Genomic DNA, 57,671 nt, shown 5'->3' with positions numbered 1-57,671 from the left:
TATACCCGCTTAACTAACTACATTGGTAGTGAAACTCAAACAGCAAAAATTTCTGCTCAATCAAGCAAAAATATAACTCAGCAACTTTATGAGCAAAATCAATCGATTTCAGGGGTTAATATTGAAGAAGAGTATATCTCTATGCAGGTTTATATGCAGTATTACCAAGCAAATGCCAAAGTGATTGATGCGGCAACAACACTATTTGATACCATTTTAGGTTTAACCAAATGATTAAAGGATAAAAAATGCGCCTTAGCACAAACTCAATTTATCAAAAAAACTTAAACAGTATTTTAAACACCAACAGTAAATGGCAAAAATCGGGGTTGCATTTGGCAACAGGTAAAAAGATTTTAACTCCTTCTGATGATCCAATGGGAGCATCACAATCATTAATAATAAAGCAAGCGCAAGCACAAAATGAACAGTTTCAAGCAACACGCGAAAATGCCGATAAATCACTTAGTCGCCAAGATACGATCTTATCGGAAGCCAATACTGTTATCCAAACAATTCAGGAAACATTGGTCTATGCATCAAATGAAACCTTAAATGAAGAAAATAGACTCGATCTTGCTAATAAATTACAAAGTTTAAAAGATCAACTTTTATCATTAGCTAATGCAAAAGACACTAATGGTAACTATCTTTTTGCTGGTAAGAAAAACGATACACCTCCTTTTGTAATGAATGAATCAGGTGAAGTGAGTTACGTAGGCGGTACAACTTCTATCAATGTATTAATCGATGACTCGCGAGAAGTATCGCTAAGTTTTACAGGTATTCAAGTATTTATGACTGGTTCAAATGTTAAAGAATCTGATGGTTCACCAGCAGAAAGTAACATATTTGCAAGTATTGATTATGCAATTGAGGCATTAAAAATAGATCTAGATTATGATAATGATGATACCCTTGAACAATTTAGATCTGGATTGTCAAAAGCTCGTCATGGAGTAGACAATTCTTTTAATAATATTTCGACACTTAGAGCAGAAGGTGGCTCGGTATTATCCGAAATTGACAGATTAACCACATTGGGGAAAACATTAGATATTGAATTTCAAACTCAAATCAGCCAACTTGAAGACGTCGATTGGTACGAAGCCATTTCAGAATATGTAATGCTACAAGCTAATTTACAAGCTGCACAATATACCTTTATGACTATGCAAAGTATGTCACTGTTTCAAATGAAATAAAGTTTTGTAACCTAATTTTATTTAAGCAATGTTTTTACCCTAAGTTGTGAATCGACTCAAACTATTCATCCCACTCAAAGGAGGTTTACCACCTCCTTTTTTATTTTAACTAAAAAGTTTCAAAAACAATGTCATTATGCAATATAAACCATCAGTTTAAGCGAGTGACGCTTAATTATAAAAAATTCAATAAAATCAATACCCTACCTGAACGTTTTTTTATTGATTGATTTCTTATTTAATTCATAATTATTTGTTTTTAAAATTAATTTTATAATATTTTTACTAACAAAGTATTGAGCATTGTATTCAAACCGAGTAATTCTATTATTAATTAAATGCAATTTTCCTAAATCCTGATACAGTTGTTAACTGATTATTTTTTGCAATTTTTTCAATACGACCAATGATTTGAATAAGCTTATCACTATAATTTGGATCAGTTGCGTAATGTGCAGCTTGTAATTCTTTAGCAGCTGTTCTGGCATCAGGGGCTTTAATAACTGCATGATAACGGGGACTTTTAGTTAATAAATTGAGGTAGTCGGTTAATGCATGATGTTTACTATTATAGACTCTAAAATTATCTTCAATTTTCATCATTTTATTATTAACAAATTCATGTGTGGTTAAACGAGTTGAATTGCCATTCCATGACGATGTTGCTTTGACACCAAAGTAATTGTGGCTTGATTGATTATTAGCGGTTTTAATTTGCTTTTGCCCCCACCCAGTCTCTAGTGCTGCTTGCGCAATAATAACCTCATACGGAATACCAGATTTTTTAGCAGCTTGCCTAGCTGGCTCTAGCCATTCCATAACAAATTTTGTGACATAATCTTCGTTTACATTATCCAGTTGTGTTTTTGATATTGCTTCGTTATGTTTAATTTCAACTGCTTTGTTAGCATTATGGTTACGATATAGTATTTGCCCTAGTGCTTCAGGCGATAAATTAGGTGATGCATTACTAAATAAGGATTGAGCTAATTGGAGATTTTGCTGAGTATTATTGTTTGTATTAGATTGTAGGTTAACATTAATTGATGGTGAAACTTTATTAGTTAACTGTTTAATAAGCATATCTGCTAATCCAAACCCTTTACCCGCTGCTTGCTGTGTAATTTGTTGGTCAAACATCGAAGTAAATAGTTGTGAAGCAGACTGACTAAATAAACCACTTTCAGGTACAGCCTTTCGCATACTTTTCATCATCATATTAATAAATAATGACTCAAACTGCTGAGCAACTTGCTTGATACCTTCAGCAGAACCATTAACTACATTTCGCTTTAATTGATTAATATCCGAAAAATCATAAGCGAAGTGATTCAAAGATTGTCCAATTTTATTATTCATAAAGTCTTTTTTAGATGGTTTCTAAGGAAGCATGTAAACAACCAGCTGTTTTTAGCGCTTCAAGTATTGACATTAATTCTGTAGGATTAGCACCTAATACATTTAGCGAATTAATAACATGATTTAAATCAGCACTAGAGGATATATTGTGTAAAGCACCTCCTTCTTGCGCAACGCTAACTTGATTATCTGGTGTAACGGTTGTTGTGCCGCCTGCTAATGGGGTATTTGGTTGACTTACCTTTAATTTGTTATTTACCACAACAGATAAATTACCATGTGCAACCGCACAATTATCTAATTTAACCTTTTGGTTCATAACTACAACACCGGTTCTAGTATTTATAACGACTTTTGCTGAAACTGGCGTAGCGCTAATTTCAAGATTTTGAATTCGTGAAAGTAGTTGTACTCGTGCTGTACTTTCTTTTGGCATATATAAAGCAATCGTTGTACCATCTAACGCTACTGCTGTATTTTTTTGTAACCTATTAATTGCATCAGATATTTTCAAGGCTCGAGTAAAATCAAATTGATTAAGATGTAAATGGATAACATTTTGTTCGTCTAAACGGGTTGCAAGCTCTCGTTCTATGGTTGCACCATTAGGTATGGTTGCCCCTGCAGTTTGGTTCACACTTACACTGCTACCTTTACTACTTGCACCCATCCCACCCACAAAAAGGTTACCTTGCGCAATAGCATATACTTGATTATCGACACCTTTTAGTGGTGTCATAATCAATGTACCTCCACGCAAGCTTTTTGCATTACCGAGCGAGGATACCACCACATCAATTTGTTGTCCTACTCGAGAATAAGAAGGTAATTTAGCCGTAACCATAACAGCTGCAACATTTTTTAATTGCATATTGCTTCCAGACGGTACGGTAATACCTAATTGAGATAACATGTTGGTAATACTTTGAATGGTAAAAGGTGTTTGTGATGTTTGATCGCCTGTACCATCAAGACCGACAACAATACCATATCCAACCAAGGCATTTTCTCTTACACCTTGAATGGTGACTAAATCGCGGATACGTTCAGCATGGCTCGCTGGTATCACTAATACCATCATAAAGACAAAATAAACAAAAATACGCAATTTTTTTAACATAATGATACTCGTTAAAAAGGGGAAAGATTTAAAAATAGGCGCTGTAGCCAACCCATCGTTTGGACTTCATCAATGTATCCATTACCAACATACTCAATTCGAGCATCAGCAACTTGCGTTGAGATAACTGTGTTATTTCCACTAATTGTTCTTGGATTAACTACCCCAAAAAAACGGATAAACTCGGTACCTTGATTAATCGCAATCTGTTTTTCACCAATCACTTTTAGATTACCATTGATCATGACATCTTGAACCGTGACGGTGATTGTGCCACTAAAGGTATTTTTAGCGTTAGCACCGCCTGATCCCTTAAAATCATTATTTCCAGACATTTCAGTATTAGCTTTACCTCGACCGACTAACCCATCAAGAAATTTAGGTATCGTTTTTACCCCTAGATCCACCGAACCATTTCGTCCTGCATTAATCGATGAACTTTTACTAGCACTCACATTTTCTTGTAAAACAATGGTTAATACATCGCCAACATTACGCGGGCGACGATCTTCAAACATTGGTTGGTAACCATAGCTATTAGGCTGAGCAGCTTGATAAATTGAACCTGTTGTATTTACATTGTCTGGCAATTTGGGGACAACACTTGTTTCACCTTCAACTAAAGGCTTTTTAGGCAATTGTGCACAGCCACTGATAAAAAATGCTATTAAAATATAAAAATATCTCATTACCTTTAGCATATTGTTAACTTTACAGTTGATTTAAACGTTGTAGCATTTGATCAGAGGTTGATATCGCTTTGCTATTAATTTCGTAAGCACGTTGAACTTGAATCATATTCACTAGTTCTTCAGCAACATTAACATTAGACGTTTCGGTATAGCCTTGATATAAAAGCCCTGCGCCGTTTAGCCCTGGCGTATTTTCCGTTGGCGCACCTGAACTTTCAGTTTCTAAGTAAAGATTTTCCCCCATACTTTCAAGTCCAGCATCATTAATGAAAGTATGTAAAGTTAGTTGCCCAACTTGGACCTGTGTTGATTGATTAGCTAATGTCACATTTACTACACCATCGCGCGCTACCGTCATTTTGATTGCATTGGATGGAATACTAATTGTTGGTTGAATTTCGTATCCTGCTGCAGTCACCAATTGACCATTTTGATTGACTTGAAAAGCACCGCTACGAGTATAAGCTTGTGTACCATCGGGTAATAAAACTTGGAAAAAACCTTGCCCATTAATAGCAATATCACTGCTGTTATCGGTTGCCTCTAAATTACCTTGGCTATGAATTCGTTCTGTCGCAACTGGACGAACTCCTGTACCAATCTGTAGCCCAGAAGGTAATGTTGTTTGCTCAGATGATTGTGCTCCTGGTTGGCGAACAGTTTGGTATAATAAGTCTTCAAACACCGCTCTTTGCTTTTTAAAACCATTGGTACTAACATTGGCTAAATTATTGGAAATAATATCCATATTCATTTGTTGTGCCGTTAAGCCTGTTTTGGCAATCCATAATGATTTAATCATTGTTATTCCTGTCTAATGTATTGATAAATTTAAGTTAGAGATAAAATTTGGTTTGCTTTTTGTGCATTTTCATCAGCAGTAATAATTTCTTTCATCTGCATTTCAAACTGGCGAGCATGACTAATTAAATCAACCATAGCCGTAACAGGGTTCACATTACTCCCTTCTAATACACCTGACATAAGCTTAGCTTTTGGATTGTCTGGCATATTCTCACCACGTTCATTACGTGTTTCTTCCGTTAGTCGAAAAAAACCATCATCACCACGTATAATTTCATTATGCTCAAGATGGACTTTCTTTATTTTACCTACTTGAGCAATGGTCGTGGGTTTATCACCTGCACCCAATGCGGAAAGTGTTCCATCACTACTAATACTGATTTGAGATCGTTGAGGCACAGTCAAAACACCGTTATCACCAATTAATGGATTACCTTGTATGTTAAGAGTACCATTTTCGTCAATTTGAATTGCACCATTTCGCGTATAAACTTCGCTACCATCGGCTAATTGTACTGCTAACCAGTGATCCTCAGTTAAAGCAACATCCAAGTTTCGACCAGTGTAATTAAATGCCCCCATCGTTGAATCAAAAGTGGGAGTTGTTGCTGTTACCATGGTTCGTGTAGGTGTATCATTCCCCACAACAGGAACTGCTTTCATCGTCGTTAACTGTGCACGAAACCCCACTGTGGATACATTAGCTAAGTTATTAGTAGTAATTGATTGCCGATTTAATGTCTGGCTAGCTGCTGACATTGCTGTATAAATAACACGATCCATAAATAACCTTTAAATTAACGCAAATTGACTAATGTATTTAGAATTTGATCCTGCGTTTTAATTGTTTGTGAATTAGACTGGTAATTGCGCTGAGCAACAATCATATTCACTAATTCCTGACTCATATCAACATTTGACGACTCTAGTGCACCGCTCGCTAACGAACCAAATGTACCAGAATTTGCTCTGCCCAATACCTCGCCTCCAGAATTAATGGTTGATCGCCAGTTATTGTTTCCAGCAGGCTCTAGCCCATTAACATTGGAAAAATCAGCCATAGCTATCTGACCTAATAACATTGTTTGTTGGTTAGAATAGACACCATAAATAGAACCATCATCATTAATGCTATACCCAACCAAATCTCCAGGAGCATATCCATTCACTACTGGGTTTTTAATACTACCCAATTCTTTACCCATATTTTGTTGAGAACTTTTGGCTAATGATAAAGTAAAGCTATTATCAGCAGATCCATTTATCCCATTAATATCAATAGTCATTTCGGGATCACTAATCAATTTACCAGAAGAATCAAATTCCATTTTCCCCGCTTTTTGTAAATTTGCATTAGGATCACTGCTATCAAGATAATGAACATCCCATTGGTTATCATCAGTTTTAACATAAAAGAGCTGAATATTGCGTTGATTACCAAGCGAGTCATAAGTAGTAATAGTCGTAGAATAATTAAATGTATCCGCATCAAGTGCATTGACTGGTTGCTTGGCTGGAACTTTACTATTAGAGTTTAAGTTGGTTTGCAAAGTAGCCTTTGTTGTCGCTGTGGCATTTAACATTTCTTGTGAAATTTTTAATGGGCCAGGTGCTGCACCTTGTTGCACTTTGGGCGGTGTTCCTGTTGCAAGATATCCCGTTAACTGAAGACCATCAGCAGAAACAATATTTCGCTCAGCATCTAACTGAAATTGCCCATTACGAGTATAGAAAACTTGACCACTGCTATCCACTAAACGAAAAAAACCATTACCCGAGATAGCAACATCTAAACTGTTGTTGGTTGTTGTAGCTGTTCCATCATTAAAATTTTGCATAATCGCAGCCACTTTAACCCCCATACCAACTTTTGAGCCGGCATAAATATCAGCAAATGAGATACTAGCACTCTTAAATCCTACTGTTGCTGAATTGGCAATATTATTCCCAATGACATCTAATTGCTTTGATGCAGCATTCATACCACTCACTGCTTGAGAAAATCCCATATGAACTTTATCTCCCTTAAAGAATTTGACGTACTTCGTCAATACTAATTGAACCAAGTATTCCTAAATCAAGTAATACTTTATTATTAACTTTACTATTGATAACACCATATACCACTGAATAAGATAATGATGTTGATGATACTTTTTGCCCGTCATAACTTGCGTTAACTGAAAAAGTATAACTACCATCTAATGCAGTCGTCCCATCATTTAGCACACCATCCCAAGTGAAAGAACTAACGCCTGCTGGAATTGCGCCTAAATCAACTTCACGAACTACATTGCCATTTTCATCTTGAATAGTAATAATTACTGAGTCAGCTTCATGTACCAGCTCAAAACCAAATGGCGTGGTAACGGTTTCTTCTTTTGAGTCTGAACTTTCAGATTCTGAGGTTGCTACTAAAATTTTATTGCCAGGAACCATCACTCCCTTGCCAATCATATTACTGGCATTGACTGATAAACTATCATCAATCTGACCAGAAACCATTCCTAACGTTGTATTAAGACGTTCTATACCTGCTAAAGTATTGATTTGAGCCAGCTGCGATGTTAGCTGGCTATTATCCATTGGGTTAGTTGGATCTTGGTTCTTCATTTGTGCAATTAATAACGTTAAGAAATTATCTTGTAATTCTTTACTTGAGTTACCATCAGATGCAGTTTTCTGTGTCGTTTGAGGTTTTGTTATCCCCGATGATTCTGAAACAAGAACATTAGCTATACCCATCAACCACTCCTTTTATTGCCCTAATGCCAGTGTTTTTAACATTAAATTTTTGGCGGTATTAATTACTTCTATATTTGCTTGATAACTTCGTGATGCTGAAATGGTATTAACCATTTCGGCAACCACATCGACATTAGGTTTCTGAATATATCCTTTAGCATCAGCCAATGGATGATTAGGTTCATAAACCAAATTCATTGGTGAAGGATCTTCAATAACTTGCGACACTTTAACCCCTGCAATTGGGTTAAGTTCACCATTATCATCCACTTGAAAAATAACCTGCTTAGCTCGATAAGCTTTGCCTGAAGTACTGGTAATACTGTCTGCGTTAGCTAAATTACTAGCACTTACATTCATTCGTTGTGTTTGTGCCAATAATGCCGAGCCTGAAATTGCAAAAATAGAAAAACTCATCATGATTATCCTTGCTGTAATACCGCCATAATATTTTTAAATTTTTCACCTAAAAACGTTAAATTACTTTGGTAGTGAATACTATTATCAATAAAAGCTGTACGTTCTTGATCCATCTCGACCGTATTACCATCTGCCGCAGCCTGATAAGGTATACGATAAAGTACATCATGATTTGCCATGATTGGTGCTTTTATCTGAATATGATGATTTGAAGTGATATTAAGCCCAACATTATTAATCTTATTCTGATTGTTAAGTGCTTTGCTTAACTCAGCATTAAAATCAATATCTCGAGCCTGATAGTTAGGCGTATCGCTATTTGCAATATTTGCAGCTAATATATTTTGTCGTATTTCACGTATATTTAATGCTTGCTGATGAAAATTAACCCATGTATCTAATTTATCAAACATAAAATCATCTCATTTTTTTGATAATTAGAATTTTAAGCGAATAAAAAAAAAGTTATTGCGCAAATAACGATAAAAATTGCCCTTATTTCAAGATTCATTTCTTGCAATCATAAAGTAAAATCAGCTTATGAATAATTTAGAATAAATAAGCATGACTAAAATCGCAAAATTGATACTCGCTATTTTTATACTATTTAGTTGGAATAATGTTTTAGCAAATTCGCTTGATAAACAGATTAACAATTTAATATCAGAGCAATTCGGTCATAAAGCGGACGACATTTTAATTACTTATCTTACTGCTAAACCGCAATTAAATTGTAATACTCCAACACTCTCTTTATTAAATAAAAAAAAACAGTGGGGCAACATGACCATCAGTGCCCAATGCAATAATAAAAAAAAATTTATCCAGATTAATGTTGCTGTCAAAGGGAACTATATTGTAGCTAAACAAGCAATAAGTGCAGGGACAGAAATCAACGAAGATTATATACAGATACAATCAGGTTGGTTGGATAAACTACCTTCGACTGTTATTTTGAATGAAATTGACGCAATTAATCATATAGCTTTACGAAATATCAATTTGGGTGAACCTATAAAAACAACAATGCTTCAAAAAAATTGGCAGGTGAAAGCAGGACAAATAATTAAAGTAATAATAAATGGAGAAGGTTATGAGATAACAACTAATGGCAAAACACTTAACAATGCTATATTAAACGATAAAATAAAAGTTAAACTAAATTCTGATAAAATTGTTGAAGGCACGTTAACTCACCAAGGTGTAATAATTTTCAATAAATAATATTAATGATTTTTTTATTATTGCCGATAATAAAATTATACAAATCACTTAAATCTTAAATTTGATTAAAGGTATTTTATGACTATAGATGCAACTAAATCCGTTACAGCCATAACAGGGCTAGTAAGCCGCGATGTAATTAACGAACAACAAAATACTCACAATGCATCTGTACAAACTAAAAACAGTACTAATGTAAGTACTAACGTGAGTATAAATCAAAATTCAATACACCTTTTACATTCAACCAACAAAGATATCGATGTAGAAAAAATTGAAAAAATAAAACAGTCCATATCCAACGGAACATTGGTTATTGATACACATAAAATTGCAGATAAATTAATTAAACAATTACTAGAAGATTTTTAAAAATAAAACAGAATTATAAGGATAAAAAATGTTAGCACTTAATGACATCCTAAATAAAATAGCTGAGATGTTACAAACAATTTCAGAAATTCTACAATCAGAGCAAAAAATATTAATTGAAAATAGTTCAACAAACCAGTTAAGTGAAACTATTAACAAAAAAAGCCAATTACTGATTCAACTAAAGCTACTGGATGAAGAACGCATAAAATTAAGTGAACAATTTAATATTCAACCACCCTATAAAGAAAATCCTACAATCGAAGCTCTTTGGCTATCAATTACTGATACAACAAAATTATTAGCAGATATAAATCGTGATAATGGGCTAATCATTCAAAAGCGCATGAATCTAACCCAGCAATCAATCAACTATCTTAAAAGTATAAAAAGCCCCGCTGTTTATACTAATAGTGGCTATCAACAAACTGAAATTATTTCGTCGAAACGAGCCAAAGTTTAAAAAATTAATATTTATTGACGGTAAACGCCATAAATACCCCCTAAAATGCCCTCTTATTAAGCCAACAACCCAGTAGTAATTAGTTCATACTGTTAGTATTGTAAATTTTTATTAAACTATAGCGTTTTATATAACTTCATCATGGCTGACGATAGTGATCTAGATAAAAGCGAACACCCCACCGATAGCAAAATAAAAAAAGCTAGAGAAAAAGGGCAGATCCCTCGTTCTCGTGAATTAACTTCGTTATTAATTTTGTTAATAGGTATTATTTTATTTGGATTGATGGGATCACACTTAGTTAACCAGTTAACTACGATCATTAAAACAGCAATGAAGTTTTCGTATAAAATAGAGGATGATAAATTAATCGTCTTCAATTTAGTTAACTTATTAACCGATGGTTTTTTGGCAATTGTACCCATTTTTTTTGGCCTAGTTATCGTTGCTATATTTGCACCACTTTGTGTTGGCGGTTTACTTTTTAGCCTGCAATCAATTAAGCCTAATTTTCAAAAACTAAATCCGATATCTGGATTTGGTAGAATATTTAGTATTAGAGTTTTTTCTGAATTACTAAAAAGCATACTTAAAGTTATTTTTATTTCTATAGCTTCAACATTGTTTGTAATGCACCATTTTCCCCACATGCTTTCGTTACCCAATATGCATTTAAATAGCGCATTAACTAAAGCAATACAGCTAGTGATTCTTTGTGGAATTTTTAGTGTTATATCTTTAATACCCATGGTTGGTTTTGATATTTTCTATCAAATATGGAGTAATTTAAAGAAACTGAAAATGTCAAAACAAGAAATTAAAGATGAATTTAAAGAACAAGAGGGAAACCCACAAATCAAAGGGCGTATTCGTCAAATGCAACAAACTATTGCTAGACGCCGTATGATGAAAGATGTACCTAAAGCCAATGTGATTATTACTAACCCAACGCATTATGCCGTCGCTCTGCAATATGATGAAAAAACAATGATTGCTCCAAAATTATTAGCGAAAGGAACAAATAAAATTGCGTTACGCATCAAAGAAATTGCTAATAAACATAATATCCCCCAGTTAGAAGCGCCACCGCTTGCCCGTGCTTTATACCGTCATGGTGAAATAGGCGAAACAATACCAACCGAATTATATACCGCGGTGGCCCAAATTTTAGCGTGGGTTTATCAATTGAAACATTGGTATAAATATGGTGGCGATAAACCAATAGCGCCAAATAATTTACCCATACCTGAGTCATTATCCGTAAATAAATAAAGGTAATAACTAGCCTTATGATTAAATCTAAACTACTTAATTTATTATCAACCAATACATTAAAAAATGGGCATTATCAAATCTTAGCTGGACCATTGCTAATTTTATTGATCCTTTCGATGATGGTATTACCACTACCTGCATTTATTTTGGATCTGTTTTTTACTTTTAATATTACATTATCAATTATCATCTTGATAGTAGCATTGTTTACTAAAAGAGTACTTGATTTTGCAGCATTCCCGACCGTTTTATTATTTGCAACTTTATTAAGATTATCGTTAAACGTTGCTTCTACGCGGGTCGTTTTATTAAAAGGACATACCGGTAGTGCTGCTGCGGGGCGGGTTATTGAGGCTTTTGGACACTTTTTGGTTGGTGGTAATTTTGCTATTGGTATTGTGGTATTTATTATTCTGGTCATTATCAACTTTATGGTCATCACCAAAGGAGCAGGTAGAATAGCTGAAGTGGGCGCACGCTTTGCGTTAGATGGCATGCCCGGAAAACAAATGGCTATTGACGCCGATCTGAATGCGGGTTTAATTGGTGAAGATGAAGCTAAAGCCCGTCGAGCTGAAGTTTCTCAAGAAGCCGATTTTTATGGTTCAATGGATGGTGCCAGTAAATTTGTACGCGGTGATGCGATTGCGGGATTATTAATAATGGGCATAACCATTATTGGGGGGTTATTAGTTGGAGTTGTTCAACACGGTATGGCTTTTTCTGATGCTAGCGAAACCTATGTTTTACTAACTATTGGTGATGGTTTGGTAGCACAAATACCATCACTCATTATTTCAACCGCAGCCGGCGTTATTGTTACTCGAGTCACATCACAAGATAACATCAGTGATCAAATGATTACACAGCTTTTTAATAATCCACAAGTATTGATCTTAACAGCTGTCGTTATTGGTTTACTTGGACTAATTCCGGGTATGCCAAATTTAGTTTTTCTACTCTTTACTGTTATTTTATCAATCATATCTTGGTGGCTAACTAAACAGAAAAAGACAGAACAAAAAGTGGCACCCAAACAAGCTAATGTACAGGCAACCACACCAGCTAATATAGAAGCAACATGGTCAGATGTTAATATTGAAGATATATTGGCAATGGAAGTTGGTTATGGATTAATTCCCATGGTAGATCAAACTCAAAATGGTGAGTTGTTAGGGCGAATTCGTAGTTTACGCAAAAAATTTGCTCAAACACTGGGTTTTTTACCACCTCAAGTTCATATAAGAGACAATCTTTCATTAGCGCCTTATCAATATAAGATATTTATAAAAGGTGGTGAAATTGGCAAAGGTGAAATTGTTAATAATAAATGGTTAGCGATCAATCCCGGTAATGTAACTGAAACCATTGAGGGCATTCCAACAACCGAACCTGCCTTTGGATTACCAGCGATATGGATAGATGAAAGCAATAAAGAAAATGCACAAATATTGGGGTATACCGTTGTTGATACAAGCACCATGATTGCTACTCATTTTAATCATTTATTACAGCAATTTGCTAGCGACTTATTAGGACGCTTAGAAACTCAAGAACTGCTCGACAGAATAAAACAAGATATGCCGAAATTAGTGGAGGACTTTATTCCTGGTGTTGTTACACTAACCACATTTCATAAAATATTGCAAAACTTGATCGCCGAAAAAGTGTCAATCCGTGATATGCGTACCATTATTGAAACCATCTGTGAGTACGCCCCAACCCAAAATGATGCTTATCAGCTACTAAGTATGGTAAGAATTGCTTTAGGAAGAGTCATCACACAACAATGGTTTCCTGGATCTGAGCCAATCAATGTAATAGGGTTAAATATCAATTTAGAACGTTTGTTATTACAAGCGCTCCAAAATACTAGCAATGTTGAACCAGGGCTAGCCGAACACATTATCGAGCAAATTAAACAAGCCATTCATCAACAAGAAGCTATCGGTGCACCACCAGTGTTATTAGTGAACCATGCATTAAGACCTATGCTTTCACAATTTTTAAGGCCTAACTTTCCTCAATTAGTGGTATTGTCAAATTTAGAAATCACCGATAATCGAGAGATAAAAATGAGCACGCAAATTGGCGCAGAATAGTTACTTTATAATACTAATAATGAAGTGTTTCAGTTAATAAAAACTAGAAACACTCATTTCTAAACCGCCTATACGGCGGTAAACAATTTTATGATAGTTAAAGTATCAAAATAGGTGTTTCTAAATATTGGCCTCGGCGACCTAATGACTAAGAAATAAGAACTAAGGTTTAAGGTTTGAGACGCAAATAAAACGTTCCAAGGAGTTCACGTCGGGCCAACCGATACTGCCATAAGTCGCGCTGACAATATCCCTTTTGTCAATGTTCGAAGTACGCATCGACCAGTACGGCAGGGCACGAAACGCGGTATTGTCGTATCTCATGCAGCCCCACTCGGAAAAAAAGCCTGCATCAATATAACGCGTGTAACTATTATATTTACTATATTTACCTCTATTATTTCCGTTTGATTCGATGCTCGCATTAGTTAAATCCTTGTTCCTTGGCATCTCGTAGCCTGCTCGATTACACAAGCCTGCAGTATATCCAGAATATTTGAACGTTCTCTGCAGGTCGACGAACCACTGCTTCAACACAAATCCATATTTTACTACCTCATCACCAGTACCAATATGTCTACCCACTAACTCAAACGTCTGTGGTAACCTTGGCTTAGGTATTTTGTCAATTTTCCAAAAACTATGCCTACGGCCTGCATATGGACCTATTAACGTAACACGGGCGACAACTTTTCCCCTATCTTCAGAAGGAATCGAGTGATCATTAGCTACAACATTTGTCACTGTTGCAGTAATTCCCTCATGCGTGACTGGTTCCCATGTCAAGTCTCTCACATCTATTCCTGTTATAAGTAAATCAAAATATAAACCATTCCCACCTGTAGTTGGAAAATTTAGGCCGTAAAATGATGGATTTGTTGACTGAACAAAGAAGCCCTTCTTAGGATGCCACATGCCAGCTGGGCCTGCATATCTGCTCAGGCCATAAAGTAGATTTGGCCTTACATAATTGATAACTGCCGACGGTAATTCTGGAAATATTGAAGGTAAAATTATTGCATCACTACGATTACCCGCTCGAACCTTTTTGCCATTTGCCTGTACATTCCATGAAGAAGATAATAACAGTGCTAATACTAGCAAAACTGTTTTAGGTGATTTGAACAATAATTTCGATAATACGTTGAGAGATAATTTCGAAGATATAAATAAGTTTCGGGCAAAAACTCGTCGAATAAGTTTATTTGATAAATTTAAGACATAGGTTTGCCAGTGCCTTGTGCCTTGTGCCTTGTGCCTTGTGCCTTGTGCCTTGTGCCTTGTGCCTTGTGCCTTGTGCCTTGTGCCTAAAATGATAATGCATTATTTTGCTAGTCCTTGTGCTTTAAATGATAATGAATTACAGCTTACATGTCAAGTAAATTAATGATTTATTTTAATTTTTATATTTATTTGATTGTTTAATAATCTATTCCTTTAAGGTGCTAAAGTATAGCCATTTTAAAAAAACTTGGCTAGTTTTTTATGCAATTTTTTAATTAGCATATGGTGTTAGGTTTTGTAAGTCTTAACTTTTGTGAATACCATGAATATTGGTGATAATTTCTAAACCAAGGAATTAGTGGATTACCTAACAACCGACGCTTTAGCTGCAAAATGTGCTCGATTTATATCCTCATCCCCCATGGCTCTCACCTCGACAAAGCTATCTTAACTTTGCTTTGATGTTCAAATTTGTGTTCCCAACAAAGCACAAACTTGCAAATATTCCTATTTAACATACTAACCTCACTTAGTTATTGGCACATTCTAAACGTCATGAAAAATGAACATATAAACCTTACCATGTTATAAGATGTATTTCTCCCACAAAATCGCTTAGGTAGAGTATTGATTTTATTAAATTTTTTATTTTAATTAAAATCAACCAGTTATACAGAAATTTCTATTTTTTATACAAAAGACCGCCCACACGGCGGTGAACAAACAGATTTTTTGAGCCGTCCAGTGCGAATTTTTCTAAACTGCCTATACGGCATTGAAGTAGAATTTTATCTCAATAGGACCTTATTGTAAAAGAGCATACTGCACTTTTCCCAATTTTTACCCTTTTTTTGAGTCTATTTTAATATCAATAATAATCAATATGTTAAAATTATCCCCAAAAAAAGGGTTAATGATTTAAAAATCAGGAACAGTGGCTGTTTGGCTTAATCCATAGCTATTAAATGTGCCTTGCACTGGCTCTGGGCATTTTTCTTGTTTTAACCACAAAATAAATCTTTGACCTGTACTTTTACTATTCAAATGAAGATGTGGGTATTGCAAATGAACGCTTCCCCACTTTTCAACCATTTTATTTTTCACTTCAGGTGTCCATTTACCTTGTGCTGTTAATCTTTTTTCGGCACGTCTTAACGCACTCTGACCTTTAGGATTAACACGACTCAAATGCAAATAGCCTTTTATCGTTGCCGGTACTGTTGTGATAGGCATCAATAAAGCATAATCACTTATCGATGATTTTTGCTGTATATCTGCTTTAAGTTTTTGCAATTCCTGCTCGGTACCAAATAGGCGAATCACTCCGCCTAATGTTCGGTGCACATTGTAACAAGGAAAACTAATTGCGATATTTCCTTGTTGATTAACCAAGATTTGGTGCAGTGACAGCATGACTTGATTAATCACGTCCACCTCGGTTATTTCAATTTGCGAAATAGCTCGCAGCTCTAAATAGTGTGAGTGCATATTATTTACTCCTTGCCACTAGCACCAAAGACACCACCACGAATTAATACCGCAATCACATAATGTTGTTGCTCAAGCAATGGTTTTTCACCTTTTAATACCCAATTATCAAATAAGGTATAAAAGTCTAATTTCTGTTTTGGTTGTCGGAAAGCATGCCCCATTGATGTCACCGAGCCATACGGTTCTATTGCTATTGGGAATTGAGCATTATCGTCATACCAAGTATCGATAGTTCGAATTGCATTGCTGATTTTTTGTGAATGCATGGCGGCTTGTTTGTTCTTCTCATACAATACTTTACTTTTAGTTTTGCCAGTATCTAGAATTAATTCTTGTGACGGGTAGACTTCTTGACCTAAGCCCATTTTCAGTTTGGCTTCAACGTTAAAAATCACAAACTCTTTACCACATAATCCTGCTTCAATCAGTGTAGCAAGATCATTCACCGATTTATCATCATAATCAAATGAGTTTAGTTGATATTGTTTAACATCACTGACTTCAATCATTGGTTTTTTTTCATCTTTTCGAGTAATCGAAAGGCTAATTTGCTCTGCTGCCATACGGTTACGCCATAACCAACGGCCACTTAAGATATTAATAGCATAACGCTTAGCTAGTGCTGTCAATCCTTGCGTTTGAATATAACCCTGCGTTGTTTTTTCTAGTTCTTTTTGATATTCGATATCATTACATACTGATGGTTTACCTAAAAATGGCAACACTTTACAGCTCCATGTAACTACCAAAGTATCTTTATCGGCATCTAACGAAGCGACATCTACTGTTTGTAAATTTGGTTTTTGTATTTCAGCATCTAATTTGGTTGGATCGTTTGCCACTGCATTTTTAAGACGATTTGAAATAGTGCCTCGAACTGATTTTTCAGTAACTACAACAGGGGATAATTTATTGGTATCCGTACTACTTTGCTGTGCAAAAATTGCATCTGAAATATCAAAACTACGTTCAAAAGCAAGTACGCTTGCCGTTGTCATTTTATCTTTACTCATAATGTATTCCTTAGTCTATAATTTTCTAAATTTACTTAATTAGTTTCTTGATTGATAATATAAATTTCTGCATCATTAGATTGCAATTCACTGCATTTATAACGCCAAAAAGCCTGTGATAAACTCTCTTTCAAACGTAAAGGAAAGACCCATTTACCAAGCCCATAAATACACTCCACAAATTGCGAGGCATGCTCATTACTGCGTGCATGTTCAACCTTACCTGCTGAAAATAACGGTGAAATAGCTTGATAGCCCAAATGTAAAGGGACAAGCCAACCACGACCTTGCTTAACCGATGTGGTTTGCCAGTGATCTTTTTCTTGTGGATGATGATGCAACATCGCTGTTTCAATCAGGGCATCAAGCGCTGTAGCATTAGGATCTTGTTGCTGTAATTCAGCAGTAATATCTTGCAAATCTTGTGGTGCTTCAACTAAAACAAATGCGGGTAACAAAGCTTTAATTAAATCATCATGAGATTTAAAGGCAGGGAATAATTCTACCGATTCAATAGATTCTACATATCCACCAGCTATACGTTGCTGGTATAACTTATTCTTCATCTGTGTAATAAATTCTTCTTTATCTTCAGATTTATTCAAACAAGACCGAGACCGCACTTTTACTTCTACAACTAATGAAACATCCAGATGAACTCGCCCTTCTTCAATAATTGAACGGGTACTACCATTTTTAGCCAGTGGGTTGCGTGTTAATCGGAAAGTATAATCCGCATAATTGTTAGGTCTATAGATTTGCACATCACATTCATGACATGCAATTAACACGCCATCTAAGTAAATAGGGTTTTCTGATTCAATTTTACGACTTAAAGCATGAATAGCACCTAAAAACCCCGAAATAGCTGGGAATCCATACGTTAATGGGCTAGAAATCGCATTGGCATTATGGATTTTGACATGATCAAATAATAAATAATAACGTAATGATGCCATTAAAATATCCCCTCCCTTTTACGTTGACTTGCTTTTACCGCTGCATTAAATTCACGGCGCCATTCGCTAAATTCAGGATCAGCAAATTGCTGTTTAAAATTTTTAAATTTTTCTTTTAAGGCATTTTGAATCCAAGTTGCAAAACGCTTTTCTAAACTTTGTTGCCAATCGCCTTGTTCATACAGCTTTTTAAATTCCTCTTCATTCTCTAATTGGGCTCGCTGTGGATCAAGCCAAAGTTTTTCATTAAAATTGAGTGAATAATCACGACTCCAACCGGCTGGTTGAGTAGTTTGAATATAGCGAGCAAACTTAAGTAGTAATGATAAAATCACCGCAAGAGCATCTTTACGATCATCTCGTTCTTCTACAATATTTTTTGGCGATTCAACCATATCAAATAGTAGTTTAAAACCAAATCGACAAAAACCTTGTAAAGAATGATTAAAAATGGTTTCTTGCTGTTTGCCTACCATAGGAAACGGCGAGTTTTTGAATTTAGGAGGTATGGAAGGTAATAAGAAATAACGCCCACCCTGATTACTGGTTAATTGGCTTACACCTTGAGGATTACTTCCTCCCAGTTTAACTACGGCTAAGTCATGGAAAGAAAAATAAGGTTGATGCTCAACATCCTTTTTTTTACGTAATTCTCGTGCATATTTATTTTCTTCTGAAAATCGTGTTTGCACCTTCTCGTATAAGTAATTACACAATGAGCTAGGATGTAATGGAATTAACAATCGATAATTATTATCTTGCTTTGACAAATACGGTTCTTCATCATTCGGCCAATATAATTGCTTATTCAATTCCGAGGCTTTAGGTTTGTCAAAATCATTAAAGATCGCTTTTTTAAAATTAGCTAAATAAAGCGAGGCTTTTTGCTGATCGTCTGAAAGGGCGGGTAAAACACCTGGATGCCCATCAATAATCAATTGTAAAAATGTTATATCATCTTTAATAGATTGATTTAATAAAGAAAAAACATCAAGAGCAGCCGCATTTCCCGAACAATTTAATGAAAGCGTTAATGGGGTAGCCGACGATACGTAGTGCTTATTAATTGGTTTAGTTTGTGTTGAATAATTGATATTATCTCCAGAACTTGAAGAATGTACCTCTTTCGAAGTAAAATGACATAAAGAAATCCAAAATATTCTTCTTGTTGCCGCATCTTCCATCCACGTTTCAAATTCAAATCGCTTGGCTAATTCATCTAATTTTTGCTGAACTTCATTCACTGCGACCTGATCGCCTAACTCTTTTGCTTTTTCTAGCTTAGACGTTTCAGTTTTATAATTACTATTATTGGCAAGCCGTTTTTGCAGAAAATCTAAAATTACTTTTCTTATATCTTGCCAAGATATGTCATTCATTGCCCCTCCTTATTTATTTTAAATTTTAATATAATTAGAATAAAATAATCTTTGCTGAAAATCAAGCAAATAACACAAAAAATAATCTAAAAATAAAGTATAAAAAAGAAAGAAACAAAGAAAAATTTAATACTTAACAGGCGTGTCAAATCAAAAACAAAAAATAATTTAAAAAAATCAATATGATAAATAAAACCAGCTAATTTACACACTCCGAGATTAACACTTTTATAGACCGCTTATTCAGCGGTAAAATTCACTTCAAAGAAAAGTAAATACTTAACATTTCTCAGCAACCTATTCGGCTGTCAAAGCTCAGTATAAAAGAATTCCCTACCTTTTACTAGCAACCATTATGCACCTGACGATATTTTGTCAAAAAGTTTCAGGTAACTATGTGTTTCAGTATAAAAACCATATTCTTTTATTCTTTCTTTTCATAAAATCCTAAATAAGGATGAAAACACCAACTGCAATTGCGATATAAGCTTACGCTACAAAATTCATTTGCTAAGCGATATGGCGTTTTATTTGGGAAATATTCGGTTATTTTTGCTATGGCTTGCTCGACATTATTAATTAACCAAGGTTGGATATTAGGATTATCAAATGACCAGTTTTTATATTCAATTATACTATTTTGTGTATCTTTACAGCACTCATCTGGTGTTTGCCATGCGATATCTGCATAGCTAAATTGATAATCGCCATCGTCGTCAAGTTGGCAAATATATTCATCTTGTGTCTTATCATTCTCTCTAAATGGCGAAATCGCCTGTAAATGCACACAATGGTGATGAGCTAAGCCTTGTTGCCAATAGCTGGTCACATAATTACTTTTACGGGCATTAATTGCAAAAAGATCTGCCATGACCTTATGTTCTAATTCAGCTAGCGTTAGCCCATCTTCAGGGCAGGATTTAATACGTGGAATAGCATCAATATTTACTAACTGATGCTCAGGAATTAGTTCATTTGTTTTATGGGTTTTCAGCAAGAATAATGACTCTTCTTCAAATCCTGGTTTAGTAAAACAGGCCTTATCCGTACGATAATTAGATTCAATTGCTTTTAAATTTGAGCCTAATATGGCCACATTGGCCTTTTGTGCAATTTTTTGTGGTCGGTGACGCCATACTCGCCCCACTAACTGAATAATAGAGCGCATGGATGATGGTTCGACAATCGCCCAATCATAATCGTGATCACGCCCGACTTCGGTGACTGGTGTGCCAATCACAATAAAAATATGGTTTTCTTTATCGCTACTTTTTATCGCTTGGAGAATTTCGGGTTGGCTAAATAGTGCCTGTTCATCACTGCGATTTAAAATTCTATCAAGTTTTTCTTCTAATTGGCTACGCAATAACAGCAGTTGTCGAGCATGATAAACCACGATATGAAAAGCAGTATCACTAGGTAACTTCTTTTGTTCGTAAATTTGTTCGGTAAGTGAAATAACATCTTCTGTATGGGCAAAACGCATTAAACCGATACTTACCTTTTTTTGTGATTTTTTATCAATTTGATGATGATCTTGGTGAAATTGATAAGCTTGATCTAATAGTTGTTTAGCTAGCACACCATAATTAATTTTTTGGTTTTCTGTTTTATTTTCTTGGTAATTTAGTAGATCTAAAATATGCCCTTTACGGCGGATTGCACTTTGTGCTAATTGATGAATGCGCATTGCTACAAATTGTTGATGGTGATCGCTAAACGTTTTAGTATCAGCAATTTGTGATATCGACTGTTCATATTCATCAAACCAACCACATACAATGGCATTATTGGCATATTGGTTATTTTGATTCCAAATTTTTCGCCCTGCTTGGTAAGCATCAAATAATCCAGCAATTAAATCAGGCGTTAAGGTTGCTGATGAGAGTAGCACTTTGCTACCAAATAACCCAGCTAAATGCACCAAGCGAGCCAGTGCAGGTAAGTCATGTTGATCAAAATCATCCGGCTCATCTAAAATCAAATCTGAGGTTAACAATCTTAACGTGGGTGCAATATATTTACCGCCTCGGGTACATTCGCTAGCTTGAATAATATGGTCAATAGTGCATGTCACAATGGGCGCATAAAGTAATTGCCGTGCTTTACTGTCTTCGATAATTGTCCCTAATTCACAATCCGCAATACCACTTTCTGCTACATCAAGATATTCATCAAGTAACGATTCGATAGATTCACTACCTTGGTTTTCTGAATCGTTTTGTTCAATGTTTTCATTACTCAGTTCAAACAAGGTTTTTGTGGCTCGCCCACCCACTAAAATCGCCAGATGTTCATCACTTAAGTGTAATCTTTCTCTTAATGCTTTACCTGTTTGCAACGTTAAAACACGTAATCCCAATGCAATGGTAAAACGCACGCCCCGTTTTGGATTTGAAAGCGCATACATAATCCGCCCATTGGCTAAGGTTTTACCACAGCCAGTCGATGCCATGTTAACACCAAAAAAGCCACATTCATCAGATTGTTGTTGATAACTTTTTGCTAAATCAAAAGCATGATTTTGCCACTGGAAGCGTTCGACAGTTGTATGTTCAGTAAAATATTTGTGTTGATTAATTGTAGGGAGTTGGGTAGTAATTTTAGTTAATAAGTTAGCAAAACTCTCTGAATATTCAGCAACACCTAACAAATGTTCATCCAAATACTGCTTAGTTTGCTTGCCTTCTTCACCTAGATAGGTGTTGGCAATTAGTGTTTGTTGGTAATTATTCTTTTTAGCTATAGGTGGCAAACTGGAATAATTGTAATCAGCCGTCATCAAACATAAGCGCGAAATATGTAATAAAAAAGGATCTACTTGGCTTAACTGTATTAATGATTCTTGATTTAAACCTGCTGTAGCATATTCATTTAGTTTGTGTAGCCACAATTTACTATTTGTTACACTATCTTGAAGTTCCCAGAAATTTTCAGGTGCAGGATACTGACTAAAATTGTTTTTAACCCATCCTTCAACTGCAGTTAGATTTTCATAAAAGCTATCTATCGTTAACTTAGAAATATCAAAATCATCATTTTGCATACCTTTAAAATCTTTTGGTTCTACGAGTACAAAAAATGGCATTCTATGATGCGAAACTATAAGCCAAGCAATCCATTGTGCTAATATTGGTAATATTGTGAGATCATTATATTCAATTTTGGTTAATTCTTTATGCCAATCTAGGTTTTGATTTTGAAATTCAGTAAAATTTGCTAAGCGCTCCAATACAGCTTGATTGGTAGTACAGCCTTGAATCATCAATAAAAATAGTTGTAATGAAATCCATTCATGACGATAAGGATCAGCAGCAACAAGACCTTTATTTAATTTATCTTGAAAGCCAACTGTTGCTTTGCCAAGGTCATGTAGTAATGCAGAAATAGCCGTAATTAATTGAATGTCTTTTAGATCAGAAGAATGAATCATATCCATGATAATAACTAATTAAATTGATTGAAATATAGCAAATAAATTAACATTATTCTGTATCAAAAACGAGCATTTTATTGTTTATTAAGAACAATTTCATGATTTCTAAGTTATTATATTGTGGATGGAATTTTTAAAGACGAGTGATACTCGTCTTTATCTTTGTGATTAGCAATAAAGTTGCTGTAATGGCGTTACAGTTTGTGCCGGATCGTAATCTAGCGCTGCAGTTGTAGCATAAGCAGCATTCATCGTGGTATCGTAATGTACCTTATATTGAATGGCACTTCGACGTAATACTTTTGAAGCTTCAATAGCTGCTCGTCCAGAAGTGGTATTAAGAATATAGCTATATTCGCCATTTTTTATATGGTCATGGATATTTGGTCGCCCTTCGTTTTCTTTTTTTACGACTTGGCATGGTATATTTGCTTGTTGTAATACCTTTGCCGTGCCAATAGTTGCATCAATACTAAACCCATGAGTAATTAACCGTTTAGCTACCTCTAACAGCCTTGTTTTATCCTGATCGCGAACCGATAATAATGCTTTCCCTGATTTTTTCATATTGGATAAACTACCTAGCTGAGCTTTAGCAAAGGCTTCAGCAAAGGTTTTACCAATTCCCATTACTTCACCAGTTGAGCGCATTTCAGGACCTAATATTGGGTCGACACCACTGAATTTATTAAACGGTAATACCACTTCTTTTACCGAATAATAAGGAGGAATCACCTCTTTAGTCACATTTTGCTTGGCAAGTGATTGCCCCGTCATCACACGAGCCGCTATTTTCGCCAGTGGTAAACCCGTTGCTTTTGAGACAAAAGGTACAGTACGAGCTGCACGAGGATTGATTTCGATCAAATAAATTTGATTATCTTTGACCGCAAATTGCCCATTCATTAAACCTTTTACATTGAGTTCAAGTGCTAATTGTTTGGCTTGTTGTCGTAGTTTGTCTAAAATATCTGCAGTTAATGTGTGTGTTGGTAGTGAGCAAGCGGAATCACCAGAGTGAATACCTGCTTGTTCAATATGTTCCATAATGCCACCAATCAGGATTTGCTCACCATCAGCAATTACATCAATATCAACTTCAATTGCATCATCTAAAAAGTGATCAAGTAAGACTGGTGCATTATTTGATTCGCTTACCGCTGTTTTAAAATAACGCCTTAAATCTTGTTCATTATAGACAATTTCCATTGCTCGACCTCCTAATACATAAGAAGGTCTAACCACTAATGGATAACCTATTTTTTCTGCTTCAATGACAGCCTCGTTAATATCGGTCACTGTGGCGTTGACAGGTTGTTTTAATTTCAGTTTATCGACGACTTCTTGAAAGCGTTTACGATCTTCGGCTTTATCTATAGCATCAGGTGAGGTACCAATAATTGGTAGCCCTGCAGCTTCAAGCGCACGAGCAAGTTTTAGCGGTGTTTGCCCACCGTATTGCACAATAACACCATCTGGTTTTTCAACATGTGCAATTTCAAGCACATCTTCAAGCGTAACTGGCTCAAAATAGAGGCGGTCAGAAGTATCGTAATCGGTTGAAACCGTTTCGGGATTACAGTTAACCATAATGGTCTCATAACCATCCTCACGCAGTGCCAATGCCGCATGTACACAGCAATAATCAAACTCAATACCTTGTCCAATCCGATTAGGACCACCACCTAGGATCATAATTTTTTTACGGTTAAATTGAGGATTAGCTTCACACTCTTGCTCATAGGTTGAATAAAGATAAGCGGTATCTGTTGCAAATTCAGCCGCACAGGTATCAACACGTTTATAAACAGGGTGAATTTGATATTGATGACGTAAATCGCGAACAGCTTGTTCTGTGGTATTAAGCAGTTTGGCGATGCGTAAATCTGAAAAACCTTTACGTTTTAATTGCCACAAAGTTTCTTGATCAAGTTGCGCAAGTGATTGTTCCTTTAGCTTATTTTCAAGGTTAACCAACTCTTCAATTTGTACTAAAAACCAACGATCAATATTGGTTAGTAAAAAGATATCTTCTAAGTTGAATCCTGCCCTAAAAGCATCAGCAATATACCAAATCCGATCAGCACCCGCTTCTTGGAGCTCATAACGAATTTTGGTGATATTTTTTTCATCAGTATAATTATCAATTTTAGGATCAAATCCTGAAGCGCCAACTTCAAGCCCTCGCAACGCTTTTTGTATTGATTCTTGGAAGGTACGCCCAATGGCCATCACTTCACCAACTGATTTCATTTGTGTGGTTAAACGATCGTTACAACCAGCAAATTTTTCAAAATTAAAGCGTGGAATTTTGGTAACAACATAATCAATTGACGGTTCAAATGAAGCGGGGGTTTTTCCGCCTGTTATATCATTAGATAATTCATCAAGCGTATAACCGACAGCCAGTTTGGCGGCGATTTTCGCGATAGGAAAGCCCGTTGCTTTCGAAGCTAAGGCAGATGATCGTGACACTCGTGGATTCATCTCAATAACAATTAATCGCCCTGTCTTTGGATCAACCGAAAATTGTACATTGGAGCCACCCGTTTCAACACCAATTTCACGCAGTACCGCGATCGAAGCGTTACGCATGATTTGGTATTCTTTATCAGTCAAGGTTTGTGCCGGAGCCACCGTAATTGAATCACCTGTATGAATACCCATTGGATCGAAGTTTTCAATTGAACAAACAATAATGCAGTTATCATTTTTGTCTCGAACTACTTCCATTTCATATTCTTTCCAACCAATTAATGATTCATCAATAAGTAGTTCATTGGTTGGCGAAAGATCAAGTCCTCGAGTACAAATTTCGTCAAACTCTTCGGTATTATAAGCAATGCCGCCACCGGTGCCCCCCATGGTAAATGATGGACGAATAATGCAAGGAAAACCAACTTGATCAAGAACGGCGTAAGCTTCTTTAAGTGAATGAGCAATCCCTGAGCGAGCGGTATCAAGACCAATTTTTTTCATCGCCTCATCAAAGCGTTTCCGATCTTCGGCTTTATCGATAGCATCTGCTGTTGCACCTATCATTTCAACATTAAATTCTTTCAATACACCTTGTTTTTCAAGCTCTAATGCACAGTTTAACGCTGTTTGACCGCCCATGGTTGGTAAAATGGCGTCTGGCCTTTCTTGTTCAATAATCTTACGAACGCTTGTCCAATGAATGGGTTCAATATAAGTGGCATCAGCCATTTCAGGATCTGTCATGATAGTGGCTGGATTAGAGTTAACTAAAATAACACGATAACCTTCTTCACGCAGCGCTTTACAGGCTTGAGCACCAGAATAATCAAATTCACATGCTTGACCAATAACAATTGGGCCAGCACCAATAATTAGTATACTTTTTATATCTGTTCGCTTAGCCATGATTATTGCTCCTGCTTATAAATTTTAATTAACTCAATAAAGTGGTCAAAAAGTGATGCTGCATCATGAGGCCCAGGACTGGCTTCGGGATGACCTTGAAAACTAAAAGCTGGTTTTTGATTGTGATGAATGCCTTGTAATGAACCATCGAACAGTGATTTATGCGTCGCTCGTAAATGAGCTGGTAAGCTTGCTTCATCTACAGCGAAGCCGTGATTTTGTGCAGTGATCATTACCTTATTATTTTCTAGATCTTTAACAGGATGATTACCACCATGATGACCAAACTTCATTTTGATAGTTTTAGCACCACAAGCAAGCGCAAGAAGTTGATGACCTAAACAAATGCCAAAAATAGGAATATCTGTGTTTAAAAACTGTTTAATGGCATCAATCGCATAACTGCAAGGTGCAGGATCTCCTGGACCATTAGATAAAAATATCCCATCGGGCTTTAAAGCAAGGACTTGTTTTGCTGTCGTTTTGGCTGGTACAACAGTTAATTTACAACCACGCTCAACTAACATTCGCAAAATATTATGTTTTACACCAAAGTCGTAAGCAACAACATGATATGGTAATTGGCTTTCTGGTTTTGGAGCAGGCTGTTGCTGTTGCCTTGTCCATATGCCTTGTGACCAAATATAACTTGTCAAACAAGTCACTTCTTTGGCTAAATCAAGCCCACTTAATCCTTTAAAATCGATCGCCTGCTGTTTAGCTATTTCGGCTTTTTCAAGTAAGGTCGTTTTGTCCGTTGCTGTTATGATGACGCCATGCTGTGCACCTTTTTCACGCAAAATACGGGTTAAGCGCCGCGTATCAATATCCGCAATGGCAATAACATTATGTTTTTTTAAATAGCTAGAAAGGCAGAGTTCGCCTCGATAGTTGCTAGCTAATAATGGCAAATCACGAATAATCAAACCTTTTGCATAAACTTGGTTCGATTCGGCATCGGTATCATTCGTTCCTACATTACCAATGTGCGGGTAGGTTAATGTAACCAATTGCTCACAGTAAGACGGATCGGTAAGAATTTCTTGGTAACCTGTCATTGAGGTGTTAAATACCACTTCCCCAACTGTTTGACCATCAGCACCAATTGATTTCCCGATAAATTGCGAACCATCTTGTAACATAAGGAGGGCATAAGTTTGCATGACTAAAAGATCCTTTGAATGAATTATCATGAATTTTGAATAAAAATTCAATTTTACCTAGCTACAAAGATACAATATTTGGTCATTTTATTACACTTTTTTGTACAAAAAAAGCAATATTATAAAAATTATTTTAATAATTATGTCTAATTTTTGAGACTTATCTCAACATAAAGGTAAAATATTAGGGTTATTATGATGTTTAACTTGAATTTGCATAATTATTCAAATAAAATCATTTAAATCATTACGGTTATTAGGAGCTATATCATGCACGGTTTTTATCAGCGTCATTTTTTACGATTACTTGATTTTACCTCTACCGAAATCAATCAATTAATTAATCTTGCTATCGAATTAAAACAAGCCAAACAACAAGGGCAAGAACAACAACATTTGATTGGTAAAAATATTGCATTAATTTTTGAGAAAGACTCCACCCGTACGCGTTGTGCTTTTGAGGTTGGTGCATTTGATCAAGGTGCAAATGTCACTTATTTAGGACCAAGTGGTAGTCAAATCGGTCATAAAGAATCAATTGCGGATACCGCACGCGTGCTGGGTCGAATGTATGACGGTATTGAGTATCGTGGTTATGGCCAAGAGATCGTTGAAACATTAGCCCAATATGCTGGTGTACCAGTATGGAATGGTTTAACGACCGAAGCACATCCAACCCAAATTTTAGCCGATTTTATGACAATGAAAGAGCATATAGGCAATCGCCCATTAAGTAGCATTAAATTTGCCTATTTAGGCGATGCCCGTAATAACATGGGAAATTCGTTAATGGAAGGTGCGGCTTTAATGGGGATGGAAATTCGTTTAGTTGCACCAAAGGCCTGTCATCCCGAAGCCGAACTCGTACAAAAGTGCCAAGATATAGCAAAAAATACGGGGGCAAAAATTATCTTAACCGAAGATGTTGCCAAAGGAGTTAAAGACGTCGACTTTTTATATACTGATGTATGGGTATCAATGGGTGAGCCTAAGGAAGTTTGGGATGAGCGTGTTAAATTATTAACACCTTATCAAGTGAATGAAAATGTTATTAAACTTACCAATAATCCAAATGTCAAATTCATGCACTGTTTACCCGCTTTTCATGATATGAACACTACCGTCGGTAAACAGATGGCAGCTCAATATGGTTTAACCAATGGACTTGAAGTGACTAATGATGTGTTTGAATCTGAACATAGTATTGTTTTTGATGAAGCCGAAAACAGGCTACATACCATTAAAGCGGTAATGGTTGCAACATTAGCCAAAGATGAATAATATTGTCATAATCAATACTTAAATACTTAGCTAAAAAATTAGGCACTCTCTTTTTGCCGGCTTAATGTCGGCAAATTTTATTTAAAAGAATATTAGATTATGACAAAACAAGAACGAAATAAAGATTTTAAAAAATTCCTCAAGTTAACCAATCCCATTCATTTTTTAGCTGTAGGACTAGGTAGTGGTTTATCTCCAATTATGCCGGGAACAATGGGATCGTTAATGGCGATTCCACTTTGGCTATTATTTTATGGTTTACAACCAGCTTTATACTGGGTCTTTATTTTAGTGACTTTTATTTTTGGTTGTTTTATTTGCCAAAAAACATCGGATGATACCCATACACACGATTCAGGGCATATAGTATGGGATGAATTTGTTGGCATGTGGATCACCCTATTTTTTATTCCACAACTTTCTGTTATGTGGATTGCGATAGCCTTTGTAGCATTTAGGATTTTTGACATGGCAAAACCGTGGCCAATTCGTTGGTTTGATAAACGTATACCTGGCGGTTTTGGTATTATGGTGGATGATGTGATTGCAGCTATCTTTTCATCATTCACCGTTTATATCATGACATTGGTTATTTAAGATGTAATCTTATACTAAAACGCATACTTTCCTGAAAGTTTTTTACAAAAATAGATTAAAACATCTTTTGCGACCATCCTAACTTAGTCGAAAGATTATTAAAATAATCATAATCTTTGGTATGAATTAAATTAAATTCATATAAAGATCGGCGAATAATCACATCTTGCGTTGGTTTGACCGGTAAAATAATTTGGCTATCACAGGCAATATTTAAATCAAGCGCAGTAGTTGGAAATTTAAGATGAATTGGGTTATTGCCTTTGATAACCAAAGGTCTAACTGCTAACGAATGCGGAAACATTGGCGTAATAATTAATGCATCTAAATGAGGCGCTAAAATAGGACCTCCAGCCGATAACGAGTAAGCGGTAGAGCCTGTTGGCGTTGCAATAATTAACCCATCAGCTCGCTGTGAAAACGCATTACGTTCATTAATGTAAACATCATAGTCAATCATATGCGCTACCGTGTTAGGAGTGACGACAATTTCGTTTACGGCGAAACTCGAATTAATCAAATTACCATTATCATAAATGGAAACTTCTAATAAGAAACGAGGATCCTCCTCATATTCACCGGCAATAACAGAACTTAATTGTTCAATTACTTGTTCATGCGAGATATCTGTTAAGAAACCGAGATTACCTCGATTAACACCAATCACTTTGATTTTATAGTGTGACAAGTACCTAGCTGAACGTAGCATATTTCCATCACCACCCACAACAATGGCTAGGTCAGCTTGTTCACCAATTGCTTCTAACGAAGCGTAATGGCTAACTGGAAATTGAATATGATCCGCTAAGCGATCTTCAACTAGCACATGAATACCAAGACTAACAAGCCAATCATAAAGCACTTGATGAGTTTCGATTGCCTCTAATTTGCGAGGAAGTCCAATGAGACCAATGCATTTAAAAGGTGTATTCATAAAATATCCTTGTTATTCTTTTATATAAACGATATGTATTTTTTCGTCACAGGTCAAAAAATTACATATCAATTTACTGATAAGCTTGTAATCATAAAAATTGTCCCCATAATAACCGTAATTCACTAAGTTTTCGACTACATTATTTGGAGTACCTTATGACAGAGCAAGATAAAAATATGTCAGAAAATGAAACTAACATTGACACACCAGCTGAAGAAACAACAGAGCAAGAAGCTCCAGTGCAACCAAGTCTAGAAGAGCAATTAAACGCAAAAGATGCACGTATTGTAGAGCTAGAACAAGCATTACAGTTGGCTAAAAAAAATGAAAGCGAAGCCATGATTCGTGCGCGAGCTGAAATTGATAATGTTCGTAAACGTGTTGAACAAGATGTTGATAAAGCTCGTAAATTTGCACTAGAAAAATTCTCTAATGAATTATTACCCGTTATTGATAATTTAGAACGAGCTTTAGAATCTACAGATAAAACCAACCCTGAGCATAAAGCTACTGTTGAAGGGTTAGAACTGACATTAAAATCATTCCTAGATACTGTCAAAAAATTTGGTATTGAAGTGATTAATACTGAAGATTCACAACTAAATCCTGATGTGCACCAAGCAATTAGCATGGTTGAATCACCAGAACATCAATCAGGTCAAATAGTAAATACCATCCAAAAAGGCTATACCTTAAATGGTCGATTAATTCGTCCTGCGATGGTAATTGTTGCTAAATAGTTATCTTTAGATAGGTTAACCGCCAATCACTGTGGCGGTTAATTTTATTGATTCCGTTGCTCCTCACGAGCAAGTTTCTTCATCTTTTGTTCAATTCGTTGACGTTTTAATGGTGAAAGGTAATCAACAAAGAGTTTACCTTTTAAATGATCCATTTCGTGTTGGATACAGATAGCAAGTAACTCATCGGCATCAATTTCGTAAGGATTACCATGGCGATCTAGTGCTTTAATTTTGATTTTTTCTGCTCTTGGCACAAATCCACGACAATCAGGTACCGATAAGCACCCTTCCTCAATACCCGTTTCACCTTCTTGGCTTATCACTTCAGGATTGATGATCACATAAACTTGGCTTTTATCTTCTGATACATCAATAACAATAATTTGTTTATGTACATCAACTTGGGTTGCAGCAAGCCCAATACCGTTTTCGTCGTACATGGTTTCGATCATGTTATCGATGATCGTTTGTAGCTCAGGGGTGAACTTGGTAACAGGCTTAGCAACTTTGCGAAGTCGCTCATCAGGAAAACGTAATACCGGTAAAATAGCCATAAATTCTTCGATCTACTCCTCAAATTTCGGGTTTATTCAAATTTTTGCTCATTGTAAACATTTATCATACTGATGAATAGCCTTGGTTGGCTATTGTTAGTATTTATCTTATCAATTCAAGATAGTTAAATCATTTAAAACGAGTGCGGAAAGATTATGATGAGTAAATATGAATTCTTATTAAGAATTTCAATGGTTGGATATGGAAAACAAAATTTTTTTGAAAAAATTGGACAGTTTTTTGCTAACGGTTTACCAAGTAGCATACAAAATGTGCCTTGTTTGTTAAATAAACTAGGATTGTCGGATGTTCAAATAGTGCGTTTTTATGAAACATCATATCTTCATTTAGAACCAATACTTCAATGGTTAGAATCACCCCACCCACAAAAACACCTTATTGCTTATTGTGATAACGATTATCCTTTATTACTTAAACAAATTTGTTCTCCGCCTTTATTGTTGTTTGTTTTAGGTAATCGACAGTTATTACATTCACCTCAATTAGCTATGGTTGGAAGTCGTGAATTTAGTGAATATGGAGCACAGTGGGGACGATATTTTGCTAGTGAATTAGCTATTAATGGTTTAACAATTACCAGCGGTTTAGCGCTTGGATTAGATGCTATTTGCCATCGTGGCGCACTTGAAGTATCGGGTCATACCATCGCAGTGTTAGGCAGCGGTTTAGCAAAAATTGCACCAAGATCAAATTTAAACTTAGCCAATGATATTTTGGAGCAAGGTGGGGCTATTGTGTCCGAATTTTTTCCATTTGAAAAAGCCAGATCCGTCTATTTTCCTCGTCGGAACCGAATTATTAGCGGGTTAAGTTTAGGAACTTTCGTGGTTGAAGCTTCAGAAAAAAGCGGCTCGTTAATTACTGCGCGCTATGCACTTGAACAAAATCGAGATGTATTTGCCTTACCAGGTGATATTAACAATGAAAACTGTAGTGGAACTCACTATTTAATTAAACAAGGCGCTTATTTAGTTTCTAAACCAGTTGATATTTTAGAGCATTATTATAGTTATTTATCAGCAGTAAATAGCTCGTGTAATCAGCTTAAAGAAGAACAAAATAATTCTATTTTGTATCCTGAAATTTTTGCTGTGATTCATCATCAACCTATCCCTATTGATATTATTGCTCAACAAGTAAATATGTCGATTTCAGAAGTGAGCGTCAAATTATTAGATATGGAACTAGAAGGTTTAATAAAGACGGTAACTGGCGGTTATATTCGTAATCGAGTGATTTAAAATTCAAGATTTTTTTGTTAAAAAGTTTCAGGTAAGTATACGTTTAAGTATAAAAACCACCGATAGGTACCGGCGGTTCACACTATTTTTTATTTATCTTCAATTTCAAGAGCAATTTCAGATAGGATGATACCTGTGTTATCAGCATAGACAAAATCACCCGAGAAGAAAGTCACTCCACCAAAATTAACACGAATATCAATTTCACCAATACCTTGATCTTCAGCACCAACAGGAATAGCTGCTAGAGCTTGAATACCAATGTCGGCTTCAGCCAGATAATCAACTTGGCGAACAGCACCATAAACAATAATTCCTTCCCATTGATTTTGAACGGCAATATCTACCAGCTCTGCATCAATTAACGCTCGACGAACAGAGCCACCCCCATCAATAACAAGGATTTTTCCTGAGCCGTCTGATTGCAAAATTTCGTATAGTAAGCCATTATCTTCAAAACATTTAACTGTTACAGCTTGACCTGAAAACGATGCTACACCACCAAAATTACTAAATATTGGTTCAACTACGTTAACATCTTCTGGGTAATAATCGCAAAGAATTGAAGTATCAAACTCCATTATCAAGTCTCCTTTTGCTGTGATATATAAGTTTATTTAGTATAACGCTAATACCAAGTAAAATGATATTAAAATTAAATAAACGTGAACTAGCTCAAAATAATCCCAAAACAATAAAGTAAATTAGTCAATAAAGCAAGTTTGACCATCTGTAATAACAAAGGTACCCCTTCTTTGTGCGTATTAAATTGAAAAACCATATAAATATGCTTAATAAATAACGGTAATGTTAATATAAACAAACCGCTCCAGATTGTTTGTAATTTATTGTATGCAAATAAACTTAGTGAACAAAATGCTATGAGTAATAGCAATAAATGATAATATCGCCCCATACATTTACCTATCATTACCACTAATGTACGCTTATTACTTTTTCGATCTAGTTCTATATCACGAAGGTTATTGATATTAAGCACTGCAACAGATAACAAACCACAACCTAAAGAAGGTAAAATAATGGATAAAGAAAATACCTTAGTTTGTAAGTAGAAACTACCCATGACGCCAATCAAACCAAAAAAAGTAAGTACTGATAGATCGCCAAATCCAATATAGCCATAAGGTTTTTTACCTATGGTATAAGTCATTGCTGCAACAATAGATAATAATCCTAATAATATAAAAATAAATAATTCATAAATATTATTACAAGCAAATATAAGCAAAATCAGCCCAAATAAAATACATAAAAAAATATTAATCCACAGCGCTATTTTTAGCTGCTTAAGTGTAATTAAGCCTAATTGTATACCTCGATTATGGGCAGTAAGATTGTTTTGATCGCTACCTTTAATTTCATCTCCGTAATCATTGGCTAGATTAGAAAGAATTTGTAACAATGACGCTGTAATTAATGAAAATAGTAGTATCCAAAAACTAAATTGATGTTGCCAATAAGCTAATGCATTACCTACTAATATCGCAGAAAGAGAAAGAGGTACGGTTTCTAACCGTAAACTAATAATCCATGGGTAAAATTTATTGTACATTCAATAACGTTATTATTTTTAGTGAAAACTGATAATCATAATAACAGGGATAGTGAATCAATTCACTGTGTTAGTAATAAAAAATCCCCCCAGTAAAACTCAGATTATTTTCCGTATATGCACTTTACCCATATTTATCATTTAGTTACGCATTTTTAAATATCGAAACGTTTTCATTTTTCTAAATATATTTCTAACTTTTCCTTCTCGTAAGGCTGATATGAAAATACCTAACGAGCTATATATTACTCCTAGTAAAAGTATCATAAATATGTTTAGCCAGTTATCTGATAAACTTAGCCCCATTTGATTCACACCTGCAATCATATTAGTTGCCCAAGTTGAAGGTAGAGAATAAGAAACACATTGCACCCATAATGGCATTGCATCAAGAGGCCAAATGGTTCCTGAAAGATAGAAAACAGGTGTAGTTAAAAATGCTAATGTAAGATATATCATCTCAGTACGGCGTAAACATTCTGTTAGTAATTTGCTCAAACCTAGTGCCCCAAGCAACAGTGGAAATGTCATGATTAATATTTCGGGAATGCTAGCCAATTGCCGATAACCAAGTACCCAAGGCCATAAACCAAATAATACAATAGATAAAAATAACCAGATAGGTAATAACCCACATAAACTGCCAAAGACAACAATTTTAGGCGGTTTGCCTTGGGGCAGCGAATTTAGGGTGATATTAGTACGAGTTGAAGCAATTAAAAAAGAGTGCTGTAACAACATGACTAACAAACCAGGAAAGGTAATGGCGGCAAAACTGATACCTGCATTATAAAGTGGTTCAGTTTGGCCTTTTATAGGTGATAAAATAATATTGATCTGTTTATCTGAAAATCCGTTATTACGCATTATTTTAGTATTATATTCAGTCAATATCTGCTGATATATTCCTTTTATATCAACTTGTATTAAACCATTAGCTAAACGACTTGAAGCATCACCATATGCAGGTATTGTAACTTCTTCACCATTTATTAGGCGCTTTTCAAAATCTCTTGGAATAGTGATCACAGCAAAAAGTTTACGATTATTGATATCATCATAAGCCTGAAGCGAGCTTTCATAAATAATTGTATCAATTTTTGAACTTGTTTCTAATGAGCGGATTAAACCACGGCTTGTTGGAGTATGATCTTGATCAACAATTGCTATCGGTAAATTAGTGATAGTCCCATTAATATAAACAAGGCTCATTAATGATACTGACAATAGTAGCAATAACCACATTGGTCGTCCTAACAGATAAAAGAATATTCTTATAAATGAAGACCAAAATATTTTAATCATCTAAATTTATCCTCTTACTGTGAATGTAAACGTCTTACTAGACGCTTTCTGACTAACACGGTAATAATAATTGGATAGATCATTAAAATTACACATGTTTTTAACACCGACAAATAACTAGAATGACGCAAAAACAGATCGAACAGTTTATTTAGTGCATAAGTTAATGGTTCAAGCGAAGAGATAAATCTAGCAATCCATGGCATGGATAGTTCAGGTACAACAACACCAGAATAAGTTAATGCAAGTCCAACTAAAATACCTATATAAGTATAGGCATCAATAGGAGTTTTAGTAAAAGTGTATAGCAAAATACCAATGCTTTGTGCAGCAATAACATAGAAAAATACCACTATCATCATGGCAAAAGGAGAACCTGATACACGCGCATTGGAAAACAAAACGAGCATAGCAATTTCAAAAATAAGCAGCATAGTAAACCAAATTGTATAAGGTGCTAATTTCCCTAAAACAAAAGGGTACCTAGGACGAGTTCGCTTTGGCAACTGTGCTAAAATGTGAATTGTTGTGGTTACAACAAATAGCTGCAGTAAATGTACTACCGCTGAAAATTGTTGGAAGTACATTGAGTTACCACTGGCATTAAATAAACCATCATAATTAAAGTTAACTTTTGCCAAGGGGGGAACTGGCATACCAATACTGGTAGCCATGGTGGTTCGATATTGGGTATTCATTGTTGCTATCAAGCCAGAATAATCCATGATCGAATATAATCCAGCACTATAATATAACGCATTATAGTAAAGCATTGGTGTAGGTTGGCGACCCGATAATACATCCGCTTCAAAATTAGGTGGAATATACAGTAGTGCATAAATTTTTGCTTTTTGCAGGTCACGCTCAGCATCAAAAAGTTGGCTGTCATAATTAATAAGATCTGCATGTGCTGCAGCATTAAGATTACGCACGATTTCGCATGATAAAGTACTCTTATCTTGATCAATATATCCTACTGGCAAATCATACAATACACCGCGATAAAAAATACTACTAATTAACACAAAGATAATTAGTGGCATAATCCACATTAACCAGTGAAAGGTAAACCGCCTAAAAATTTGTGGTATTTCGGCGCTAAACGCATCTTTAAAACGATGCCAGAAATCTAACATTATTTGTCTATCTTCCATAATGTGCTCATACCTGCACGTAAACCCTCAACTGGTGCAATAGGATAGAGCCTGACTTCAAAGGTTTTCAAATCAAAATCTCCTGTTGCTCTTGTTGCACGTTTTGTTGCATAATCACCCATTGGTGCTATATAACGAATTTCAGCTTCAATCTCTTTGTGATTGAGTGCAGGTACTTCAAGTATAATATGATCGCCTTTGCTAATATTAGACATGATATCTTCACGCAAGTTAAATACAAAATAAGCTTGAGGTAGTTGAATCACTGTTAATAATGGACTGTTAGCATTAAACAATTCGCCGACTTCCGCAGGAATAGAACCTATTTCGCCCGTTACTTGCGCTTTAACTTGTAAATCATCATATTGTATTTGTAGCTGTTTAAGTTGCTCTTCGGCTTCTTCTAATTTGGCTGCATAAATTTCACGTTGCTCAATGCGATCTCCATTTTTAGCTTGGTCTAAATTAGCTTGTGCTGATTGAACTTGTTGAAACGCTGAATCGCGTGTTTTTAATGCGCTATCTAAGATAGATTGAGAAACATAACCTTTGGCCGAAATAGCTTTGTTACGCTCATATTCTTTGGAAGCATTATCATATGTTACCTTTGCTTGCTCAAGAATTGCTTCATAATAACGAATGCTTTCTTCACGAGTTCCATGCTCCGAAAGCGCTAATTGAGCTTTTGCTTGGTCTCGCGCAGCTTCAGCCGCTTTGACTTGAGCTAATAGCTCAGGGCTATCGAGAGTAATAAGAATATCACCAGGCTTAACATCATCACCTCGGTTAACATGAATAAATTGCACTCTACCTTTGGCTTTAGACGCAACGCTAACATTCGGTGCATCAACTTCACCTTGTAGGATAAACTGACTATTGTGTGAGCGAATTAAAATCGTCATTGATATTAAAATAACGATTAACGCAATAATAGTAAAAACTTTTTTGTTCATAAAATTTTGTATAGAGCGGTATTAAAGAGATAAGAAATAGAGAATTAAAATTATTATATACTTTGTAAAATAAGCATATGTAAAATTTATTCTCTCCCATTATACGAAAATTGCTTTATTTACACAAAGCATACCAATTTAATTTAAAAATAAATTAATATCAATACAAAGTTAGTATAGTGATAACTGATTTTTTATATCTACTTAAAATAAATTTTATTAATTATAAAATAATACTTTAATAGGTTTTATTTATAAGTGATATTAGTCAAATAAAATAGATAAAAACCCACTTATTTAGTAAACTATTAAAAAATAAATAATTTAAGGTGTTTAATATGGTTAAAATAATTATTATTGGTGGTGGTGCGGGAGGATTAGAATTAGCAACTAATCTGGGCGATAAATTAGGGAAAAGTGCTCAAGCCGAGGTTACACTAATAGATAAAAATAATTATCATATTTGGAAACCTTTATTACATGAAGTTGCTACTGGTATTCTAAATGAGCAAGCTGATAAAATTGATTATGCTGAACAAGGACAACAACACCATTTCCAATTTATTCAAGGCACGTTTACTAATCTTAATCGTGAAGAAAAACATGTTATTGTTGAGAATTTAAATAACGAATCTATTTCTGTTCCATATGATACATTAGTTTTGGCAATAGGGAGTACTTCAAACGATTTTGGCACACCAGGCGTTAAAGAACATTGTATTTTTTTAGATGACCAAAACGCTGCAATTCGTCTACGTGAAACGCTGATTACAAAATTTGCTAATTTTTGTTCAATTATTGATGAACATAAAGCAACAGCTAAAGATAAAATTCGTATTGCTATTGTTGGTGGTGGCGCAACAGGTGTTGAGTTAGCTTCTGAGTTACCTCATATGGTTGAAACATTTGGTAACTGTGGACGTAATAAAATGTGTTCTGATTTGCTTGATGTATCTATTATTGAAGCAACTGACCGTATTTTACCTGCTTTACCTGAAAAAACGGCATTAAATATTAGCGATACCCTTAAAAAGCGAGGTATTCATGTATTAACAAAAACCATGATAACCAAGGCGGAAAGTGACAGCTTTTATCCAAAGGAAGGCGATATTATTAGCGCAGATATTATGATTTGGACCGCAGGCGTAAAAGCACCAGACTATTTAAAAGATATTGCTGGTTTAGAATCAAGCCGTTCGAATCAACTTGTGGTTAAACCAACATTACAAACAACGCGCGATGATAATATTTTTGTTATTGGTGATTGTGCTTATGCTATGCAAGACAGCGGGCGAGCCTCGCCAGCTACTGCACAAGCCGCACATCAAATGGCAAAAATATGTTATGAAAATATCATTAACATGTTAAATAATAAACCAATGAAATCATTTAATTATGTTGATAATGGAACGATTATTTCTCTGCATGATACAGCACAAGGGGTGATTAAAATTGCAGGTAAACAAGAAATGAATGTTAAAGGATTTTTTGCCTTAATGATTCATCGCTTATTATACCGTATGCATCAAGCAAGTTTATTGGGTATTGTTAAAACAATCCGCTTTGCTAAAGCTAGCAAAGAGATGTATAAAAATAAATTTGCCTCTCTCTTTACTCATCAAGATTAATTTTTTCCCTTCTTCGATAGTTACTTATGAAAGTATTTTTATAAGTAACTATTTTGTTTTATAATTCGCAACTTTATGAGTTTTTATGGGTAAATTTAATGCGTTTTATTTTTATGCTTTTTCTTGTTGGGTGCAAATTCTATAAGTATTGCTATCTATAAACCCCAAGATGGCGATATTATTTTTCAATCTTCACAATCAAAACAAAGTCTGGCTATTCAACAAGCAACAAACTCACCATACAGTCATATGGGTATTATTTTTTATTAAAAATGGTAAGCCTTATGTTTTTGAATCCGCCAGCAAAGTAGTTTATACACCACTACATAGTAGGATTGCTCGTGGTAAAAATAAAAATTACGTCATAAAACGTTTAAAAAATGGCAAACTATCTAATAACGAAATTGTTAAATTAAAGCAAGTTGCAAGTGTTTTTGAAGGCAGACCTTATGATATCTGGTTTGGTTGGGATAATAAATATATCTATTGTTCTGAATTAGTCTGGGAAATTTATGATAATGCCTTAACTTGAAAATTGGTCAATTGCAAACAATCAAAGACTTTAATCTTTCATCACCTACAGTTAAACAAAAAATAAAAGAACGTTATAGCAATAAAATCCCTTATCAAGAAACCGTTATTTCACCCGTTTCTATTTTTAATTCGCCATTGCTGACAACGGTTGATAAACAGTGTAATATTTAAAATAGCATTAAGTTTTTGACTGGTGCAAAGCTTTTACGATATAGATGATTAATACCATGTTCTTTTATTGCTATTAAATGAGCTTTAGTTGGATAACCTTTGTGCTTAGCAAGCCCATACTGTGGATATAATTTATCAAGCTCAACCATTACACGATCGCGCGTAACTTTGGCTAAAATTGACGCAGCACTGATTTCTGGCACTAATAAATCACCTTTAACTACAGCTTGTGTTTGTATACCAAAATCAGGGCAACGATTGCCGTCAACTAATACAAAATTGGGTTTAATAGGTAAGTTAGATACTGCTCGCTGCATAGCAAGCATGGAAGCATGTAATATATTTAATTTATCAATTTCGTCCACAGATGCTCTTGCAACACTCCAAGCCAAAGCATCTTGTTTGATAATATCAAATAGATGTTCTCGTTTTTTTTCGGTTAGCTTTTTAGAATCAGTTAAGCCTTTAATGGGCTTGTTAGGATCTAAAATAACCGCAGCGGTAACAACATCGCCACAAAGTGGACCTCGCCCAACTTCGTCGACACCAGCAATTAATGTAGCATCGGGGTAAGTAAACTCTAACAAAAAGGTAAATCCTCTAACATTATCCTTTAGATATCATTCCTTTAAAACATCCAACACCGCTTGTGCAGCTTGCTCATCAGCATTACAACGGATTTGTTTATGCAAAGTGAGAAAGGTGTCTTTCAATACTGAATTATCCCCCTCTAAAAAAGGAATGATATGATTGGTGATATTTTCCGGTGTGCAGTCTTGTTGTAACAATTCAGGCACAATCTCTTTACCGGCCAAAATATTAGGTAAAGACACATAAGGTGTTTTAATTAATTTTTTAACTAACCAAAAAGTGAATGTTTTCATTTTGTACCCAACTACCATTGGGCACTTGGCTAACATGCATTCTAATGCCGCTGTTCCCGATGCTAAGATTGCAGCATTACTCGCAATCATTGCTTCGCGGGCTTGACCATGTAATAGCTGTATTTTAAGTTCTGGTGCAACTTGAGCTTTGATTTGTTCAAATTCTTTTTGTCTTTTCGCATTAACTAAAGGCACTAAAATATATATATTAGGATAACGCTCACGTAATAGCTTTGCTGCATTTAAAAAAGGCGTTGATAATAATGTCACTTCAGCATGACGGCTACCCGGTAATAATGATAAACAAAGGCTATTTAGCGGTACACCTAATTGTTGACGCATAGCTGTTTGATCTGGAGTTAAAGGAATATCATCCGCCATCTTATGACCAATAAAGCGACAAGGAACATCAAACTTATCATAAAAGGCTTTTTCAAAAGGTAAAAAGGCTAAAATAAGATTAGTATTACGCTTAATTTTGAAAACGCGTTTTTGCTTCCAAGCCCAAACAGAAGGGCTAACATAATGAATCGTTTTAATACCAGCTTGCTTTAATTTCCCTTCTAGGGAAAGATTAAAATCGGGAGCATCAATACCAATAAATATATCGGGTTTAAGTGCGATTAAACGCCTAGCAATATCTTTGCGAATTGCTAAAATTCTACGTAATCGACCTAAGACCTCAACAATACCCATGACCGATAATTCATCCATTTCGTACCAAGCTTTACAGCCTTCGGCTTGCATTTTCGGACCCGCTATACCTACAAATTCAATATTAGAATGGTAATTTTTTAGCGCACGAATTAATCCTGCGCCAAGAATATCGCCCGAAGTTTCTCCAGCGACTAATGCAATGACTAATGTTTCATTGGCCATTAACGGATAATGCCACGCGTTGAACAGGCAAAAAAGTCAATAAATAATTGGATTTCAGGGTGTTGTTTGGCAATGGCATCAATTTCAACTTTTGCCTCTTCCAACGTTAAGCCATTTCGATAAAGGATTTTATAGCTATTGCGAATTGCCTGCAAAGCATCTTTGCTAAATCCTCTACGTTTTAATCCTTCATAATTTACGCCATGAGGTGTTGCATGATTACCTTGTGCAATAACATAAGGTGGAACATCCTGAGCAACACCTGAACAACCACCAACCATAACATGTGATCCGATCACACAAAATTGATGAACAGCAGTCATTCCACCAATAATGACATAATCATCTAATTGAACATGCCCACCTAAAGTGGCGTTATTTGCTAAAATACAATGATCACCAATATAACAATCGTGTGCAACATGTGCATTAATCATCAATAGGTTATCGCTACCAATACGCGTTAATTCACCACCTTGAACTGTTCCACGGTGAATAGTTACACTTTCGCGAATCATATTGCGATCGCCAATTTCAGTACGCGTTGGCTCTCCACGATATTTTAAATCTTGGTTTACTTCACCAATCGAGACAAATTGATAAATTTGGTTATCTTTACCAATTTTTGTGTGACCATTGATAACAACATGTGATTTTAAAAAAGTACCGTCACCAATTTCAACATTCTCACCAATAAAGCAAAACGGACCAATTTTGACGTTATCGCCAATTTTGGCTCCCTTTTCAATCACTGAGCTTGGATGTATCTCCATTGCCATAGTTGTTCCTTAATACTGTTTTTGGGAAATGTTAAAAACAAGCAATTATTTACGAGCACACATCATTTCAGCTTCGCAAACTAACTTACCATCGACAGTTGCAACACCATGGAATAATGCAATACCACGACGTTCTTTAATATATTCAACATCAAGCATAAGTTGATCCCCTGGTACAACAGGACGTTTAAAGCGTGCTTTATCAATTGAAGCAAAATAATAAAGCTGACCAGGTGATAGCGCTTCAATGCTTTTGAATGCCAAAATACCCGTAGCTTGTGCCATAGCTTCTAAAATTAATACACCTGGAAAAATCGGTTTATTAGGAAAGTGCCCTTGAAAGAATGGTTCATTCACAGTAACATTTTTTATCGCTTTTAATGTTTTACCTTTTTCGTAACTAACCACTCGATCAACCATTAAAAACGGATAACGATGAGGTAACAGGCTGATGATTTCTTCAACATCAAGGGTATTAAGTTCGGTAGTCAAAATAGCTATCCTTATACATTATTACTATAAATTTTTAACATTATAACTGAGGATACCACTTTCACTCAAGGATGATTTAAATTGCAAAAGATGCTTTCCTTAATATATTATCAATGGATTACTATAAATTTATAAAATAAATAATTTGTAAACCCTTATTATCTTATATCAAATCAGATATAATAACTAAAATAATTACCCAAAAAGTTTATAATCTGGAGAAGTAGAATGAAATCATTGATTAAAATGACGTTAGTAAGCAGCGCAATTGTATTAGCATTAGCTGGTTGTGATGAAAGAAATTCATCAAATAAAGTAACAATTTCAACTGATGCACAAAAAGAAGCATATGCGTTAGGTTCATCGTTTGCAACATACATGAAGTCAAATTTAGAACAAAATGAAATTAAACCAGACCAAGAATATTTAATCAGTGGCTTTAATGAAACCTTCCGCGATGGCTCTCAACTTTCAAAAGATGAAGTGAAAACCATCTTAGATGACTTTGGTAAAAGAATCCAAAAAGAAAGCAAAGAACGCTTTGAAAAAGAAAAAACTGAAAATACAGCATCTGGTGAGAAATTCCGTACAGAATTTGCTAAACAAGATGGCGTAAAACAAACAAAATCAGGGTTACTTTATCAAATCCTTCAAGAAGGTTCAGACCGTCATCCAACAGCTCAAGATACGGTTATTGTTCATTATACAGGAACACTAACTGACGGACGTAAATTCGATAGTTCTTATGATCGAGGTGAACCGGCAACATTTCCACTAAATGCTGTTATCAAGGGGTGGACAGAAGGAATTCAATTGATCGGAATTGGCGGAAAAATCAAACTTGTTGTACCACCTGATTTAGCTTATGGAGACCAAACTTTTCCTGGTCAAGAAGGTAAAGCAGGAATCCAACCTGCATCAACTTTAATTTTTGAAGTTGAATTGCTTGGCATTGATGGTGACAAAAATGATAAAACTCAAGAGCCAGTTCAAAATCAAGAACAACAAGCTAACTAATTTGATTGATTCATTGAGTTATACTCTTGTTGTTATGGGTCCTGCTTATGGGGCCCAATCTGCTTATTGTGCATATCAATTTGCACAAGTTTTACTGTCACAGACTCCTCATACCATTAAAAATATCTTTTTTTATGCTGATGGTGTTTATAATGGCAACAGTTATACTGATCCTGCAAGTGATGAATTTGATTTAATTTCTGCCTGGCAGGAATTAGCAAAAACATACCCTTTAACTTTAGCTGTCTGTGTCGCTGCCGCTCAGAGGCGTGGCGTTATCCAAAATAACCTCGCGGATTATTTTCATTTAACTGGTCTTGGAGAACTAAGCGAATCAATTGCAACAACAGATCGAACCATTCAGTTTTAAGCTTAAGATACCGAAATGAAAAAATTAGCAATTATTATTAGCTCACTACCTCACGGAAATGCCAAAGGTCGCGAAGCACTTGATATAGCCCTGGCTACATCAGCCATTAACTATATTTCTGTTTTTTTTATTGATGATGGTGTATTCCATTTATTACCAGAACAACAACCTCATAAAATTTTAATGCGTGATTATATTGCAACTTTTAATATGCTTGAGCTTTATGATATTAATGATGTGTACGTATGTGAATCTTCACTCAAATCGAGAAATCTAATTCAAATACCTCGTAATATTCCTAGTAAAGTCATTAATAATAATTTAGTAACTAAATTATTAACTCTCCAAGATGTAATTTTTCGATTCTAATTCTAGACTAAAATACAACATATCACACTGCAATAATATGCATTATTCCTAAACAAAAATCGTTCAATAAGGCTATTTATTTTATTTTTCTGATTATTTTTATATGCCATTCTGTAAATACCCCAAACTTAGTACACAACTCACGTAGAAAATTAAGCTGCTTGTTTTAGTGTTTTATACTCAATCGGCGTCATATTATTTAGTGCTTCATGAGGCCTTTCGGTGTTATAAATCGTTAACCATTCTTCGGTTATTCTCCTTGCTTGTGCTAAGTTGTTAAAAAGATATAAATCGAGTACTTCAGTACGATAGGTACGATTAAATCGTTCAATATAGCCATTTTGATAAGGGCTACCCGGCTTTATATAATCAATGGTTATATCATGTGATTTAGCCCAGTTTATAAAGGTTTTTCCTGTAAATTCGGGTCCATTATCGACCCGTATTTTTAATGGATACCCATGATATTCGGCCAGTTTATCTAAATAACGGGTAATCCTTCCTGCCGGTAAGCTTACTGCAATATCAATACCTAACGCCTCACGATTAAAGTCATCGATGACATTGAATGTCCTCGACGTTGATTACGGCTACTGTCACTCATAAAATCCATTGACCAACATTCACCTTGTTTATTAGGCACCAATAGCTTTTTTGGTGTTCGTAGGGGGAATATGTTTTTTACGCTTTACTCTGAGATGAAGCTTTAATTCACAATACACCCGATAAACTCGCTTATGGTTCCATTGATAGCCGAGCTTTCTGATACGATTAAAGTATTTAGGAAAGCCCCAGCGTAAATGCCGGTCTGTGATAGTATTCAACACCGAAATAATCACCGAATCATCCTGTAACTTAGGTTGATAGTCGTAAGCACAACGGCTTAAGCCAACGATAGCGCAGCAGCTCATAGCAATAGTAACCGAATGATTTTGTTGTAGTTGCTGTGCCCACGTTTTACGTGCCTTTGTGGGCACTACAGCTTTTTTATAATTTCTTCCTGCAGCTGGGATTTTAAGCTCAGTTCGGCAAACATCTGCTTAAGCTTGCGATTTTCAGCCTCCAGCTCTTTTAAACGTTTGATATCCGAAGTTTCGATTCCGCCGTATTTTTCCCGCCATTTATAGAAAGTTGAATTTCCCATGCCATATTTACGGCACAGTTCCTTGACAGGAATACCAGCTTCAGCTTCTTTTTAAATAACTACGATTTGATGTTCAGTCATTTTTTTCATAATTAAATCCCCTTTTACTTTTATCATAGAGAATTTTCTACTTTTTTGCTGTATTATTTTAGGGGATAGTTACACTACTCAACCGAATTCAACTGAAATTACGCCAAATCAAGTGGAAAATCGGATACAAACCCGGATACATTTGGTTCGATAATGGCGTATATCCATAAAATGACTTTAAATCCTTTGTTTTCAATGGTTATGAAAGGAGAATGGTTGTGCAACTGAGTATAAAGCAGTTTAGCTAAATAGATAATGGTCATGTTCTCTTTATGATAGATAGATAGATAGATAGATAAAAAGTGAGTGTAGCACCATTAAATCGCTTAATATAACCGTTTTGATAAAGAATAATGTTACTATATTGCAATTATAGTGGTATAAATGAAATGTTAGAGGAGATAACTAATGATTTATTTCAAGAATTTATTATTATTCATAGCGCTATTCTTTCCAATAGTCAGTCATGCTGATTGTGAAAAGTGGATTAATCAGTTGATAGATGAACTCCACCATACTCGTTAAAGCAATATGCCAATTTGTAAAAATTGGCCAGCAGATGAAAGCAAAACTATTGTAGTTTTACCTTTTCCTCATGAGACTGGTGAGAATGATACTTACGACCTTGACGTTTTGCTAATTAATAGTCAAAGTGGTGAATTAATTGCTAATCGATGGCAAGTTGATGCGTTAATAAGTGATGCGATCAGATTAGATAGCTTTGATATAGATACTGCTCGTTATCAACTTAATCCTCAAACCCTTGCTTTCGGTATCCGTTTTAATTATGTAGGTAGCTCTCAAGCTAATCCATTCCTTATGCAATATTTAAATCTTTATGTTGAACAAGGTAAAAAATTAAGACAAGTTATTACTCAGCTCCCAATGACTCAATCATCCGGCGAATGGGATACAAATTGTGACGGAGAATTTGAAACCCATGACAGGAAAATAATACTGGGAAATAACACAACAAATGATTATGTTGATCTAATTATTTCAGAAAAAGCCCAAAATCAAATATATAAGGAAAATGATAAAAGCGAATGTATTGAACAAGTTATTAATTTACCGAAGAAAAAAACTTTTTTGCATTATAATGGTGTGGAATATTCTGTAACCACTTCTATAGAATAAAATTTGACATAATTTTAAATCATCCTTTGGTTAATCATTCACAGTTTATTGAATAGATATTGAATTGAAAATTCAAATAAAATAAAGCTAAATCAATTCAAAAGTTAATTTAACATTACTAATTTGATGATTATTTCATCTACACTAATTATAATAGACAGCACAGAATCAATTATTAAATAAAAATATATTTATGTATTTTTTTCATCATTTTCTTTAATATAGATTTTTTTGAATAAAAAGTGGCATTATTTTTGCAAATTTTATTTGTTGCACAGCACTTAACTATCATTATGTTCATGTTGAAAACTATTTTCAATCAAAAGTCGTAATCTTAATTATGGTGCAATTTGCACCATATATGTGCAAGTGATAGGAAAGTACGAATTTAAACAAAGTAAAAATTAATATAAAAATTAGAACTTTTTACTAAATCTATATTTAAAAAATATTAAAAATACGACATTCTTGCCTTTGTTTAAGTGTTACAAAATCGGTTTACAGTTAAATAATTGGAGTGGTTTTATGAGTAATCTAAGGAAATATAAACGTAAATTTTTGTTGGGCGCAGGACTAATAACAATGCTTGCGAGTGCACAACTTCATGCGGCTGAAACATTGGTTTATTGTTCAGAGGCTTCGCCTGAAACATTTAATCCACAATTAGCAACAAGTGGTGTATCAATGGATGCAAGTGCAGTTCCTGTTTATAATCGTTTGGTAGAATTTAAATTAGGTACTACCGAAATTGAACCTTCTTTAGCCAAATCTTGGGATATCAGCCAAGATGGTTTAACCTATACTTTTCATTTGCGCGATGATGTTAAGTGGCATAGCAATAAAGAATTCAAACCAACACGAAACCTAAATGCTGATGATGTTATTTTTACATTTATGCGACAAAAAGATAAAAAACATCCTTATAACAAAGTTTCTGGAGGACAATACGAATACTTTGAAAGTATGGGATTCCCAAATTTAATCAAAGAAATTAAAAAGATTGATGACAATACTGTCGTATTTGAATTAAACCATCCAGAAGCCCCTTTCTTAGCAGATTTAGCAATGTCATTTGCTTCAATTCTATCAGCTGAATATGCCGATGCTATGCTTAAGAAAAACACACCAGAAAAATTAGACTTAGTTCCCGTTGGTACAGGCCCATTTACTTTTGTGCAATACCAAAAAGACTCCAGAATTCTTTATAAAGCAAATCCCGATTATTTTGGTCCAAAAGCCAAACTTGATCGCTTAGTGTTTTCCATTACACCAGATGCTGCAATTCGTTATGCTAAGTTACAAAAAGGCGAGTGTCATGCTATGCCGTATCCAAATGTCTCAGATGTTGAACGAATGAAATCAAACAATAATATTGTTGTGAAAGAAATGGCTGGCGTTAACATTGGCTATTTAGCCTACAATATGGATAAGCCGCCACTTGATAATTTGCAAGTCCGCCAAGCATTAAATATGGCAGTGAATAAAGATGCGATTATTAAAGCTGTTTTTCAAGGTGCAGCTGAACCAGCTAAAAACTTTATTCCTCCATCAATGTGGAGTTATAATGATGAAGTGAAAGATTACCCTTATGATCCAGTGCAAGCAAAAGAATTATTAAAATCAGCTGGATTAGAGAAAGGCTTTACTATCAATTTATGGGCAATGCCAGTACAACGTCCATATAATCCAAATGCACGCCGTATGGCCGAAATGATTCAAGCAGATTGGGCTAAAATTGGCGTAACAGCTAAAATTGTTAGTTATGAATGGGGAGAGTATTTATCTCGTATTCGCGATGGTGAACATGATGCAGTGTTAATGGGCTGGACTGGAGATAATGGTGATCCTGATAACTTTTATTCTGTCTTGATGAGCTGTGATGCGGTTAAAGCAGGTTCAAACTATTCACGCTGGTGTTACAAACCATTTGATGATTTATTACAGCAAGCCCGTGTTGAGTCAAATCACGAAAAAAGAGTTGAGCTATATAAACAAGCACAAATTGAGATGCATAATCAAGCACCTGCGTTAATGATTGCGCATTCAATGGTTTATATGCCGTTACGTAAAGAGGTTAAAGGCTATATCATGGCTCCTTTATCATTACATGATTTTAACCAAGTTACGCTTGAAAAATAGTATTCCTAACGATTAACCACACAATGTGTGGTTAATCGTTATGTTGGATTTTGCTAAATTTACTACTATAAACATATTTTTTTAATAACTAAATAAATTTTATCTATTTTATAAACAATAACTTAAAAGCAATACTTAAGAGCTACTACATGTTTCAATTTATTCTAAAGCGGTTAGGGGTACTTATTCCAACATTTATTTGTATCACACTGCTTACTTTTATTTTTGTTCACCTTATTCCGGGTGATCCCATTATGGTGCTTGCAGGAGAGCGAGGTTTAACTCCAGAACGCCATGCTGAATTAATGACTCAACTGGGTTTAGATAAACCACTGTATCAACAATATTTTCAATATATTATAAACATGCTTCATGGCGATTTAGGAACCTCTTTTAAAAGCCAAATTCCGGTATGGGATGAATTTGTACCCCGGTTTAAAGCAACGTTTGAACTTGGATTTTGCGCAATGTTGTTTGCAGTTAGTTTGGGGATCCCAATCGGTGTTCTTGCCGCAGTGAAACGTGGTTCAATATTTGATCACACAGCAATAGGATTATCTTTAACAGGTTACTCCATGCCAATTTTTTGGTGGGGGATGATGCTAATAATGTTAGTCTCTGTGCACTTAAATTTAACCCCAGTATCTGGTCGTGTTAGTGATATGCTTTTCTTAGATGAAAGTAATCCTTTAACCGGGTTAATGTTAATTGATACTTTATTATGGGGTGAAACAGAAGATTTTATCGATGCCGTTACTCACTTAATTTTACCTGCAATTGTGTTAGGAACCATTCCATTAGCAGTTATTGTCCGCATGACTCGTTCTTCTATGTTAGAAGTATTGAGTGAAGATTATATTCGAACCGCACGCGCAAAAGGCGTTAGTAGAATGCGAATCGTCCTTGTTCATGCATTACGCAATGCAATGATCCCTGTTGTAACCGTTATCGGTTTACAAGTTGGAACAATGCTTGCTGGCGCCATATTGACCGAAACCGTCTTTTCATGGCCAGGAATTGGTCGTTGGTTAATTGAAGCGCTACAACGTCGAGATTACCCCGTTGTACAAAGTGGCGTTTTAATTGTTGCGGTCATAATTATTTTAGTGAATTTATTAGTTGATATGTTGTACGGGGTTATTAACCCGCGTATTAGACATAAATAAGAGTGTTTTTACAGATGAATAAACAGGTTATTACTGAACCAACCAATACGCAAGACACCAGTTTAGTCGTACCTAAACCATTAACGCCTATGCGTGAGTTCTGGTTCTATTTTTCAAAAAATAAAGGCGCAGTCGTTGGACTGGTCTTTATTATTATTGTTACATTACTCGCTATCTTTGCTAATTTTGTTGCACCACATTCCCCTTCTGAACAATTTAGAGATGCATTACTAGCACCACCCGTTTGGATGAAAGATGGCAGCTGGCAATTTATTTTAGGGACTGACGATGTAGGACGAGATATCCTATCTAGACTCATTTATGGTGCCCGTTTATCCTTATTAGTCGGTTGCTTAGTAGTTATTATCTCATTAATTTTAGGGATTACCTTAGGATTAATTGCAGGTTATGTAGGTGGTTTTTTAGACAATATAATTATGCGAGCAGTGGATATCATGCTTGCCTTACCCAGTTTACTACTTGCCCTTGTCTTAGTTGCGATATTTGGTCCATCAATTATTAACGCCTCAATAGCATTAGCTTTTGTTGCATTACCACATTATGTTCGCTTAACACGCGGAGCAACGATTGCTGAAATTAATAAAGATTATGTTATTGCCTCACGAGTTGCTGGCGCGGGAACCTTACGACAAATGTTTATCAACATCCTACCAAACTGCTTAGCACCATTAATTGTACAAGCTTCATTAGGATTTTCGAACGCAATTTTAGACATGGCTGCATTAGGTTTTTTAGGCATGGGTGCACAACCACCAACACCAGAATGGGGAACAATGCTTGCTGACGTATTGCAATTTGCACAATCTGCATGGTGGGTAGTTACCTTTCCTGGCTTAGTAATTTTAATGACAGTGTTAGCTTTCAACTTAATGGGAGACGGTTTGCGTGACGCACTTGATCCTAAATTGAAACAGTAATGGAGATACAGTCATGGCACTATTAGAAGTAAAAGAATTATCTGTTCAATTCGGTGGATTTAAAGCGGTAGATCACATTAGTTATGACGTTGAACAAGGACAAGTTGTTGGCATTGTTGGCGAATCTGGTTCAGGAAAATCAGTGAGTTCACTCGCCATAATGGGACTCATTGATTTTCCTGGTAAAGTCAATGCAAATGCATTACACTTTGATGGCAAAGACCTTCAACAGCTCTCAACCAAAATGCGCCGTAAAATTGTGGGTGCAGATGTGGCAATGATCTTTCAAGATCCGATGACTAGCTTAAACCCATGTTTTACCATCGGTTACCAAATCATTGAAACATTAAAAATTCACCAAGGCGGTAGTAAAAAAGTGCTCAAAGCAAGAGCGATTGAATTACTTAAACTGGTAGGAATTCCTGATGCTGAAAATCGATTAAAGGTTTATCCGCACCAATTATCTGGCGGAATGAGCCAACGAGTAATGATTGCAATAGCAATAGCATGCAATCCAAAACTCTTAATTGCTGATGAACCAACAACCGCGCTTGATGTCACAATTCAAGGGCAAATTATTGAGTTATTACTTGAGTTGCAACGCAAAAATAATATGGCATTAATACTTATTACTCATGACTTAGCGTTAGTTTCTGAGGCTGCACAAAAAATTATTGTAATGTATGCTGGACAGGTGGTTGAAATAGGAGATGCTGAAATTATCTTTAAAAAACCATTACACCCTTACACACAGGCACTATTACGCTCTCTCCCTGAGTTTACTCAAGATAAAGAACGATTAGCATCATTATCAGGCGTTGTACCAGGAAAATATGATCGACCAACAGGCTGTTTACTTAACCCTCGTTGTCCTTATGCTACTGAACATTGTTATACCCAAGAACCAACACTAGTTAGCTATGGTGAAACTAGAAAAGTAAAATGCCATTATCCACTATCAAGTGAAGGGATACCACAATATGAACAATAACATGGAAAATAACGAATTACTGCTTGATGCCCGAAACTTGACAAAATATTATCATGTTAAAACGGGATTTTTTTCTGAAACCAAGCAAGTTAAAGCCGTTGACGGTGTATCTTTTACATTAGATAAAGCTAAAACACTTGCGATTGTCGGTGAATCAGGTTGTGGTAAATCCTCATTAGCAAGATTACTAACAATGATTGAAAAACCCACATCAGGAGAAATTTATTTTAAAAATCAGAATTTGTTGGATAATGATCAACAAGCTCAAAAATTGCGTCGCCAAAAGATCCAAATCGTTTTCCAGAATCCATACTCATCATTGAACCCCCGCAAAAAAATCGGTTCCATATTAGAAGAACCATTAATTATTAATACTGATCTAACAGCAAATGATCGTAAAGCAAAAGTACTATCAATGATGCAAAAAGTTGGATTAAAAGAAGAGTTTTATAACCGTTATCCCCATATGTTTTCAGGAGGACAACGTCAACGCATTGCTATCGCAAGAGGTTTAATGCTTGATCCCGAAATAGTAGTTGCTGATGAACCTGTTTCAGCATTAGACGTTTCTGTACGAGCACAAGTGCTAAATTTGATGATGGATCTACAGCAGGACCTAGGTTTATCTTATATTTTTATTTCTCATGACCTTTCCGTTGTTGAACACATTGCTGATGATGTAATGGTAATGTATTTGGGTCGTTGCGTTGAACAAGGACGAAAAGATGAAATCTATCGTAACCCTAGACATCCATATACTCAGGCACTATTATCAGCAACCCCAAGATTAAATCCTGATCTTAGGCGAGATAGAATTAAATTAGAAGGTGAATTACCAAGTCCGCTAAATCCACCTATGGGTTGTGCGTTTAATGCTCGATGCCGTTTAGCATTTTCACGTTGTACAACAGAACAACCACAGCTTATTAATTATAATGAACATAAAATTGCGTGTTTCTATATAGAGGACAATAATAAAGGTGACAGTTAATTCTGTCACTAAATTAGATACTAAATCTATCCATTGCATTTTTCTTTTCTTAGAAGATAACAAATTGTCATATTAATAATTTTGTGCTAGTTTCGTACTCATTATTAACTTACAACCGCGATAGACCTAAGATTACTTATGTCCAATTCATCAGCTAAAAAAGTTGCTTTTGCCGCTTTTATTGGTACGACCATTGAATGGTATGATTTTTATATTTATGCCCTGGCATCAGTATTAATATTTGGTCAGCTTTTTTTTCCTGATGATAATCAATTTGTGCAAATTTTAGGATCTTTTGCCACCTTTGCCGTGGGATTTTTATCACGTCCTTTAGGAGCGTTACTATTTGGTCATATTGGTGATCGTTTGGGGCGTAAAAAATCGTTAATTACTACGTTGGTTTTAATAGGGTGTGCCACCACCTGTGTTGGTTTATTACCCTCTTATCAACAAGCAGGCATTTTATCACCAATTTTATTGGTTACATTACGCATCTTACAAGGGATTGCGGTTGGTGGTGAATGGGGCGGTGCCGTGCTTATGACCAATGAACATGCCCCCAAAGGGTTGAAAAACTTCTTTTCCTCCTTTGCACAGTGGGGAAGCCCAGCAGGAAATATTTTAGCATTATTGGTCTTTTCTTATATTATCCGTTCACCTATAGCTGAGCTTATTAATAGTGGCTATTGGCGTATTCCATTTTTAGCCAGTTCTATTTTATTAATTATTGGCATTATTGCTAGAGTCACCTTAACCGAGTCACCTGTCTTTATCGAATCATGCAAAAAGCAAGCAAACTTAAATCAAGAATCAACACCGATTATTGAAGTTTTAAAAAAATCAACACCGCTATTAATTTTAAGCATTGGTGCTAATGTATTGTCATTTAGTGGAATATTTTCTAATACATTAATGATTGGCTATACCACTATTGCACTAGGTATTGAAGACAAGATAATTGTTGATGCCCTGTTTTGGATTGCGATTGTGCATTTTGTTGTGCAACCTTTTATTGCTTATTTTTCAGAAAAATACTCGGCAACACGATTTTTAATTTGTTCGGCAATCTTAGCAATGGGATCGGTATTTTTATTATTCCCAATCATTCAGCTAGGCACAAAAAATAGCTTTATTATTGGTATTTCGCTCAACGTAATTTGCTACAGTGGCTTTTATGGCGTAATAGCGGGCTATTTAAGTCGAGTTTTTCCTACCAGAATACGTTACACAGGGTTATCTATCAGCTATCAAGGTTGCGCTGCCATTTTTGGTAGCCTAATTCCGATGATAGGGGCATATATTATTTATACTTACAAAACTTTTTGGATACCATTAGCCTTGTTTTATTGTTGTTTAGCATTGATATCTATCATCTGTATCTATCTCCTAAACCGCTATCATTACTATGACGAATAATAAGGTAAACATATGAAAACAGTATTATCAATTCAATCAAATGTTGTTTATGGTTATGCCGGTAACAAGGTATCGACATTAGCCATGCAGCTACAAGGCGTTGAAGTTATGCCGATCCATACCGTGCAATTATCCAGTAATACGGTTTACCCTCATTATGATGGCATAGTGCTTGGTGCTAAACAAATCACACGAATAGTTAATAGTCTAGAAAAAATTGGGGTTTTAAAGTCTATTGACGCCATTATTTCGGGCTATATTGGTCTTGCTGAACAAGGCGAAGAAATCTTAGAAGCAGTCAACAAAATTAAATACTATAATCCTAATGCTATCTATGTTTGTGATCCTGTTATGGGGGGCGATATTAATAAAGGTAGTTCACTGCCACAAGGTATTATTGATTTCTTCACTAAACAAGCGGTTAAACAAGCCGACTATATCACACCAAATTTATTAGAATTACAAATACTTTCTGATATCGAAATTAAAACATTTAACGATGTACTAAATGCAATAAAAACATTACAAGAACAGTCTATTAAAGCTATATTAGTAAAAAATTTGGTGCACGCAGGCAAAACAACCGACCTATTTGAAATGGTGTTAGCAACGCCAACCCAAAACTATCATCTTTCCCGCCCACTATATGACTTTCCACATCGTCCATTAGGTGTGGGTGATTTAATTTGTAGCTTGTTTACAGCGCATTTAATTAATGGACAATCCCAATTAATGGCGTTTGAATTAGCCTCCAATGCCGCTAATCACGTACTGGAGATCTCCAAACAAAAAGATGCCCGAGAATTGGCAATTATTGATGCTCAAGCGTGGATTAAAAAACCGGATTTGCGGTATCGAGCAATGGAGTTGATGTTATAAAAGAATACTATTTCTATATTATTCTTCTAAAGAATAAATTTGAGCACAAAATATCCTGGATTAAAACATGAAGTGCAATTTTAAACTCGGTGGAGTGAAGAAAGTAAAAAGGTGATTTATACTAGCTACTTCGCACTACCACAGTTTGGAGATTGCTATGCATTATAATCACCTTTCAAAAAGATAGCCCAGCAACTCAATAGACATCCTTCGACAATAAGTCGTGAGATAAAAAGAAACTCAAAACATAATCAAGCCTATCAAGCACATGAGGCGGTGACACTTGCTCGAAAAAGGCGAAAAAACAGCGGTAATGGTAAGCCAATACTGGCTTCGGTATTGCGTCAAGTTAAAAAATACCTAATACTTTATTGTAGCCCAGAGTAGATTGTCGCACGTTTAAACAAAGTAAGTGCCCAATCAATCTATATGGCGTTTTCCTACATGTTATGTATGTCATTTTTTACACCAACAAAAATGGTACTTTTTGTTGCTATAATTTTATTATAACCAACTGGCGAACATTTACATGCAATGATACAACCATCGTAAGCAGCGGTTTTACCCGCAACGATAAAATTATCGGCACCCTCTATAATTTTTCCAGTACTTTCACATTTAGGGCAGTAGGCATAATGATCCTCGCCAAAAAAGTGGACAAAAGTTGCCTCTATGGTATAAACAAAAATCATAGGAGACAAATATCATGGTCAAAAAATTTAATATCGAATTCAAACAACAATCAGTGGATTATGCGTTATCTAATGCACACCTTTCTATCAGCGAACTTGCCAATCATCTAGGTGTGGGTAAATCAACCCTAGATAAATGGATTAGGCAACTTTCCCCGAATAAAACCAGCCGTCGAGAGTTAACCGCTGAGCAACAGCGGATTATGGCGTTAGAAAAAGAGATTAAAGAACTGAAAATGGCTAATGATATACTAAAAAAGGCGCATGTGTACTTCATCAACAATCCAAGTCGATGAAGTACGCTTATATGAAAAATCATTTAACCTGCTATCCCGTTACTAGGATATGCTCATTACTTGGTGTCAGTTCATCGGGTTATTATGCTTGGTTAAAAAGAGCAAACAAATCAGTTAAACTCAGCGAGTATATCCAAAAGCAGTATTGGCAACATAAAGCCCGTTTGGGTGCGCCAAGCCTGCTTCATGATGCAAGAGAAGCAGGCTATCAAGTTTCAGAAAGGACAATTAGCCGTGTTTTGCAACAATTGGGATTACGGAGTAAAGCAGCACGTAAATTCAAGCATAAAACAGACAAGGCTCATCACAATATTGCGCCCAACACGTTAGATAGGCAATTTAATCCTGATAAGCCTAATAAAACATGGGTAACCGATATTACTTATATTAAAACGGGTGAAGGTTGGTTATATTTGTCGGTGATTATCGATTTATATGGACGAAAAGTGATTGCTAGGCAAACCAGTCGCTACATAGAC

58 protein-coding genes and 2 pseudogenes (1 of these 60 running past the window's edge) are annotated in these 57,671 nt (G+C 35.3%); 28 read left to right on the top strand and 32 right to left on the bottom strand.

Annotated elements, in window-relative coordinates; all coding sequences use genetic code 11:
• Positions 1–234, top strand: the end of a protein-coding gene (flgK, locus tag A9G25_RS00865) for a flagellar hook-associated protein FlgK (RefSeq protein WP_065625337.1). 1,410 nt of this gene lie to the left of the window's left edge; the window shows 234 of its 1,644 coding nt (coding positions 1,411–1,644); its start codon lies off the left edge, out of view; the stop codon is at positions 232–234.
• Between the two features lie 14 nt (positions 235–248).
• Positions 249–1,205 (top strand): flagellar hook-associated protein FlgL, encoded by a 957-nt coding sequence (flgL, locus tag A9G25_RS00860; protein WP_065625336.1) that lies wholly within the window; start codon positions 249–251, stop codon positions 1,203–1,205.
• A gap of 330 nt (positions 1,206–1,535) precedes the next feature.
• Here the strand turns inward: flgL and flgJ are convergent, their stop codons facing one another.
• Genes flgJ through flgB form a run of 9 tightly spaced genes read right to left on the bottom strand, consistent with a single transcriptional unit; the run spans position 1,536 to position 8,758 of the window.
• Positions 1,536–2,564 carry a flagellar assembly peptidoglycan hydrolase FlgJ gene (flgJ, locus tag A9G25_RS00855; protein ID WP_065625335.1) on the bottom strand — a complete coding sequence of 343 codons (1,029 nt, stop codon included), beginning with the start codon at positions 2,562–2,564 and terminating at the stop codon, positions 1,536–1,538.
• Between the two features lie 10 nt (positions 2,565–2,574).
• Positions 2,575–3,684, bottom strand: coding sequence for a flagellar basal body P-ring protein FlgI (locus A9G25_RS00850; RefSeq protein ID WP_065625334.1), 1,110 nt, complete (start codon positions 3,682–3,684; stop codon positions 2,575–2,577).
• 11 nt (positions 3,685–3,695) lie between these two features.
• Complete coding sequence (locus A9G25_RS00845) at positions 3,696–4,373, bottom strand: flagellar basal body L-ring protein FlgH (RefSeq protein ID WP_255306979.1); 678 nt, start codon at positions 4,371–4,373, stop codon at positions 3,696–3,698.
• Positions 4,374–4,395: 22 nt separating this feature from the next.
• The gene (gene flgG, locus A9G25_RS00840) at positions 4,396–5,178 is read right to left on the bottom strand and encodes a flagellar basal-body rod protein FlgG (protein WP_065590612.1); all 783 of its coding nucleotides are present in this window, start codon (positions 5,176–5,178) and stop codon (positions 4,396–4,398) included.
• 29 nt (positions 5,179–5,207) lie between these two features.
• The gene (locus A9G25_RS00835; RefSeq protein ID WP_065625332.1) at positions 5,208–5,963 is read right to left on the bottom strand and encodes a flagellar basal body rod protein FlgF; all 756 of its coding nucleotides are present in this window, start codon (positions 5,961–5,963) and stop codon (positions 5,208–5,210) included.
• Between the two features lie 14 nt (positions 5,964–5,977).
• Positions 5,978–7,189, bottom strand: a complete 1,212-nt coding sequence (flgE, locus tag A9G25_RS00830) for a flagellar hook protein FlgE (RefSeq protein WP_065625331.1) — start codon at positions 7,187–7,189, stop codon at positions 5,978–5,980.
• Positions 7,190–7,205: 16 nt separating this feature from the next.
• Positions 7,206–7,925 carry a flagellar hook assembly protein FlgD gene (locus A9G25_RS00825; RefSeq protein ID WP_065625330.1) on the bottom strand — a complete coding sequence of 240 codons (720 nt, stop codon included), beginning with the start codon at positions 7,923–7,925 and terminating at the stop codon, positions 7,206–7,208.
• A 12-nt stretch (positions 7,926–7,937) separates the two neighbouring features.
• Positions 7,938–8,345: a flagellar basal body rod protein FlgC gene (flgC, locus tag A9G25_RS00820; protein WP_034909448.1), complete on the bottom strand. Its 408-nt coding sequence runs from the start codon at positions 8,343–8,345 to the stop codon at positions 7,938–7,940.
• Between the two features lie 2 nt (positions 8,346–8,347).
• The gene (gene flgB / locus A9G25_RS00815) at positions 8,348–8,758 is read right to left on the bottom strand and encodes a flagellar basal body rod protein FlgB (protein WP_065625329.1); all 411 of its coding nucleotides are present in this window, start codon (positions 8,756–8,758) and stop codon (positions 8,348–8,350) included.
• Positions 8,759–8,909: 151 nt separating this feature from the next.
• Here flgB and flgA point away from each other — a divergent pair, with 151 nt between their 5' ends.
• From flgA to flhA, 5 genes are all read left to right on the top strand, one after another.
• Complete coding sequence (flgA, locus tag A9G25_RS00810; RefSeq protein WP_065625328.1) at positions 8,910–9,569, top strand: flagellar basal body P-ring formation chaperone FlgA; 660 nt, start codon at positions 8,910–8,912, stop codon at positions 9,567–9,569.
• Between the two features lie 78 nt (positions 9,570–9,647).
• Entirely contained in the window at positions 9,648–9,941 is a 294-nt protein-coding gene (gene flgM / locus A9G25_RS00805; protein WP_034909437.1) for a flagellar biosynthesis anti-sigma factor FlgM, read from the top strand.
• Between the two features lie 28 nt (positions 9,942–9,969).
• Positions 9,970–10,404 carry a flagella synthesis protein FlgN gene (locus A9G25_RS00800; protein ID WP_065625327.1) on the top strand — a complete coding sequence of 145 codons (435 nt, stop codon included), beginning with the start codon at positions 9,970–9,972 and terminating at the stop codon, positions 10,402–10,404.
• Between the two features lie 141 nt (positions 10,405–10,545).
• Positions 10,546–11,676, top strand: a complete 1,131-nt coding sequence (gene flhB, locus A9G25_RS00795) for a flagellar biosynthesis protein FlhB (RefSeq protein ID WP_065625326.1) — start codon at positions 10,546–10,548, stop codon at positions 11,674–11,676.
• 17 nt (positions 11,677–11,693) lie between these two features.
• Positions 11,694–13,781, top strand: a complete 2,088-nt coding sequence (gene flhA, locus A9G25_RS00790) for a flagellar biosynthesis protein FlhA (protein ID WP_065625325.1) — start codon at positions 11,694–11,696, stop codon at positions 13,779–13,781.
• A gap of 162 nt (positions 13,782–13,943) precedes the next feature.
• Here flhA and A9G25_RS00785 read toward each other — a convergent pair whose 3' ends face one another.
• The 9 genes from A9G25_RS00785 to carA form a co-directional block, all read right to left on the bottom strand.
• Positions 13,944–14,909, bottom strand: a complete 966-nt coding sequence (locus tag A9G25_RS00785) for a hypothetical protein (protein WP_065625324.1) — start codon at positions 14,907–14,909, stop codon at positions 13,944–13,946.
• A gap of 73 nt (positions 14,910–14,982) precedes the next feature.
• The gene (locus A9G25_RS13125; RefSeq protein ID WP_255306977.1) at positions 14,983–15,105 is read right to left on the bottom strand and encodes a hypothetical protein; all 123 of its coding nucleotides are present in this window, start codon (positions 15,103–15,105) and stop codon (positions 14,983–14,985) included.
• Positions 15,106–15,923: 818 nt separating this feature from the next.
• Complete coding sequence (gene cas6f, locus A9G25_RS00780) at positions 15,924–16,493, bottom strand: type I-F CRISPR-associated endoribonuclease Cas6/Csy4 (RefSeq protein ID WP_065625323.1); 570 nt, start codon at positions 16,491–16,493, stop codon at positions 15,924–15,926.
• 5 nt (positions 16,494–16,498) lie between these two features.
• Complete coding sequence (gene csy3, locus A9G25_RS00775) at positions 16,499–17,509, bottom strand: type I-F CRISPR-associated protein Csy3 (RefSeq protein ID WP_065605842.1); 1,011 nt, start codon at positions 17,507–17,509, stop codon at positions 16,499–16,501.
• 35 nt (positions 17,510–17,544) lie between these two features.
• Positions 17,545–18,468, bottom strand: coding sequence for a type I-F CRISPR-associated protein Csy2 (gene csy2, locus A9G25_RS00770; RefSeq protein WP_065625322.1), 924 nt, complete (start codon positions 18,466–18,468; stop codon positions 17,545–17,547).
• Positions 18,468–19,847, bottom strand: a complete 1,380-nt coding sequence (gene csy1, locus A9G25_RS00765; RefSeq protein WP_065625321.1) for a type I-F CRISPR-associated protein Csy1 — start codon at positions 19,845–19,847, stop codon at positions 18,468–18,470. The genes csy2 and csy1 overlap by 1 nt, the downstream gene beginning before the upstream one ends.
• Positions 19,848–20,271: 424 nt before the next feature.
• On the bottom strand, positions 20,272–23,280 hold the full coding sequence (gene cas3f / locus A9G25_RS00760; RefSeq protein ID WP_081297103.1) for a type I-F CRISPR-associated helicase Cas3f: 3,009 nt from the start codon (positions 23,278–23,280) through the stop codon (positions 20,272–20,274).
• A 171-nt stretch (positions 23,281–23,451) separates the two neighbouring features.
• Positions 23,452–26,667, bottom strand: coding sequence for a carbamoyl-phosphate synthase large subunit (carB, locus tag A9G25_RS00755; protein ID WP_065625319.1), 3,216 nt, complete (start codon positions 26,665–26,667; stop codon positions 23,452–23,454).
• Positions 26,668–26,669: 2 nt separating this feature from the next.
• Positions 26,670–27,830 (bottom strand): glutamine-hydrolyzing carbamoyl-phosphate synthase small subunit, encoded by a 1,161-nt coding sequence (carA, locus tag A9G25_RS00750; protein WP_065625318.1) that lies wholly within the window; start codon positions 27,828–27,830, stop codon positions 26,670–26,672.
• Between the two features lie 270 nt (positions 27,831–28,100).
• Between carA and argF the strand changes: the two genes are divergently transcribed.
• Positions 28,101–29,111, top strand: coding sequence for an ornithine carbamoyltransferase (gene argF / locus A9G25_RS00745; RefSeq protein ID WP_065625317.1), 1,011 nt, complete (start codon positions 28,101–28,103; stop codon positions 29,109–29,111).
• A 99-nt stretch (positions 29,112–29,210) separates the two neighbouring features.
• On the top strand, positions 29,211–29,708 hold the full coding sequence (locus A9G25_RS00740) for a phosphatidylglycerophosphatase A family protein (protein ID WP_034947327.1): 498 nt from the start codon (positions 29,211–29,213) through the stop codon (positions 29,706–29,708).
• 55 nt (positions 29,709–29,763) lie between these two features.
• Here the strand turns inward: A9G25_RS00740 and nadK are convergent, their stop codons facing one another.
• A complete protein-coding gene (nadK, locus tag A9G25_RS00735) occupies positions 29,764–30,642 on the bottom strand; it encodes an NAD(+) kinase (RefSeq protein WP_065605828.1) in 879 nt (292 codons plus the stop codon).
• A gap of 158 nt (positions 30,643–30,800) precedes the next feature.
• On the opposite strand from nadK, the gene grpE reads away from it, so the two are divergent.
• Positions 30,801–31,385, top strand: coding sequence for a nucleotide exchange factor GrpE (gene grpE / locus A9G25_RS00730; RefSeq protein ID WP_065561641.1), 585 nt, complete (start codon positions 30,801–30,803; stop codon positions 31,383–31,385).
• 44 nt (positions 31,386–31,429) lie between these two features.
• Here the strand turns inward: grpE and def are convergent, their stop codons facing one another.
• Entirely contained in the window at positions 31,430–31,942 is a 513-nt protein-coding gene (gene def, locus A9G25_RS00725; RefSeq protein WP_034909396.1) for a peptide deformylase, read from the bottom strand.
• 159 nt (positions 31,943–32,101) lie between these two features.
• Between def and dprA the strand changes: the two genes are divergently transcribed.
• Positions 32,102–33,205, top strand: coding sequence for a DNA-processing protein DprA (dprA, locus tag A9G25_RS00720; RefSeq protein WP_176701045.1), 1,104 nt, complete (start codon positions 32,102–32,104; stop codon positions 33,203–33,205).
• Between the two features lie 89 nt (positions 33,206–33,294).
• On the opposite strand, the gene rraA is transcribed toward dprA, so the two are convergent.
• From rraA to A9G25_RS00695, 5 genes are all read right to left on the bottom strand, one after another.
• On the bottom strand, positions 33,295–33,786 hold the full coding sequence (rraA, locus tag A9G25_RS00715) for a ribonuclease E activity regulator RraA (protein ID WP_034909391.1): 492 nt from the start codon (positions 33,784–33,786) through the stop codon (positions 33,295–33,297).
• A gap of 89 nt (positions 33,787–33,875) precedes the next feature.
• A complete protein-coding gene (locus A9G25_RS00710) occupies positions 33,876–34,778 on the bottom strand; it encodes a 1,4-dihydroxy-2-naphthoate polyprenyltransferase (protein ID WP_065625316.1) in 903 nt (300 codons plus the stop codon).
• 141 nt (positions 34,779–34,919) lie between these two features.
• Positions 34,920–36,080: an ABC transporter permease gene (locus A9G25_RS00705; RefSeq protein ID WP_081297102.1), complete on the bottom strand. Its 1,161-nt coding sequence runs from the start codon at positions 36,078–36,080 to the stop codon at positions 34,920–34,922.
• Between the two features lie 17 nt (positions 36,081–36,097).
• Complete coding sequence (locus A9G25_RS00700) at positions 36,098–37,219, bottom strand: ABC transporter permease (protein ID WP_218057496.1); 1,122 nt, start codon at positions 37,217–37,219, stop codon at positions 36,098–36,100.
• On the bottom strand, positions 37,219–38,190 hold the full coding sequence (locus A9G25_RS00695) for an HlyD family secretion protein (RefSeq protein ID WP_065625314.1): 972 nt from the start codon (positions 38,188–38,190) through the stop codon (positions 37,219–37,221). Before A9G25_RS00695 ends, A9G25_RS00700 begins: the two co-directional genes overlap by 1 nt.
• 338 nt (positions 38,191–38,528) lie before the next feature.
• Here A9G25_RS00695 and A9G25_RS00690 point away from each other — a divergent pair, with 338 nt between their 5' ends.
• The 3 genes from A9G25_RS00690 to A9G25_RS12955 all read left to right on the top strand — a co-directional run bounded on the left by A9G25_RS00690 (position 38,529) and on the right by A9G25_RS12955 (position 40,523).
• A complete protein-coding gene (locus tag A9G25_RS00690) occupies positions 38,529–39,818 on the top strand; it encodes an NAD(P)/FAD-dependent oxidoreductase (RefSeq protein ID WP_065625313.1) in 1,290 nt (429 codons plus the stop codon).
• 169 nt (positions 39,819–39,987) lie between these two features.
• Positions 39,988–40,350, top strand: coding sequence for a YiiX/YebB-like N1pC/P60 family cysteine hydrolase (locus A9G25_RS12960; protein ID WP_218057495.1), 363 nt, complete (start codon positions 39,988–39,990; stop codon positions 40,348–40,350).
• Positions 40,347–40,523 carry a hypothetical protein gene (locus A9G25_RS12955; protein ID WP_218057494.1) on the top strand — a complete coding sequence of 59 codons (177 nt, stop codon included), beginning with the start codon at positions 40,347–40,349 and terminating at the stop codon, positions 40,521–40,523. Before A9G25_RS12960 ends, A9G25_RS12955 begins: the two co-directional genes overlap by 4 nt.
• Here the strand turns inward: A9G25_RS12955 and rnhB are convergent.
• The 4 genes from rnhB to fabZ are packed head-to-tail and all read right to left on the bottom strand — an operon-like array spanning position 40,520 to position 43,557.
• Complete coding sequence (gene rnhB, locus A9G25_RS00680) at positions 40,520–41,110, bottom strand: ribonuclease HII (protein ID WP_065625312.1); 591 nt, start codon at positions 41,108–41,110, stop codon at positions 40,520–40,522. The genes A9G25_RS12955 and rnhB overlap by 4 nt on opposite strands.
• Before the next feature lie 33 nt (positions 41,111–41,143).
• Positions 41,144–42,286 (bottom strand): lipid-A-disaccharide synthase, encoded by a 1,143-nt coding sequence (lpxB, locus tag A9G25_RS00675; RefSeq protein WP_065625311.1) that lies wholly within the window; start codon positions 42,284–42,286, stop codon positions 41,144–41,146.
• Complete coding sequence (gene lpxA / locus A9G25_RS00670; protein ID WP_065625310.1) at positions 42,286–43,065, bottom strand: acyl-ACP--UDP-N-acetylglucosamine O-acyltransferase; 780 nt, start codon at positions 43,063–43,065, stop codon at positions 42,286–42,288. Before lpxA ends, lpxB begins: the two co-directional genes overlap by 1 nt.
• Before the next feature lie 45 nt (positions 43,066–43,110).
• Positions 43,111–43,557 carry a 3-hydroxyacyl-ACP dehydratase FabZ gene (fabZ, locus tag A9G25_RS00665; RefSeq protein WP_065625309.1) on the bottom strand — a complete coding sequence of 149 codons (447 nt, stop codon included), beginning with the start codon at positions 43,555–43,557 and terminating at the stop codon, positions 43,111–43,113.
• Between the two features lie 228 nt (positions 43,558–43,785).
• Between fabZ and fkpA the strand changes: the two genes are divergently transcribed.
• The 3 genes from fkpA to tusC are packed head-to-tail and all read left to right on the top strand — an operon-like array spanning position 43,786 to position 45,313.
• Entirely contained in the window at positions 43,786–44,574 is a 789-nt protein-coding gene (gene fkpA, locus A9G25_RS00660) for an FKBP-type peptidyl-prolyl cis-trans isomerase (protein WP_065625308.1), read from the top strand.
• 4 nt (positions 44,575–44,578) lie between these two features.
• A complete protein-coding gene (gene tusD, locus A9G25_RS00655) occupies positions 44,579–44,944 on the top strand; it encodes a sulfurtransferase complex subunit TusD (protein ID WP_442903073.1) in 366 nt (121 codons plus the stop codon).
• Between the two features lie 15 nt (positions 44,945–44,959).
• A complete protein-coding gene (gene tusC, locus A9G25_RS00650) occupies positions 44,960–45,313 on the top strand; it encodes a sulfurtransferase complex subunit TusC (protein WP_065625307.1) in 354 nt (117 codons plus the stop codon).
• A 152-nt stretch (positions 45,314–45,465) separates the two neighbouring features.
• On the opposite strand, the pseudogene A9G25_RS00645 reads toward tusC, so the two are convergent.
• Positions 45,466–46,490 (bottom strand): annotated as a pseudogene (locus A9G25_RS00645) (IS3 family transposase).
• Positions 46,491–46,645: 155 nt separating this feature from the next.
• On the bottom strand, positions 46,646–46,810 hold the full coding sequence (locus tag A9G25_RS12710) for a hypothetical protein (protein WP_176701044.1): 165 nt from the start codon (positions 46,808–46,810) through the stop codon (positions 46,646–46,648).
• Between the two features lie 268 nt (positions 46,811–47,078).
• Here A9G25_RS12710 and A9G25_RS00635 point away from each other — a divergent pair, with 268 nt between their 5' ends.
• The 9 genes and pseudogenes from A9G25_RS00635 to A9G25_RS13275 form a co-directional block, all read left to right on the top strand.
• Positions 47,079–47,684, top strand: a complete 606-nt coding sequence (locus A9G25_RS00635; protein ID WP_065625306.1) for a hypothetical protein — start codon at positions 47,079–47,081, stop codon at positions 47,682–47,684.
• Positions 47,685–48,209: 525 nt separating this feature from the next.
• Complete coding sequence (locus A9G25_RS00630) at positions 48,210–49,823, top strand: ABC transporter substrate-binding protein (protein WP_065625305.1); 1,614 nt, start codon at positions 48,210–48,212, stop codon at positions 49,821–49,823.
• 149 nt (positions 49,824–49,972) lie between these two features.
• Positions 49,973–50,989, top strand: coding sequence for a dipeptide ABC transporter permease DppB (gene dppB, locus A9G25_RS00625; RefSeq protein ID WP_065625304.1), 1,017 nt, complete (start codon positions 49,973–49,975; stop codon positions 50,987–50,989).
• 14 nt (positions 50,990–51,003) lie between these two features.
• Positions 51,004–51,927: a dipeptide ABC transporter permease DppC gene (gene dppC, locus A9G25_RS00620; protein WP_065625303.1), complete on the top strand. Its 924-nt coding sequence runs from the start codon at positions 51,004–51,006 to the stop codon at positions 51,925–51,927.
• Positions 51,928–51,940: 13 nt separating this feature from the next.
• Positions 51,941–52,918, top strand: coding sequence for a dipeptide ABC transporter ATP-binding protein (gene dppD, locus A9G25_RS00615; RefSeq protein ID WP_065625302.1), 978 nt, complete (start codon positions 51,941–51,943; stop codon positions 52,916–52,918).
• Positions 52,908–53,909 carry a peptide ABC transporter ATP-binding protein gene (locus tag A9G25_RS00610; protein WP_065625301.1) on the top strand — a complete coding sequence of 334 codons (1,002 nt, stop codon included), beginning with the start codon at positions 52,908–52,910 and terminating at the stop codon, positions 53,907–53,909. Before dppD ends, A9G25_RS00610 begins: the two co-directional genes overlap by 11 nt.
• A gap of 138 nt (positions 53,910–54,047) precedes the next feature.
• Positions 54,048–55,325 (top strand): MFS transporter, encoded by a 1,278-nt coding sequence (locus A9G25_RS00605; protein ID WP_065625300.1) that lies wholly within the window; start codon positions 54,048–54,050, stop codon positions 55,323–55,325.
• 12 nt (positions 55,326–55,337) lie between these two features.
• Positions 55,338–56,204 carry a pyridoxal kinase PdxY gene (pdxY, locus tag A9G25_RS00600; RefSeq protein WP_065625299.1) on the top strand — a complete coding sequence of 289 codons (867 nt, stop codon included), beginning with the start codon at positions 55,338–55,340 and terminating at the stop codon, positions 56,202–56,204.
• A 180-nt stretch (positions 56,205–56,384) separates the two neighbouring features.
• A pseudogene (locus tag A9G25_RS13275) lies at positions 56,385–56,591 on the top strand (helix-turn-helix domain-containing protein); the annotation flags it as partial.
• A gap of 53 nt (positions 56,592–56,644) precedes the next feature.
• Here A9G25_RS13275 and A9G25_RS00595 read toward each other — a convergent pair.
• Positions 56,645–56,896, bottom strand: coding sequence for a PAAR domain-containing protein (locus A9G25_RS00595; protein WP_065625298.1), 252 nt, complete (start codon positions 56,894–56,896; stop codon positions 56,645–56,647).
• A gap of 14 nt (positions 56,897–56,910) precedes the next feature.
• Here A9G25_RS00595 and A9G25_RS00590 point away from each other — a divergent pair, with 14 nt between their 5' ends.
• Together A9G25_RS00590 and A9G25_RS00585 are read left to right on the top strand one after the other, a co-directional pair.
• Complete coding sequence (locus A9G25_RS00590; protein WP_065625218.1) at positions 56,911–57,192, top strand: IS3 family transposase; 282 nt, start codon at positions 56,911–56,913, stop codon at positions 57,190–57,192.
• Positions 57,189–57,671 (top strand): DDE-type integrase/transposase/recombinase (locus A9G25_RS00585; RefSeq protein WP_141674942.1); only part of this gene is annotated, 483 nt, incomplete at its 3' end. The genes A9G25_RS00590 and A9G25_RS00585, both read left to right, overlap by 4 nt.

It is taken from the genome of Gilliamella sp. Bif1-4, from assembly GCF_001690535.1.
GTDB classification, from domain to species: Bacteria; Pseudomonadota; Gammaproteobacteria; order Enterobacterales; family Orbaceae; genus Gilliamella; species Gilliamella bombi.
Note: the sequence above shows the minus strand (reverse complement) of the source record. Positions and strands in the feature narration are given on the sequence as shown.

What these genes read in the sequence shown, in the direction of transcription:
- flhB (WP_065625326.1), top strand. Translation starts at nt 10,546, where the DNA reads ATGGCTGACGATAGTGATCTAGATAAAAGCGAACACCCCACCGATAGC.
- A9G25_RS00610 (WP_065625301.1), top strand. Translation starts at nt 52,908, where the DNA reads ATGAACAATAACATGGAAAATAACGAATTACTGCTTGATGCCCGAAAC.
- flgC (WP_034909448.1), bottom strand. Translation starts at nt 8,345, where the DNA reads ATGATGAGTTTTTCTATTTTTGCAATTTCAGGCTCGGCATTATTGGCA.
- A9G25_RS00635 (WP_065625306.1), top strand. Translation starts at nt 47,079, where the DNA reads ATGCCAATTTGTAAAAATTGGCCAGCAGATGAAAGCAAAACTATTGTA.
- csy3 (WP_065605842.1), bottom strand. Translation starts at nt 17,509, where the DNA reads ATGAGTAAAGATAAAATGACAACGGCAAGCGTACTTGCTTTTGAACGT.
- A9G25_RS00710 (WP_065625316.1), bottom strand. Translation starts at nt 34,778, where the DNA reads ATGTACAATAAATTTTACCCATGGATTATTAGTTTACGGTTAGAAACC.
- flgL (WP_065625336.1), top strand. Translation starts at nt 249, where the DNA reads ATGCGCCTTAGCACAAACTCAATTTATCAAAAAAACTTAAACAGTATT.
- A9G25_RS00590 (WP_065625218.1), top strand. Translation starts at nt 56,911, where the DNA reads ATGGTCAAAAAATTTAATATCGAATTCAAACAACAATCAGTGGATTAT.
- fkpA (WP_065625308.1), top strand. Translation starts at nt 43,786, where the DNA reads ATGAAATCATTGATTAAAATGACGTTAGTAAGCAGCGCAATTGTATTA.
- A9G25_RS00605 (WP_065625300.1), top strand. Translation starts at nt 54,048, where the DNA reads ATGTCCAATTCATCAGCTAAAAAAGTTGCTTTTGCCGCTTTTATTGGT.
- csy2 (WP_065625322.1), bottom strand. Translation starts at nt 18,468, where the DNA reads ATGGCATCATTACGTTATTATTTATTATTTGATCATGTCAAAATCCAT.
- rraA (WP_034909391.1), bottom strand. Translation starts at nt 33,786, where the DNA reads ATGGAGTTTGATACTTCAATTCTTTGCGATTATTACCCAGAAGATGTT.
- dppC (WP_065625303.1), top strand. Translation starts at nt 51,004, where the DNA reads ATGAATAAACAGGTTATTACTGAACCAACCAATACGCAAGACACCAGT.
- flhA (WP_065625325.1), top strand. Translation starts at nt 11,694, where the DNA reads ATGATTAAATCTAAACTACTTAATTTATTATCAACCAATACATTAAAA.
- A9G25_RS00835 (WP_065625332.1), bottom strand. Translation starts at nt 5,963, where the DNA reads ATGGATCGTGTTATTTATACAGCAATGTCAGCAGCTAGCCAGACATTA.
- def (WP_034909396.1), bottom strand. Translation starts at nt 31,942, where the DNA reads ATGGCTATTTTACCGGTATTACGTTTTCCTGATGAGCGACTTCGCAAA.
- A9G25_RS00825 (WP_065625330.1), bottom strand. Translation starts at nt 7,925, where the DNA reads ATGGGTATAGCTAATGTTCTTGTTTCAGAATCATCGGGGATAACAAAA.
- A9G25_RS00850 (WP_065625334.1), bottom strand. Translation starts at nt 3,684, where the DNA reads ATGTTAAAAAAATTGCGTATTTTTGTTTATTTTGTCTTTATGATGGTA.
- A9G25_RS00740 (WP_034947327.1), top strand. Translation starts at nt 29,211, where the DNA reads ATGACAAAACAAGAACGAAATAAAGATTTTAAAAAATTCCTCAAGTTA.
- cas6f (WP_065625323.1), bottom strand. Translation starts at nt 16,493, where the DNA reads ATGCACTCACACTATTTAGAGCTGCGAGCTATTTCGCAAATTGAAATA.
- carA (WP_065625318.1), bottom strand. Translation starts at nt 27,830, where the DNA reads ATGCAAACTTATGCCCTCCTTATGTTACAAGATGGTTCGCAATTTATC.
- pdxY (WP_065625299.1), top strand. Translation starts at nt 55,338, where the DNA reads ATGAAAACAGTATTATCAATTCAATCAAATGTTGTTTATGGTTATGCC.
- csy1 (WP_065625321.1), bottom strand. Translation starts at nt 19,847, where the DNA reads ATGAATGACATATCTTGGCAAGATATAAGAAAAGTAATTTTAGATTTT.
- flgJ (WP_065625335.1), bottom strand. Translation starts at nt 2,564, where the DNA reads ATGAATAATAAAATTGGACAATCTTTGAATCACTTCGCTTATGATTTT.
- lpxB (WP_065625311.1), bottom strand. Translation starts at nt 42,286, where the DNA reads ATGGCCAATGAAACATTAGTCATTGCATTAGTCGCTGGAGAAACTTCG.
- dppD (WP_065625302.1), top strand. Translation starts at nt 51,941, where the DNA reads ATGGCACTATTAGAAGTAAAAGAATTATCTGTTCAATTCGGTGGATTT.
- A9G25_RS00700 (WP_218057496.1), bottom strand. Translation starts at nt 37,219, where the DNA reads ATGTTAGATTTCTGGCATCGTTTTAAAGATGCGTTTAGCGCCGAAATA.
- dprA (WP_176701045.1), top strand. Translation starts at nt 32,102, where the DNA reads ATGAGTAAATATGAATTCTTATTAAGAATTTCAATGGTTGGATATGGA.
- flgB (WP_065625329.1), bottom strand. Translation starts at nt 8,758, where the DNA reads ATGTTTGATAAATTAGATACATGGGTTAATTTTCATCAGCAAGCATTA.
- A9G25_RS00630 (WP_065625305.1), top strand. Translation starts at nt 48,210, where the DNA reads ATGAGTAATCTAAGGAAATATAAACGTAAATTTTTGTTGGGCGCAGGA.
- nadK (WP_065605828.1), bottom strand. Translation starts at nt 30,642, where the DNA reads ATGAATACACCTTTTAAATGCATTGGTCTCATTGGACTTCCTCGCAAA.
- argF (WP_065625317.1), top strand. Translation starts at nt 28,101, where the DNA reads ATGCACGGTTTTTATCAGCGTCATTTTTTACGATTACTTGATTTTACC.
- A9G25_RS00595 (WP_065625298.1), bottom strand. Translation starts at nt 56,896, where the DNA reads ATGATTTTTGTTTATACCATAGAGGCAACTTTTGTCCACTTTTTTGGC.
- carB (WP_065625319.1), bottom strand. Translation starts at nt 26,667, where the DNA reads ATGGCTAAGCGAACAGATATAAAAAGTATACTAATTATTGGTGCTGGC.
- A9G25_RS13125 (WP_255306977.1), bottom strand. Translation starts at nt 15,105, where the DNA reads ATGCATTATCATTTTAGGCACAAGGCACAAGGCACAAGGCACAAGGCA.
- lpxA (WP_065625310.1), bottom strand. Translation starts at nt 43,065, where the DNA reads ATGGCAATGGAGATACATCCAAGCTCAGTGATTGAAAAGGGAGCCAAA.
- flgG (WP_065590612.1), bottom strand. Translation starts at nt 5,178, where the DNA reads ATGATTAAATCATTATGGATTGCCAAAACAGGCTTAACGGCACAACAA.
- cas3f (WP_081297103.1), bottom strand. Translation starts at nt 23,280, where the DNA reads ATGATTCATTCTTCTGATCTAAAAGACATTCAATTAATTACGGCTATT.
- A9G25_RS00845 (WP_255306979.1), bottom strand. Translation starts at nt 4,373, where the DNA reads ATGAGATATTTTTATATTTTAATAGCATTTTTTATCAGTGGCTGTGCA.
- A9G25_RS00690 (WP_065625313.1), top strand. Translation starts at nt 38,529, where the DNA reads ATGGTTAAAATAATTATTATTGGTGGTGGTGCGGGAGGATTAGAATTA.
- flgE (WP_065625331.1), bottom strand. Translation starts at nt 7,189, where the DNA reads ATGGGATTTTCTCAAGCAGTGAGTGGTATGAATGCTGCATCAAAGCAA.
- A9G25_RS12960 (WP_218057495.1), top strand. Translation starts at nt 39,988, where the DNA reads ATGGCGATATTATTTTTCAATCTTCACAATCAAAACAAAGTCTGGCTA.
- dppB (WP_065625304.1), top strand. Translation starts at nt 49,973, where the DNA reads ATGTTTCAATTTATTCTAAAGCGGTTAGGGGTACTTATTCCAACATTT.
- flgM (WP_034909437.1), top strand. Translation starts at nt 9,648, where the DNA reads ATGACTATAGATGCAACTAAATCCGTTACAGCCATAACAGGGCTAGTA.
- A9G25_RS00695 (WP_065625314.1), bottom strand. Translation starts at nt 38,190, where the DNA reads ATGAACAAAAAAGTTTTTACTATTATTGCGTTAATCGTTATTTTAATA.
- A9G25_RS00800 (WP_065625327.1), top strand. Translation starts at nt 9,970, where the DNA reads ATGTTAGCACTTAATGACATCCTAAATAAAATAGCTGAGATGTTACAA.
- grpE (WP_065561641.1), top strand. Translation starts at nt 30,801, where the DNA reads ATGACAGAGCAAGATAAAAATATGTCAGAAAATGAAACTAACATTGAC.
- flgA (WP_065625328.1), top strand. Translation starts at nt 8,910, where the DNA reads ATGACTAAAATCGCAAAATTGATACTCGCTATTTTTATACTATTTAGT.
- tusC (WP_065625307.1), top strand. Translation starts at nt 44,960, where the DNA reads ATGAAAAAATTAGCAATTATTATTAGCTCACTACCTCACGGAAATGCC.
- A9G25_RS12710 (WP_176701044.1), bottom strand. Translation starts at nt 46,810, where the DNA reads ATGACCATTATCTATTTAGCTAAACTGCTTTATACTCAGTTGCACAAC.